The organism is Paenibacillus sp. JSM ZJ436, assembly GCF_044383795.1.
GTDB lineage: Bacteria > Bacillota > Bacilli > Paenibacillales > Paenibacillaceae > Paenibacillus_AQ > Paenibacillus_AQ algicola.
In genome coordinates, this window is record NZ_JBISEO010000015.1 from 1 (window position 1) to 57,671 (window position 57,671).

The window sequence follows — 57,671 nt, forward strand, 5'->3', positions numbered from 1 at the left end:
TCAAGTCCGCTCGACTTGCATGTATTAGGCACGCCGCCAGCGTTCGTCCTGAGCCAGGATCAAACTCTCCATGAAAGTTGAGTTCCATTGCTCATTTCAAAACTGACGAGATTATAAAATCTCATTGCTGATCTCACCGTAAGGCAAGATCGGTTTAACTCACTCGTTGTTCAGTTTTCAAAGATCAATTCTGTTTCTGTCGCTCCGACAACCTCTCGTCTCAGCAACTTTTATAGTATATCACGTTGGTTCCAACTTAGCAAGCACTTTTTTTGAAAGTTTATTTCAAGCATTTCGCTTGCCGTGTCTCTTCACCGTGACATCCAACCACCGTTTCGCGGCCGGAAATATAATATAACACACGGGTCAGTTATTATGCAAGCATTTTATTAATATTTAATTGCGGGGTGAACACTCATGAAAAATCTCTTCTATAATATAGACCGAAAAAGCACACCTAAACAAAGCAGTATTACATCCATGAAATAAAGTAAAAACCCGCCTCTTCTATAGAGACGGGTCTAAAGATATCTTATCTATTCGATGCCGAGCATTGCATAGCGCAAAACAATAATGATAAACAATATCCACATCAGCCAGTGTACCTTGACGTCGCGACCGGACATTTTTGCAAATACGGAGAGCACTACGTACGAAATAATACCTGCAGAGATTCCGTTAGCGATACCGCCAGTGAACGGCATCAATACAATTGTCAGGAAAGCCGGGAATGCGATAAAGAAATCATCCCATTCAATTTCCCGCACCTGGCTCATCATTAATACTCCCACGATAATGAGCGCGGGTGCTGTAGCAGCTGCCGGTACGATCAGTGCCAGTGGAGCGAGGAACAGGGAGAGAATGAACAGAACTCCTGTAGTTACCGCCGTCAGACCTGTACGTCCGCCTTCAGCTACGCCTGCAGCACTTTCCACGAATGCTGTTACTGTACTAGTTCCCAGGAAAGCCCCTGCACTGACACCGCCAGCATCCACGAGCATTGCTTTACCCAGCTTCTTCTCGCCTTGCTCCTTGTTCTTCAGCAGACCAGCACGGCCTGCAGTACCTACGAGCGTACCGAAGGTATCGAACAACTCAACAAACGTGAAAATAAAAATAACTTCTAGCAAGCCAATGCCAATGGCGCCCTTAATATCCATCTGCCCTACAGCCAGGTTATCAAAGGATGGGAACCAGCTTGCACCGCTCAGTCCCGCTGTGTTCGTTACACCCATCGGAATCCCGATCAATGTCGTTGCCACGATCCCGATCAGAAGCGCACCCTTGACCTTCAACACCATCAGAATCGCAATCAGGAAGAGACCAATTAGCGCCAGCAACACGTCCTTGTGCTCCATGAAGTTACCCAGCGCCAGGTTGAACGCCCCGCCAGCAACAGGCTGGCTGATGTCTGTTCCCGGATTAATATTAACCGAGACCAGATTACCCAGCTTGAAGCCGATAATGGTGATGAACAAGCCAATACCGACTGTAATGGCAACCTTCAGGTTGTTCGGCACGGCCGTCAGCAGCATTTGACGAACCTTCGTTACGGTCAGGATCAGAAAAATAATACCGGATAAAAATACAGCACCTAAAGCAGCCTGCCACGTAATGGCTCCGTTCGAGCTCAGCACGACGGTCATAAAGTAAGCGTTCAGGCCCATACCCGGAGCAAGTGCAATCGGAATGTTAACAAACAATCCCATCACAATTGTAACGAGACCGGCACCTACCGCGGTGGCGAAAAACACACCCTCCTGCGGAATGCCAGCACCATCAGGACCCAGAAACAGATTGTTGACGAACAGGATGTAAGCCATCGTCATGAAAGTCGTCAAGCCTGCAATCATCTCGGTTCTGACATTTGTTCCGTGTTCCTTTAACTTAAAGAAACGCTCCATTGTTGAGATATCCCCCTTAAAATTAGTGACCAACGACGAAAAGCCCTGAAGAAATATCTCCAGGGCACCCGCTTAAAAAGATATGCATCCCAGCAGTACTGAGCCGGTTGATCCAATTCCATCAACTCTTCCTTCTCCTGCTCCGGGAGTAACACCAGCTGCTTGGATCCAGTCACTACCGGCGGGTGAGAATAAAAAGATGATGGGTGGAGCAGCACAGTCAGCCGCTAAAGCTTGCATTTCTTTTCGTAGCCAGATCATTACGGTGACCTTGTAGAGACTCCCGGGCCGATTCCCAGGATTATACGAAAAAAGCTTATATATCGTTGTTGTCATATTATCTATGAACATTCTAGGTCGAAGGCGTGTTTTTGTCAACAAAAAAAGCGAATAATCGACATTTCATTTCCTAGTATTGTTCGGAAATAACGTCTCACAGCGAAATCTCTATCTCGAACCTCAATAAGTCGAAGATACTAAAATACAATAATGGGAAAATTTATATATATATTTATTATATTTTACCTCCCACTCCCTTAAATTTATCCACAAAGGCAGAGATTTTCTGAAAAACGCTCTGCTTTTTTGTTAAATACTGAGGATTAAGCGGACTCATTTTAGGAAGAATTGCATTTAGCTCTGTTCCATTTTCACTGGCATATTCTCTTTTTAATGAAGTTAGAATATATCTTTTTGCAGCTTCTTCATTAAGATTTTCACTCATAATCAATTCTTCTGCTTCACGTTTTTGCTCCGTTTGAGCAAATGAGAAGAAGGCCTCAATGATACTTGCTTTATCCTGAATTCGATCTAAATCAGCTCGATTGATAAAGTCAACTACCAAACTTTCTTTTGCACGGTTTCCTATGCTGGAACGAATGATGCGACGAACTTCTTCAACCAAAGATGCTTTATCTTTCACCTTTTTGTTATGTTCGAAAATAAGTTCAAGAATGTAATCTAAGTTAATCTCTTGTGATTTCAGAAGATCTACTTCAAAGACAACATCATCCCAATTAATGGTTGAATTACCTTTTTCTCTTCCAGCCTTTTCACGTCGAAACCAATCACGAATATCATTATAGGATGAACGATAATCTTGAACAGCTCTTTCTTCTAACACTTGTGTCTCTTGCATAACAGCTATATCCTCATCTGTTACATAATGTGTAGACTTAAAATCTTCAACTGCATCCGAGTCCGTCAGATCTACGGTTTGTAAAGCTTTTAAAGCTGAATATTCATCATAGTTCTGCAGGATATTTTCAATACGCAGATATTCACCAAATAGTTTAGTAAATTCTTTCTTATCCTTTTCAGTAACAATCTCATCGACATTAGGAAAACGTTCCTTTAATTCTCTTACTACATCAGCATAGCCACGACGGGCTTCACCCGTTGCCACATCAGCGAATCCTTCCATATACTCTTTATAACTTTTTTCCAAGACCACATTTTTAGTGTTTTTATCTCCGAATAGCGTAATGGCGTCTACGGTCGCTTGTTCTAAATCTCTAAAAGTAACAATATTCCCAAACGTTTTGGTGGAATCATAAATACGATTTGTTCTCGAAAAAGCTTGCATCAAGCCATGATACCTAAGGTTTTTATCCACAAACAAAGTATTTAATGTAGGGGCATCAAAACCTGTTAAAAACATTCCAACTACAATTAACAAATCAATCTCTTTGTCTTTTACTCGTTTGGCAAGGTCACGATAATAATTTTGAAACTCCTTGCTTTCTACGCCATAATTGGTTCTAAACATTGTATTATAATCTTTAATGGCTGAGCTTAAAAACTCTTTGGCGCTACTATTCATCGCTGTGGGTTCAAACGTTTCATCAAGAATTTCACCTATTGCACTTTGTTCCTCATTAGCAGCAAAGGAGAAGATTGTCGCAATCTTAAGGGGTTTGTCACTTCCCTCTTGTAAGTTGTTCAATGATTCATAGTAGAGCTTGGCTGCGTCAACACTACTCACAGCAAACATGGCATTGAATCCATTTCCATTCGCGTTTAGACGATGAGTTTTTACTCTAAAATTATTAAGGATATAGTGAGATATTTCTTTAATTCGTTCAGGATGCAGTAATGCTTCTTTATTCTCTGCAGCCGATAGTTTTTTCTCGTCCTGTTCTTGCTCAATACTTTTGAACTTAGGGCGGACATCGTTATAATCTACCTTGAACTTTAAAACCTTCTCATCTCTAATGGCATCCGTAATGACATAAGAGTGTAATTCTCGACCAAAGACAGAAGCCGTCGTTTCAGAACCTAATGCATTTTGAGGAAAAATAGGTGTACCTGTAAATCCAATTTGATAAAACTTCTTAAACTTCTTATTGATATTTTTTTGAGCTTCACCAAATTGTGAACGGTGGGCTTCATCAAAAATAAATACCACTTGTTTATGATATATTGGTAACCCAGCTTCACTTTTCATGAGGTTGTTCAGTTTTTGAATCGTCGTTACAATAATTTTATTGTCGTCCTTTTCAATATTTCGCTTCAACCCTGCGGTACTCTCTGAACCATTCACACTGTCAGGAGAAAATCGCTGATACTCTTTCATCGTTTGAAAATCAAGGTCTTTCCGATCTACAACAAAAAAGACTTTATCAATGAAATCTAGTTCAGTAGCCAAGCGAGCTGCTTTAAAACTCGTAAGCGTTTTTCCCGAACCTGTTGTATGCCAAATATATCCGCCGCTTTCAATGGCGCTCCATTTTTTTGCTTGGTATGCACTTTTAATTTTCCATAAAATTCTCTCCGCGGCAGCAATCTGATATGGGCGCATAATCAGCAGGTTGTCACTGGCATCAAATACAGAATATTTCAATAATACATTTAGTAAAGTATCTTTTTGAAAAAATGTAGCTGTGAAATCTTTTATATCTTTAATTAAGACATTATCCGCTTTGGCCCAATTCATCGTAAAGTCAAAACTGTTCTTATCCCGTTTCGTCGTATTTGCAAAGTATCGGCTATCTGTACCATTAGAAATCACGAAAATCTGGACAAATTTAAATAGAGAGTTTTCATAATTAAAGCTCTCTTTACTATATCGATGAACCTGATTAAAGGCTTCACGAATGGCAACCCCACGCTTTTTAAGTTCCACTTGTACTAGGGGCAAGCCATTGACTAAGATGGTAACGTCATATCGATTAGCTTGAGTTCCTTTTTGTTCAAATTGCGAAATGACCTGGACTTTATTACCGGCAATATTGTTCTTATCTACTAGGTAGATATTCTGAATATGTCCATCATCAAACACAAAATCATATATATAATCGTTATGTATTTTACGGGTTTTATCGATATGGTTGTCACTCGGTTTATCTAAATATTGCTCACAAAACCTAAGCCATTCGGCATCTGAAAATTGCATTTTATTCAAGTCTTGGATCTGCACACGAGCATTAGCCAGCATCTGTTCAGGAGTAGTTAAATTAGAAACATATTCATAACCTTGATTCACTAAATCTTGAACCAGTTCTCGTTCTAAACTAGCTTCCGTTTGATAGCCTACCCCTTGCTCTGCTATCTTGCTATATTTATCTAGTACGATGTAGTGATTCGATTCTGCAATGGTTTTGTACTCACTCATCTTTATGCCTCCTTCCTAAAGCTATAGTTATTTATCAAATGATAGCCTAACTGTTTGTTTTTCTTGAGGAGACGGCTCTGCTGCACTTGAATCCGCCAGTGTAGAATGACTGGTAAATTGGATAATTCGATTATAATAAGTTTGTTTGTTATCAGGTAATAAGTCAGACCATTCTCGAAATCCAAGAAAACTAGCTGTTTTTTCATATAGATTTCTTAAAAGAGTAAAATGATATTTTTGTACTTGATTGTTCTCAATAGCTTCCTCTATCGTCTTCTTCAAATGCAAGTGATATGAAAAACTCTTATTTGAGTCTCCTGGTTTTTCTTTTAAATCGAAAGTGCCGTCTTCTTGACGGTCTAGCATGTAGCAGGTCTTTTTATTAAGTCCATTATAAAGCACATTATAAAATATAGGATTGTGAGTTGTAATAACAAATTTCAGTTCGGATTCACTTCTTTTGATTAATTGAGCCAAGTCAACTGCCAACTGAATCAGATGGTTGTCATCTAACGAAGTGACAGGATCATCAATAAACACGTATTCCAACTGATTAAGTTTATCTGTCTCTCGTTCATTTGGCTCAGCTACATTTAATACATCAATCGCTTGGTTAAGTAAACTATAAAACACACTCCAAACAAAGCAACTTTCCTCACCCTTTGAAATCTTTATGTTAGGAGAAGGCTCTTCATTTCCCCGTTCATAAGAAAATGTAACTTCCGAATAATCCGAATTGAATTTAGGTGTTAATTTAGAATCGGTATAATTTTGAAAATGACATGACATTCTGATCTTGTCCTTGTTCATTTAGCACCCATTCAGTAAAAGAGTTAGAATGAATTCTAAGTTTTAAATGAGTATCATTTGCTAGATCATTGTCCCAATAGAACAAATCTTCCGTAAAAGCGTTGTAGTAAATGATTTTTTTGCTGGCTAGCCCTGTTACATCAATCTCTGCATCGTTTTTAGGTGCAACCAACAATCTAAATTCTTTTGAAAGTCTGGTTTTTCCATTTCCATTAAAGCCATAAATTAGTTGAACTTTTTAATCACTATCTTTTAATTGTTGTGCAATTTCAATTAATGAAATGCCCATATTATGCCTTTACCTGCTCGTTTGGAAAGGTAAGAAGCATATTACGATAATATTCATATTGCTTTTGACGCAACTCTATTTCACGAGGCAAACCCTCTCTAATTGATGATGTTAAGGCATCGAATTTGTCTAAAATAGATACGATACGGTCTTGTTCTTCAATGGGTGGGATGGGGATTATTGTTTTACTCAAGCCGTTCGCATTAATCGCCGAGATTTTCCCCGAAGATATATGTTTTTTAATTTGATTATGAAATTGCTTGGTTCGTGTAAAGTATGAAACATATTTAGGATTCAAAAAACTTCTATATGAAAAACAAGCATCATGAATAGCTACCCCTGTATTACCAAGCCATGCAGTTCCTTTTCCAATGTCTTCAATCGTTTCGCCAGCGGCAACAATTACAACATCGCCATGATCCGCAATTCTTAGTTTTGAAGCTAAATCATCACTAACGAACGATTTTGTCTTTTCCGCCCAGATATTGTAATGCGTATACATTTCACCATAATGAATACATGGGAAACCCTCTGAAAGCATGTCGGTTTTTACGAATCTCTTGCCTCGTGTAAATTCACCCACATCCCCCAATGACTTCCAATCAACTTCATTCTCGTTAAAAGTCAACAATTTATTAAGGTAAAATGTATATTGCTTTTTACGAGCTGTAAGCTCTGCTGTAAGCTCTGCTGTAAGATCTATAAAATTGTCCAATATATGGACTATTTTTTCTTGAATATTATACGGCGGGATGGGTATCTTCGCTTTACTTAAGCCTTTCGCGCTAATTGAGGATATTTTCCCCGAAGATATATGTTTCTTAATTTGGTTATGAAAATTATTAGTTCGTAAAAAGTAAGAAACATACTTAGGATTTAAAGAACTTCTATATGAAAAACAAGCGTCATGAATAACAACACCCGTATTTCCAAGCCAAGCAGTACCTCTTCCGATATCTTCAATTGTTTCACCAGCGGCTACAATTACTACATCACCATGATTTGCAACTCTTAGATTTGAAGCTAAATCGTGACTAACGAAAGATTTTGTCGTTTCTGCCCAGATATTATAATGTGTATACATTTCACCATAATGAATACACGGAAACCCCTCTGAATGCATGTCGGTTTTTACAAATCTCTTGCCTCGTGTAAATTCACCAATTTCCCCCAAGGCCTTCCACTCAACTTCAAACCCATCAAGCCATTTATCCATAAGACTCGGATTAATCACTTTTCAATCACCTCAATAATGTCATCAATTTCAGCACGAAGTTGGTCTATCTTTGCTACAGTCGTTTTTATCTCTTCATTCAACTTATTGATATCAATGACTTCCCTTGTGTCTTTTGCTTCTACATAGGAGCTAACAGAAAGGTTGTACTCATTTTGTACGATCACATCGTAATCAACAGATTTTGCAACATGGTCTACATCTTCTTTAGCGTCAAACATTTCAATAATTCGCTCAATGTGTTCATCTGTAAGTATGTTGTTATTTGTTGCTTTTTTATAAAAATCCGCGCCACTTGCATCAATAAATTGCGTTTGATTATCGGTTTTATGTTTAGAAAGAACCAAGATATTAACCGCAATTGATGTCCCATAGAACAGGTTAGGTGCTAATGAAATAACCGTTTCAACAAAGTTATTATCAATCAGATATTTTCTAATTTTCTGTTCTGCACCACCACGGTAAAAGATACCAGGGAAGCAAACGATGGCTGCACGACCTTTGCTTGAAAGATAACTGAGAGCATGAAGTACAAAAGCAAAATCAGCTTTAGACTTTGGCGCTAGTACGCCTGCAGGAGCAAATCTTTCATCATTAATAAGCGTGGGGTCATCATTACCGATCCAATTTACGGAATAAGGTGGGTTCGATACAATGGCATCAAAAGGCTTTTCATCTCCATAGTGAGGGTCTAATAGCGTATTTCCTAAAGCAATATGAAACTTATCATAATTTATATTGTGTAGAAACATATTCATACGAGCAAGGTTATACGTTGTATGGTTAATCTCTTGTCCGTAAAACCCATCTTCGATAATATGAGCATCAAACTGTTTTTTTGCTTGTAATAAGAGTGATCCCGAACCAGATGCTGGGTCATAAATTTTGTTAATTGTTGCTTGCTTGTGTAAGGCTAATTGAGCTATAAGCTTTGATACATGCTGAGGTGTGAAGAATTCCCCTCCAGATTTACCTGCGTTAGCAGCATAATTAGAGATCAGAAACTCGTAGGCATCACCAAACAGATCAATTTGATTATCTTCAAATTTACCAAAATTAAGCCCTGCAACACCTTTAATAACAGCAGCTAAACGACTGTTTTTATCTTTCACCGTATTCCCCAGTCGGTTGCTTGTGGTGTCAAAATCAGCAAATAATCCTTTAATATCTAATTCCGATGGATAACCATTTGCTGAACCTTCAATAGCAGCAAATATCGCAGCTAAATCTGTATTCAAGCTTTCATTTGCGTTGGCGGTTTTCGCGATATTAGTAAACAACTGACTCGGATAGATGAAATAACCTTTTGTTTTAATGGCATCCTCTTTGATTTCTTTCGTTATAATCTCATCAGGTAATTCTGCATACTTGATACTTTCGTCTCCAGCTTCAATATAGCTAGAGAAATTCTCGCTAATGAAACGGTAAAACAGCGTTCCTAATACATATTGTTTAAAATCCCATCCATCTACTGAGCCACGGACATCATTGGCTATTTTCCAGATTTGGGATTGTAATTCGGCACGTTGTGCTGTACTTGTCATTGTATATACCTCCAAATTATCCTGCTAACAACAAAACTTATTCCATACTCTACTCAAAATTTCTTTTATTCGACAGTCACATACCACATTATACACCATGCCATTATGATGAAGTCGATTGATCGTAATTCCGTTATGTGCGTTCCACGCATGCAAACGGCTAATATCTAAATAAAAACTCCCACCGACAATCATTCGGCGAGAGTTTTTGACGACAATCTTGGAGACAATTCAAAAGAATTTTGATCTCAGAAAGTCATATAAGTTTTACCTAAACGGCGCAAAATAAACGTTTTTCATTGTTTAAAGTGTCGCTTAATTATTCCCACTCAATCGTTGCCGGCGGCTTGCTCGTCACATCGTATACGATGCGGTTGACGTTGTCGACCTCGTTGACGATGCGTACGGAGATTTTCTCCAGCACATCCCACGGAATACGCGCCCAGTCTGCGGTCATGCCGTCGATGGACGTAACAGCACGAATGCCGACGGTGTAGGAGTACGTACGGGCATCTCCCATAACTCCAACGGATTTCATGTTCGGCAGCGCGGTGAAATACTGCCAGATTTCGCGGTCAAGACCGGCCTTGGCAATCTCTTCACGCAAAATGTAATCCGAGTCGCGGACGATGGTCAGCTTATCTTCGGTAACCTCACCCAGCACGCGAATTGCAAGGCCCGGTCCCGGGAACGGCTGGCGCCATACAATTTCCTCCGGCAGACCAAGCTCTTCGCCAACCTTGCGAACCTCGTCCTTGAACAAGGTCTTCAGCGGCTCAATCAGCTTGAACTTCATGTCCTCCGGCAGACCGCCGACATTGTGGTGGGATTTGATCGTTTGAGCCGTATCCGTCCCGCTCTCCACAATATCTGTATACAGCGTGCCTTGAGCCAGGAAGGCAAAATCATCGAATTTTGCGGACTCCTCATCAAACACGTAAATGAACTCATTGCCGATCAGCTTACGCTTTTGCTCCGGATCATCGACACCCGCAAGCTTAGACATAAAACGATCACGCGCATCAATCTTGACCACCTTCATGTCGAACTTGCCGACAAAGGTCTCCATGACGCTTTCCGCTTCGCCTTTGCGCAGCAGGCCATGGTCAATAAACATACAGGTCAGCTGGTTGCCAATCGCCTTGTGAATGAGCATAGCTACGACGGAAGAATCAACGCCGCCGCTCAGTGCGCAGAGAACCTTCTGCTGTCCGACCGTCTCGCGGATTTCGCGGATCTGATCCTCAATGAACGTCTCCATGCTCCAATTGCCTTCACAGCCGCAGACCTCGTACAGGAAGTTCTTGATCATCTCATTGCCCTGCAGGGAATGACGAACCTCCGGATGGAACTGCACCGCGTACAGCTGCTTGTCCACATTGCTCATCGCTGCGATCGGGGCAGATTCCGTGCCCGCGTCCAGCTTGAAGCCGGTTGGCAGGGACACAACATGATCCCCGTGGCTCATCCAGACCGTCTGGTTATTCTCCAGACCTTTGACCAGCACCGAGTTCTCATTGAACATCAGCTCAGCCTTGCCATACTCCCGCTTGGAGGCACGTTCTACCTTACCGTCCAGCTGATGGGCCATCAGCTGCATGCCATAGCAAATTCCAAAAATCGGAACCTTCAAATCATAGATAGCCGGATCCACATGCGGCGCATTTTCTGCATACACACTAGAGGGTCCTCCGGAAAAAACGATGCCGCGCGGCGACAACGCTTGAATCTTCTCGACTGGAGTATTGTAAGGCAGCAGCTCGCTGTATACTCCCAAATCACGAATCCGTCGTGCAATAAGCTGGTTATACTGTCCACCGAAGTCCAAGACAACGATGATTTCATTAGGCTTGTTCATTAACGGGCCTCCCTCAATTATTGAGATTAATTATACGCAACCCCAATTCATACCGTCAAGGAAAGGGAGGGGATGTTTTTATGACAGCTTTTTGGCGAGAGAACGGCATTGCCGTAAAAAGCTTACCTTCTCGCTTCGACTCAGCCTCTCCGCGCCGTACGCAGTACGTTCCCACAGAGCAGCAAAGGAGGCCAGCTCGGCACAAAGCTGTGCTTCGCGGAGGGGCAGAGCCTGCATGTACTTTTTGACGGTAACCGCATTCCCCAATGCCCCATAACGTTTCGCAAGGCGTCTCCATACCTGATCTGCCGCACACAATAGCTGCTCTCTCTCCAGCACAGCCGCATCCTGCGCCGCTCCTTTACGAAGCCTGTTCCCGGGAAGACGCACCCGCCACACCCGGACCGCAGCCACGGTAAGAATAGGCAACAAAAGCAGGGCACACAGTGTGATCAGCAAGAACTGCGATGAAGCAGCTCCGTTCTTCAGACTTCTCCACGACTCACCCAGCATTTGCATAAAATCGCCGAGCTGCTGCGTCAAGCCCTGCTTAGAGGGAATTGCCCGGGAGCTCATAGCGGGCCCATCTGCATGATAGCCCGGTGTAGGATCAAAGGCCGTCCAGCCCTGCTCCGGCACATATACCTCCACCCAGGCATGAGCCTCCTGCTGTGTTACTCGGTACGTATCGGACAGCTGGTCATCCCGCTCCCCGGGCGCGAAGCCGGTCACATATCTTGCCGGGATGCCTTGGGTCCGCAGCAGCACGGTCATCGCGGTAGCAAAATGAGTGCAGTACCCCTGCTTCTGCTGAAACAGAAAATCATCGACGAAATCCTCACCCCCTGCGGGAATGGTGGTGTTCAAGGTGTAAGGAAAGTTATTTTTCAGATAGGTCTGTACATTCAGCGCTTGGCTGTAGACATCATCTGTCTCCTTTGTTAGCTGGAAGCCCAGCTTTCCAATGCGTCCGGGAAGATCGGAAGGCAGCTGGAGGTAAGGAGATAACGCACTTTGGAGCCCCTCCTCTTGTAATACCTGCAGGGAAGCTTGGGACAGGAGTCCTTCTGGAGAAGTCTTCTTCTCCGTGAAGGCCTGCTTGCCGTCAGGCGGCTCCAGAGAGACCGGCTCCGATGTTACGGTGTAAGATTTCAGGCCATCTATGCCCCCCTCCAGATACATAGCACCGGAGATCAGACCGGATGCAAGCGTTGGAGACAGCGCTTCTCCGTGATGGTCTGCAAAGTTTTCGACTCCGCTCACGACACCGCCAGAGAAGATCGGCATCCCATCATACGCGGAGCTGTGCAGGGTAAAGGTCTGCCTATGAGCCGCTCCGGAGGCCGGCTGCCGGGTGGCGGCGCCACTCCCGGTTTCTAAAGAAACCGGCACGCGGTCTTCGGCAATCCAGCGCCTGCCGGAATAATAGGCCATCGCTTCTCCCCGCCAGTACGAAGGGCGCCCTGACTGCACGGTAAACACCAGCTCGGTGTCGATCTCAAGCGGTCCGCCAAGATCTCCGCTCAGCGCATCATAGCCGGTGCGGCTGCTCCCTCGGCTTTTCACAGAGCTGCCGGCTGTGCCTGCAGACCAGTCCGACACCCGTTGGACCATGGATTCCAGCGTCCAGCCGTTCCCGGAAGCTGGCTCCACCGCCTGGCCTGCGGCATACAGCATTCCCGGCACCCCTGCTGCAGCGAGGGTAATCCATAGCAGCCGGCTCTGCAGGCTTCGCAGGAATGCCTTGTTTTTCAACACAGGCACTCCCTCTTCTCCGGAACCCGCTTCTTCCAGCTGTAATGAAATAAAGAAGGAGATCCCTTGCGCCAGCAGCATCCAAAATGCACAGCGGATAAACCCGCCATAGACAGGCAGCTCCAGCGCGCCCTCCAGCACAGCAAGATACAGGACTGTAGCTCCGCCAAACAGCCATAAGCTGCCGCGATGCAGAAACAGCAGCTGCACCGCCGATACCAGCGTTGCCCAGCCCAGCAGAAGAATCAAGGCGCGGCTTTCTGTGCTGAGCCGGCTGAAATGCTGCGGCTGCGACAGCAGGGCGGCATCACTCGGGAGAATATTCTGAAGATACTCTCCCACCCCATACAGCAGAGACGGCGCATCCAGCAGATAGCCCCAGCACCCCAGCAGCAGCACCGCATTCAGCGGAAGCCACAGCCATTCCTTTAAGCCGCTCAGTCCCTGAAGCAGTAATATACCGGTCAGGCAGAATAAAAGACCCAGCATTTCTCCTCCGTTACTCCCGCCCAGCCCTTGAAGCGGCAGCAGCCACTCGATCAGCAGCCCGGCGGCAGGAAGAGTCATCATGCATCTCAAGACAAACGGAGAAGCGTTAGATCTGCGAAGCTGCTGACGCGCGGCTTGTTCAGGCTTCTGCATCGGAGCGGATATTAGGCTCATGGTACTCCTCCTGATCAGGCAGGCTGTCCGTCAGCCCTGCCGGGTAAAAAAATCCGTCACGGAGGTCAAACAGCCGACCGCCGGACTCCATCCATTGCCGTTCCACCCCGGTCAGCTCTCTGCCACCAGTCTGCTGCTTAGCGAGAATGAGATGCACGGTAACCTGCTTTCCAGCCCGCCGCAGCCTGAATATTGCTTCTGCCAGCCCGGGATGCAGGACACCGGTGACGACGTGCACGTCCAGCGAACGGAATGCGCTGAATTCATCCAGCTGCAGGTCGGCTTCTGCCGGGGAAGCCTGCAGCTGTACATCTGCGAGCGGCAGAAGCCAGCCGCCTTCCCCGCCCTGCTCTTCTCGGCGCAGATGTACGATGGAAGCCGTGTGGCCCGGCAGCTGTAAATATGCTTCGCCTTGAGTCAGCGCCGCCCGGTACAGCAAGCCGGCCGCTGCGGAAACAGCGAGCTCAAAGAGCTCTTCGCCAGGACAGCTGCCGGAGACGGGATAACCGGAAGCCTCCGTATCCAGCAGGATCAGCCGCTCTGTCAGCGGTCCTTGCTCCGGAACACGGCTATGCAGCCTTCCCGCTCTGGCACTATTCTTCCAGTGAACCCACTTCAGCGGATCACCCGGTACATACTCCCGGAGGTCCAGCCCCGGCCAGCCCTGGCTATGGAAAGGAGAAGGAACGTCCTGCTGATCCATTGCCAGGATTCGCTCATCATAGCCCTTCAGATTCATCGGCTTGGGCAGCACAATCACCTGAATCTCCCTCATTCCCTTCACCTCCCTGCGATAACGGAACCAGCCGAACATATCGCCCCACTTCACCGTACAGGTCCCCCCTTCCCAGCCCCCCCGCTCCTTCAGCGGAATCCGGCAGCTGAACTCAGCAGCCCGCCGGAAGCCGGGGAACCAGAGCTTGCGGACGACCGCTCCCCCGATCTGCACCTGAAGCATCATCCAAGGTACTGGCATCAGCGTGACGAATTTCAGCGAAACCGTGAGCTCTGTCTCTTCACCTGCATAAATGCAGGCAGGAGAAAGCTTGCGGTCTATCTTGATCGCTCTTGGTCCGGTTAGGCCAAGCAGAGCGCCGCTCAGCAGTATGGCCGTGCACAGCAGCCACAGAAATCGCAGCGACGCCCCGCCGAGCCAGGTGTAAAGGACCCCTGCGATGCCCCAGAGACATATAGCTCTTAGCCAGGCCCAGACCATACTGCTCCCCGTGGCTAAGGACGCCTTGTCTTCTGTTGCAGGGCGGGAAGCCGGCGGATGCGCGCGCTTCATCCACGTCCGCCTTTTGCCGCTCGCTGCCGTGGCAGCTCAAATCGGCTCAGCAGCTGCTTGACGGTATCTGCTGCGCTCCATCCGGACGCCAGGACTCCGGAAGCCGGCTGCAGGCGATGAGCCAGTACGGGCACAGCGACCCGGAGACAATCGTCCGGAATGACGTACATCCGGCCATCCATAAAGGCAGAGCCCTGGGATGCCCTCATCCAGGCCAGGACTGCCCGCGGACTGATGCCAAGCCGGATGCCCTTATCTGTGCGGGAGGACGCTGCGATCTGCACCAGGTATTTTTGAATGCTGTCGTCGACATACACCCGGGAAGCCGCCCGCTGCATATTCAACAGCTCTGAAGGGGCCAGGAGAGGTCCCGGCAGCCGCTGCGCGCCTTCGCCGTGTGCCCGCTGAAGCAGCAGCAGCTCATCCTCCATATGGGGATAACCGAGCCCCAATTTCATCATAAAGCGATCCAGCTGAGCCTCCGGCAGCCGGTTAGTGCCCTCGAACTGCATCGGATTTTGCGTGGCCAGCAGGAAAAAGGGGGATTGCAGCGGGTAGGTTTCGCCGTCCACACTGACAGACCCCTCCTCCATCAGCTCCAGCAGCGCAGACTGGGCCCGGGAAGAGGCCCGGTTAATCTCGTCCGCCAGGATCAAATGGGCTGAAAGCACGGGGCCCCGCTTGAATTGGAATTCTCCGCGCTGCGGATGATACATCATCGTCCCCGTAATGTCGCCGGGCATGAGATCACTCGTAAATTGAATTCTGCCAAAATCACACCCCAGCACGGACGCCAGGGTCCGAACCAGCTTGGTCTTACCTACGCCTGGCACATCCTCCAGCAGCACATGCCCGCCGGCCAGCATAGCAATCAGGATTAGAGAAATTTCTTCGTCATGACCCAGGATGACAGAGCTTGTCTTTTTGACGACCCTGGCAAGCAGCTCCGGTCCCCAGTACGGGTGTGCCTGCTCTTGGGACTGCCACGATGAATGGAACAATGGCCTCCACCTCTTCTTCTCGTTCATTTCTCCCTTTGAACAGAACATGTGCGGGAGTCTATGAATAGGTTTTCCAAGATTGCAAAAAGATAGACCACGTTTGGCGGGAGATTTTGGCGCACAACCTAAAGAGCCCCCGAAATCAAAGGATTTCGAGGGCTCGGGTTCTTTACGTATAGGGTACCTAGTAGGCCAGTGTGAACAGACCTTTGATGTGGGACAGGTAACGCATGTTACTTGCTTCCTTCATCAGCGTTGCCGGCAGACCTTTAAGCTGGGTCTTGTTGGCGCCGATCGTACCGATCGCGTCCTTGCGGCCCAGGCTGCCCAGTGTACCGGAGAATACCGGCAAGAAGGCTTCCATAGCTCCGCCATTGGCATAAGCAAACAGATTATAGCCTACAAGCTCGCCCATCTGCCAAGCCAGCTGTGCTGTTGGTGGATACGGACGGCCTTCCGGCCCCATTACAACAGCGCTGTCGCCGGCCAGGAATACATCCGGGTGGGAGGTAGACTGCATGAACTCATTGACTGTAGCACGGCCGCGGTTCACTTCGATGCCGCAGTTCGCCACCACGGAGTTGCCTTGTACGCCGCCTGTCCATACCAGTGTACTTGTTTGAAGCGTGCTTCCATCCTTCAGCTCTACTTCGGTGCCGTCCATCTTCGTGATTGGCAGGCCGGTAAGGAAGTTTACACCGCGCTTTTGCAGACTTGTCGTCGCACGGTCCACCAGCTCTGGCGGGAAGCCTGGCAGGATGGAAGGTGCTGCTTCTACGCAGTACAGCTTGATTTCGTCCGGAGAAATGCCGTATTTACGGGCAAGCTCTGGACGCATGTCAGCATACTCGCCAACAAGCTCAACGCCGGTCAAGCCGCCGCCGCCCACGACAATTGTCGCGTCTGCCGGATTCTTCGTTCTGCTGTATTCTGCAATGCGGTCCTCTACATGCTTATGCAGACGGTTTGCATCGTTCACGGACTTCAGTACAAAGCTGTTCTCCTGCAGTCCAGGAATGCCGAAAAATGCGGTTTCGCTGCCCAGTGCAACAACCAGCAGGTCATACGTCAAAGACGCGCCGTTTTCCAGAGCTACCGAGCGGCTGTCCGGCTTGATTTCCTTAACGGTACCGATCTTCAGGTCTACGTTCGCATCGCGAAGCAGCCTGTCCAAAGGCAGGGCAACCGCCTTTTCAGCAATATTGCCAGCCGCCAAACGATGCAGCTCGGTAATAATCTGGTGCGTTGTAAAACGGTTAACTACCGTGATTCTTGCGTTCATTCCGAAATGCTCACGGGCCGAAAGAGCGCTCAGCAGGCCGCCGTAGCCTCCGCCCAGGATCAGAATATGTTTAGACATGACCATCCTCCGTTCTTATCCAGTTTCTTAATTAACGTTTCGTTTGTCCTTCGCGCTCGTTGAGCACATCCAAGTAAGCCTGTGCAAAGCGCAGGCCCTTCTGTACCTGAGGGTCCTTCAGCATTTTCATCAAGCCAAATACGCTGATGCTGTTGCTGTCGCCTTGAAGGCGCACGCGGTCTCCGGCCTCAATGGCCGCAGAAGCGGTGTTCTTCATCGCATCGGTTACCGGCTTGGTGAAGCCGCTGAGTGAAGCCATGGTGTCCTCGGCGAGAACCGGGTCGGTAGCTACCGATTTTCCGAAGTCATATGCCTTGGTCATGAACGTCAGCATTTCAGCCAGCTTGGGAAGCTGCTCTACCAGTACCGTCAGGGATTCCTGAATTTCAGGCTTCAGCAATTGATCAAACACATCCGGAAGTCCCGCTTGCGGTGCTCCCAGATTTTCGGCAACCTTCTCCGAGCCTTCGGACGATTGCGGACGGGATGTTTCTGTCATGTTAATTGCCTCCTTTGCTTTAAATGAGGTCCCAAGAAGAAATGGCGGCGATTGAACCGGTTCGTCATTGTGTTACTTTCGGGATAACCGGCCGCTATTATGCATCACTGCTTAAAAGTGAGGGTTTGTGGAAATCTATATCGCCAAAACAAAGCAGGGGGATCGCCTCCCCCTCCCTTTTAAACCGTTTCGTTGGGATTGTGATTATTATCTCAACCTCTAGTCTATAACTTGTGCCTCATAATTACAAACAAAAAATGCACGTTTTTTCTACAAAGTTTGAATTTTGTAAGCATACTCTTTCGTCACCACATGATTCAGCGGATGACCCGAGAAGTGCAGAATATCGCGGAGCGGAATCCACACGGCATTTCCCCAAATCATCACCTCCGAAGGCTGCTTCATCGAGGTATCCGGGGACCAGAGCATGCCAAGGCCCGGATCGACACTCCATGACGCTCCGCTAAGCCATACCCTGGCGGTTCTCGATGGCGCGTCCCAGCTCACCCGTCCGCCAAGGCGCTCCACCGCAGAGCGCAGCGGCACCATGAGCCGGCCGTTCTCAATCCGGTATTCACCCGGCTGAAACTCAGCCGCCAGACCGGCCATGTCGAGCGTCAGCACCTTGCCCTGATCAAACAGCTGTCCGTTAGGAACGATATGCTCGGCAATCCACCGGGAGCCTGGCTGCGACTCTTTAGGCTTGACTTTGCTCTGTACCTTGAACTGTACCGGTGCGGTCTCAGGCGTCAGCACGGCAAAGCGGTACCCTGCCTCCTTGTAATACTCGATAATGCGGGGCAGCGCCTTAACGGTTTCTTCGTGTCCTGCGCCATCGTGCAACAGCAGATTGATCTCATCTCCTGCCGTCTGCATCGTGGATTGGCGGACAATCTCGTCGGCAGGCACACCGATCTGCTTGGAATCACCGCTGTCTGCATTCCAGTCGAACACAAGGTAGCCCGCCTGCTTCAGCAGTTTGAAATAGGTTTCGTCAAATTTTCCTGCTGTGCCTCCTGGCGCCCGGAGCAGCTGGGGCCGTTCCCCTGTGATGCTGCGAATAATTTCCTCAGTCTGCTTGATTTGATCCCAAAACAGCGTGAATTTCCGGTACAGCTGGCTGTAATCATGATCATAGGTATGATTGCCGATGGCGTGACCTTCCTCCGCAATGCGGCTGACCAGCTCCGGACGCTGCTCGGCCTGCTTGCCGAGGATGAAAAAGGTCGCCGGAACGTTGTTCTCTTTCAGGATGTCCAGGACCTCTCCAGTCAATCCGGAAGGTCCGTCATCAAAGGTCAGATACACGGTTTTGGCTGGAGTCTCGGGGACTTGAGGGACCGCAGGAGCTTGAGGCGCGCTGCTTGAAGACAGCAGGCTATGGAGGAGCTTCACCGCCTTGGCCTGCATGGAGACGGCCGTATTGGCCGCTTCACAGTCTGCAGCCTTTTTCATTGTGAAGGGCATTACTGGCTTGGCATCTTCTATAGAATGAAACGTAGGATGATCCGGTTTGGCAGGGTTAACGGGTGGAGACAGATATGGCTCATCCGGCTTCAGCATTAGAAGCCACATGATTCCGCACACCGCGCATACCAAGAACAGCATTGCTTTTTTCATATGAATCTACCTCCATCATAATCTATGAGATTGACCGTTCACTTCGGATTTTCTGATAGATTATATGGGGGCCGCTGTTGAAAAAGACTACGCGGGTGCAATTAAAATTAAAGACTTCGTGATGTAGCATGTTCTATGAAAAAAACCGTTGCCCCAAGGCAACGGCTGATGCTTTATGATCTGACGGCGCTTAGCACTTCCTCTACATGGCCCGCTACTTTCACCTTACTCCAGGCCTTGGCGAGACGGCCCTCCCCATCCACAAGAAACGTGGAGCGGACAATACCTTCATACTCACGCCCGTACATTTTCTTAAGCTGCCAGACTCCGAACAACTCACTCACACGGTGCTCCTCATCCGAGAGCAGCAGAAACGGCAAGCCGTATTTCTCGATAAATTTGCTGTGAGACTTCAACGGATCAGGGCTGATGCCAAGCACGACTGCTCCCTCTGCCTGAAGCTCCTCATGTGCATCCCGGAAGCCGCAGGCTTCGTCTGTGCAGCCGGGCGTCATATTTTTGGGATAAAAATAAATCACGACCTTCTTCCCCTTGTAATCACGCAGGGACACCTGCTCACCGTTTGAGGCCGGCAGGGTAAAATCAGGAACCGTCTGTCCAATCTCCAGGCCCATCTCACTCATGATGTGTCACTCCTCCTATACTTGTCCATGCTTCAGCTACTTCTTATCTTATGAAATGGATGAAGGCAGTGCAACTTTTCAGTACAGCTTCTGCAAAGCTAAAATTGCTTGTCTTTTCGAAAATATCTATAATAGAATGAATACTTGTACAGAGCCAGCAACCATTATATTTATAAATGCACTTGTGCAGTCCCCGAAAGGAAGAGCCTGATGAGCATGAGCCGAAGAACCCGAAAAGCAGCAAAAAGAAAAAAATTCAAGAAAACAATGATCTGGACGGTGAGCCTGCTATTGGCGGGTATTTTAGGATACGGCACTTATTATGGAACATCGTTTTACCAAGGATTGGACAGCCTGCAGAAGAACGGCGAGGCTTCTCCCTTCCGCAATGTGGAGCAGGTGGACGCCAAGGCGCCGGAGCCTCCGAAATGGGAAGGCACGGAGCCTGTTAATATTTTGCTGATGGGCGTCGATGCCCGGGGCTTTGCGGAGGACGAAATTCCACGCTCGGACACCATGCTGGTCGCCTCGATTGACCCTGTGGATGAGACGATTCATTTATTCTCTGTCATGCGGGATACGTACACTGACATTCCGGGACACGGAAAGAGCCGGATCAATACCGCGGTCACACATGGCCCTAATACCGCTATGAAGGCGGTTGGCGATCTGCTCGGCATCCCGGTCCAGTATTATGTGTACACGGATTTTCAGGGCTTTATCAAGCTGGTGGATGCCGTGGGCGGCGTTGATTTCTATGTAGAGAAGGATATGAAGTACGGCAGCAAAGCAGACAATCATGAATATGATATCGACCTGAAGGAAGGCATGCAGCATCTTGACGGTGACAAGGCATTGCAATACGCGCGTTTCCGTTATGATCAGATGGGAGATTACACCCGGACCGAACGGCAGCGTGAGCTGCTGAAGGCTGTAGCGAAGAAGCTCCAGACTACAACCTCGATTATGAAGCTTCCGGACATTTTGGAATCCATCAGCCCTTATATCGACACGAACCTCGACGTCAGTGATATGTGGAAGCTGGCCAATGTCGGTTATCAGAGCGAGATGAAGGGCAGTGAGCAGATTCCACCGATGAAGCTGGTCGTGGAGACCACTGTGGGCGGAGCCTCGGTGCTCACGGTCGGGAATCCAGAAAGCCTGAAGGATTATGTACAGGACGTTCTGAATCCCCCTGCCCCGGAAGTAGAAGAAGGCACCGGCACTAACAGCAGTACCTCTAAACCCAACAACTAAAGCCCATCATACGGACAGGCCGCCATCAGTGCAGCCTGTCCTCATTATTGAGGAGGAAGCATCCAATGACACAATCTATGAACAGAACACGCTCGGCCGAGCTGTATGAGGAAGCGCTGAAGCATATTGTAGGCGGGGTCAACAGCCCGTCCCGCTCCTTCAAAGCCGTCGGCGGCGGCGCTCCGGTATTTATGAAGCAGGCCCGCGGCGCGCATTTCTGGGACGCAGACGGGAACCGGTACATTGATTATCTGGCCGCCTTCGGACCGATTATTACCGGACATGCCCATCCTCATATTACAAAGGCTATCACCTCAGCCGCTGAAAATGGTGTGCTGTACGGAACGCCGACCGAGCTCGAAATCCAGCTTGCCAAAATGCTGAAGGATGCCATTCCATCCATGGATAAGGTCCGATTCGTCAATTCCGGCACCGAAGCGGTCATGACGACCATTCGTGTCGCGCGGGCTTATACGGAGCGCAGCAAGATCATCAAGTTCGCCGGCTGCTACCACGGCCACTCTGATCTTGTGCTCGTAGCCGCAGGCTCCGGTCCCTCCACGCTTGGCATTCCGGACAGCGCGGGCATTCCGCCCAGCATTGCCCATGAGGTTATTACCGTCCCCTTCAACGATCTTGAGGCGCTGCAAGAAGCTCTGGAGCACTGGGGAAATGACGTAGCCGCAGTTATGGTGGAGCCTATCGTCGGCAATTTCGGCATGGTTATGCCAAAGCCCGGCTTCCTGGAAGGGCTGTGCAAGCTAGCTCGCGCTAACGGCTCTCTCGTCATTTATGATGAAGTCATTACCGCATTCCGTTTCCATTATGGCTCTGCCCAAACGTATCCCGGCCTTCTCAATCATGAGGCAATCCAGCCCGATCTGACAGCACTGGGCAAAATTATCGGGGGCGGGCTGCCCATCGGCGCCTACGGCGGCCGTAAAGAGATTATGGAGCAGGTTGCTCCGCTCGGTCCTGCTTACCAGGCGGGAACGATGGCCGGCAATCCTGCCTCCATCGCCTCCGGCATCGCGTGTCTGGAGGTACTCCAGACAGAAGGCGTATATGAGGAAATGGAGCGCCTGGCTATCAAGCTGGCAGACGGTCTCCAGGCCTCGGCCCAGCGGCATGACATTCCGCTGACGATCAACCGGATTTCCGGCGCCTTCTCGACCCACTTCTGCAGCCACCCGGTCACCAACTATGAAGAGGCTCAGGATACGGACGGCGAAGCCTTTGCCGCCTTTTTCCGCCACATGCTGGATCAAGGCATCTTACTCGCGGCCTCCAAATATGAGGCCTGGTTCCTGACCACCGCGCATCAGGCTGCAGATATTGATCAGACTTTGACTGCCGCAGAGGAAGCCTTCCGCCGGATGGCAGCCCAGGCGTAGACGTTGAATTCTAACAGACAAAAAATAGACATGGCCGTGTCAGGATGCCTTGACGCTGCCATGTCTTATTTAGTGAGCTGATATACAATGAATGACGTTAATGACTTAATGACGGGATAAATTGATATAAATCACTATGAGTTATGAGTTCATTATGGATTAATAAAAACCGTCTTCAGCTTTTGGTGGTACTGAACATCCAGGCCCAGTCCCTGTACCAGTGCAGAGAGCGGGACATAGGTTTTATGTTCCTTGCCGACCTTGTGCAGAAAGGCTGGCGTAGTAAGGGGCACAGGGCTGCCATTTACCTTGATGTGATTGGATCCGATTGTAATGACCACGGTCTGCCCCTTGTAAGTGACCGTAGCACTTGAGGTTGTGTTGCTCCATACCGTGGTTGCACCGATGGCATTGACGATATCCTGAATGGCTACATAGTTCTGATTCTTGACCAGAACCGGCTTGTACGGCGTATTCAGGACCTTGCCGTTCACGATAATATTCATCGGCTGCCCGGGCTCTGCGGCCGCAGGCTTGGTGTAGCTGCCCCATATGGTGTTGGCAAACACCTTCGCCATCGTTTCGTATCCGTACTGATTAGGGTGGATGTCTTCCAGTCTCAAAATATGCGTCATGGTCATTTCTCTGCCTACAAATTCCTTGGCGACCGGAGCCACCTTCACAGAAATCCCCTGCTGACTAAACTGCTTCGCCAAACCCTCGATATGCCCAGTAAACAGTGCTGCAGCCTGATTCAGCTTGGCATAGAGCGCTTTGCCGGCAAGCTCAGGAATGGGATTATACTGGTCTGCAAGCACGATAACAGCATCAGGATTCATACTATGAAGACGATGGACAACCTCCGTCACATTCAGTGTATAAAGCTCAAACAGCTCCCCGGTCAGCTTCGCCAGCTCATCGGCATTTGCCGCTCCGGCCATGGACGTCAGATTGTACATATCATTGCCGCCAATGGTCACGGTGATCAGGTCGGCATTCTCAATGAACGCGCGGGCGGCCGGAGCTTCTCTACCGATCTGCTCTGTGCGGGGATCCGGGATCAATGGCTGAATGTCATCCGCGGTCACGGAGCGTCCATCTGCGATAGCCTGTACGTAATGCTTCAATCCCTCAACCTTCAGCCCGGCAATGCCCAGATTCACGGTCTCGGTTCTGCCGTGCAGCAAGCCCTGCTCCAGCAGGCGCTCGACAAAGCCATACGGCTTGGAATTGAGATCCATCCCCGGCTCATAGCCTACGGTAAGCGAATCTCCCAGACTGACAATCCGGAAGGGCTCCGGCGGGCTTGAAGCGGCAGCATGGATGGCGGAAGGCTTCCCTCCCAGCGAGGCTGACAGCATGAACACCGCCAGCGTGAGGCTGCCGGCAGCCTGGAACAGCCTGTTTCTCCACAATATTGACATGATAACACTCCTTCTCATTTCATTCTTTTTCCAGTTTAACACCTCGGCATGGATCGGCGATACCGCTATGCGGGAATTCATCCAGGACACGCAGTACCCTCCTTCAAGGCTGCACAAAAAGCGGCGATACCAGGGATTGCCCCGGCATCGCCGCTGTAAAGCCTTTGGAACAACCGTTGCCTGCCGGAGAGGTCCCGGCCTGCGGATTACTTCTCCCGGTTCTGGCTTTCCACCTGCTCCAGATACTTATCATACCGGTCGTCCAGCTCCTTGCCCAGCCGCCGATATGCCCGGATCTCCTCGGCAATAGGATCATGCTTCGTCTGAATGACAATCTCATAGGGATGGGAGATTCGGCGCCGGCCTTCTTCCTGTACCTCTCCGGCCTCAAGCTCCCCTTCCGTTAGCAACTCGCTCAGCCTCCGCTGCAGCTCCTGATCCCGCTCCTGCTTCTCGTTCATGAGATGATCTCTCCTTACACTTGAAGATTAAAAGGCCGCGTCCGCCAACACCTGCAGCAGCTCTTCATGAATAGCGCCGTTCGTGGCCGCAATGTTGCGCACCTTCAGACTATAGGGAGACCCGTTGGTATCCGTTACCCGGCCGCCGGATTCTTCAATCAGCAGCACCCCGGCTGCCACATCCCAGGCGTTCAGGCCGATCTCCCAATAGGCGCTCAGGCGCCCGGCAGCAACGTAAGCCAAGTGCAGCGCAGCCGAGCCTCCCGCGCGGACGTTCCGCACCTTGGGAACGATGGCCTGCAAAGCCTCCATATTTTGCGGAAGATTGGAAGCCGCATCGATCGGAAAGCCTGTGGCCACCAGGCTGTCCGACAAGACGGCCTCCCCGGACACTCGTGTCGGGTTGCCGTGGACGTAGGCCCCCTTGCCCTTCTCGGCAATGAACAGCTCATCCCGGGAAGGATCATAGATTACTCCCAGAATGATCTCCCCCTGATAAGCCAGCGCAATGGATACTGAGTAGAAGGGGAACCCGTGCACGTAGTTGGTCGTCCCGTCAACCGGATCAATAATCCATACGTAATCCTCTTCCAGCGCCGTCTCCAATGCCTTGGCTGAAGCCTCTGGCCCGGGCTCGACACCCTCCTCACCGAGAATGGCATGGTCCGGAAAGTGCGTCAGAATCAGTCTGCGGATCATCTGCTCCGCCCCCTTGTCCACTTCAGTCACAAGATCCTGGGCAGAGGTCTTGGTATTCAGCTGCTGTACCGTTCCCTGCTTGCTCTTGATCCATTCTCCGGCCTTTGCAGCACAGTTGATAGCAACAGCGGCATAGCTTTTGCTGCTCACGACATAAGGCGTCTTCTCTTTATCATTCAAAGCACTCACTCTACTTTCATATGAATCTTATAAACCTATTGTATTCCCCTTTTGCATCAGAAGGAAGGGCTGCTATATTAACAACGAGCTGTATATTCATATTCAACAAGCACTTGACGGCTATGGTGTAACCTCAATTGCGGCCTGGTTAAGGAGCTTTACTCCATCTCCCTCTGCCGCGGCAAAATCACGCATCAGGCCAAACAGCGCCTCATCCTTCTTCTTGGCCTCAATCATGACGTCAAGCTGCGGGGTGATCGCTGCAATCTCTCGTAAAAAATGAAGCAGCGGCGGCATCTCGACACCGTCCGCATGACTGCGAATATCGGTGGGCGATTTCGGGCTGGACACGTGAATCTTGGGCGGAAGAGGGTTGTCACCCTCCGAGCCGGCCTGCGCCAGCGGCGAATTCCAGGTCTCCAGCACATCTCGCCACAGCTCGCCTGGCCGCTCTCCTTCATGGTTGACCCATTGATGGTGCAGATCGAGCACCATGGGCAGCCCAAGCTTCTGACATACTGTTAACGTTTCTACGGCGTTAAAGGTTTTGTCGTCGTTCTCGAGCGTCAGCCGCTCCTTAATATCCTGGTCCAGCCCCTCAAAATGCTCTATAAAACGGGCCGCCGCCGAGGGCTTGTCCCCATAGGCGCCGCCAATATGAATATTGTTCTTCATTCGGCCGCTGAACCCGAGCGCATGAAGCATGTCGGTATGATGCCGCAGATCCTTGATCGAGTTCATCAGCACCTCCGGCCTCGGCGTGCTCAGTACCGTGAAATGATCCGGATGAAAGGACACGCGCATCTCGTGCTTGCGCACAAAATCCCCGACCTCTGCGAACGAATCCCGAAGGGCAGGGAATGGATCCCAATCGTCCAGATCGCCATGGGTGGCAAGCGGAATCAGCTTCGAGGTCATTCGGTACACCTTAATATCGTGTGCGAGATTATGCTTCAGCAGCCGGAGCGTATTGTGCAGGTTCTCCCCTGCAATCCGCTCCAGCCGGCGAAGACCGGCTTCCCGGTCGTCCAGCTTCTTGAAGCTGGCCATCGTCATTGTTCTGGATGGGGAAGAATTCTGCACGACGGTGGACATAGCCACATAGCCGAAGCGGACAATCATGCCTGATCTCCGAAGAACATTTCGTGCGCCAGAGCCGTCTGCAGCCTGGACTCCTCCTCGGTCAGCTTCCGTACGAGCTGCAGCTCGACAGAGGTCACTTCCTGTCCCTGAAAGTTGATTTCAGAAACACACGCGGTAATTTTCACGATGGCGGAGGCGACGTTCTCCGGAGTATAAGCGATCACCTTTTGTCCCGTAGGAAACACGCGGAAGCCCTGCTTCAGCATCTTGCCCCGGCCGTACTCCAGCAGCTCATACAGCTCCTGCTCGTTCTTGAACTTGCACACGGAATTAAACTCGGTTTGAAATCCCATAGCCAGCCATCCTTTCACCTGATAATGTGAGATTATAGTCAAGGGGAGCCGTGTTCAACGCGGACTCCCCTTTTGTTATATATTCAGTATACTGCATTATACCTCATTCTCATAAATGAGAGATTGCTTGTTCTCATAGCGTGCCAGCCCGAGGCTGATCATCTGATCCAGCAGCTCGCGGTAGGACATTCCGGTTTCGCGCCACAGCAGCGGGTACATGCTGAACGGTGTGAAGCCCGGCATCGTGTTCACTTCATTAATGAGAATACCTCCGTCATTGCGGCGGATAAAGAAATCAGCACGGGTAATTCCGCTGCCCTCAATCGCTTTGAACGCCCGGATCGCAAGCTCTCGCAGCGTATCCGCGGTCTCTGCATCCACTGGCGCAGGAATAAGCATCTCTGACTGTCCGTCCGTATATTTGGCGGCATAATCATAGTATTCACTGGAGGAGACAATTTCACCCGGGATAGAAGCAATCGGCTCCTCGTTCCCCAGCACGCTAACCTCTACTTCGCGGGCATCTACGAATTCCTCGACGATGATCTTGTGGTCATACTTCAATGCCGTCTCGATCGCCATAGCAAGCTGGGCCGCGTCCTTCGCCTTCGAAATGCCCACGCTTGAACCCAGGTTCGCCGGCTTCACGAAGCAAGGGTAGCCCAGCTTATCCTCAATGCCCTGCACCAGCTTGTGGCTGGCCCGCTTCCACTCAGCCTGCGTAAAGCAGCAGTATTCACACTGCGGCAGCCCGGCCTGTGCAAACAGCTTCTTCATGACCCCTTTGTCCATACCGGCAGCGGATGTCAGCACGCCAGTGCCTACATAAGGAATGTCTGCCATTTCGAACAGACCCTGGATGGTGCCGTCCTCGCCGAAGGTTCCATGCAGGAGCGGAAACATAATGTCAATGTCCGGCTGCTGACTGCCGTACAGACGGCTGAATACCGCATTCAGCGCAGCCTGTGTTCCGCTGCCGCCAGAAAGCTTCAGCTCCTTCTTATCCTTGAACGGAGCATCAAGCTTGCCGCCGATTCTCCAGGTTCCCTGCTTCGTGATGTAGAAGGGAATCATTTCATACTTGTCAAAATCAAACTCATTCATGACGGCAAACGCCGTAGCCAGCGAAACCTCATGCTCTCCTGATTTCCCGCCGTAGACCAGTCCTACCGTTAATTTATCCTGTCCCATGCCATACCTCTCTTTTTGCAATTTCAGCAGTGTTCACTGCATTCATTCCATTCCTTATAACTCATCAGGAATATGGTAAAAACGGTACACCGTATTCTCGCTCCAGGCATAGGAATCGCGATAGTCCCAGTAGCGGTGCCTGCTGGAGACGGTATGTGCATTGACCAGCGGCATCCCTCCGGCGTCGAAGGCCGTGACGATTGTGCTGTGCTGAAATGCTCCGTCACCGTCCCAATCATAGACGATAACATCTCCAAGCCTCAGCTGCTCCGCACGCTCGACCTGCTCTCCCCGAAGACCCGAGCCGCTGTATTCCAGGTATCGGGCGAAGCTGTTGGACACTGCCCAGCTGTAGCTCCACCATTCCCGTCCGCCGACGTAACCCTTGTACCACCAGCCTGTTTCTCTTTTACCAGTATAGTGGATTGGTGCTTTGCCTGCAAAGAGGCACTGCGAGATATAATTGGTGCAGTCCACAGCGAACTGGGCAAACTCCGGATTGCCGGAATCCCACCACTGATCTGCATAGGCAGCCGCCGCTTCACGGTCATACAGCCCGGCCCGGCTTCTCGTTCCTGCCGCGTACACGCCGCGATGATTAATGAGCGGCACCGACTTCGCCGTCTCCCAGCCATGAACCTCTTCAGACAATGATGAAGAAGGCGGACCCTGCTCCGGCTGGCGCTCATCCTCCAGCGACTCCACATCGACAATCAGCCACGCATCTCCATCACGAAGCAGCGTCAGCCGCTCACGCTGAATGACGTCTTCCCGGTGGAGCATGCCTCTTTTTTCATAATAGAACAGACTGTGCAGCCGAAGATCCGCAATGACCTGGTCCTCCGTTTCCTTCAGCACCCGGGTCAGCCGGGCTTTCGTTTCACACCGGCGCGGAGTCACTCCGCGCTCAGCGAACCAGTGGCGCAGCCGAATCTGACGTTCTCCCCGCTGCAGCAAATAGTTGAGGTCTGTCACCACCTGCTCCTTGAGTCCTGTCCCGTAATCGACGCGGTTCTGATTATATTGATCCACATAGGCGTACAATACATTTTTCCAAGGTCTGCGCACCTCTCTGGCTATAGACATCGCTCATCGCCCCTTTTTTGACATCACATTCCCGCTCTTGATCATTGCCGCTGGCCGGAACGTCCAATCCCTGCCTGCCTTCTATTACCGATTATATGAAGAACGTCCGCCTGCTATGAGCCGCAGTTTATAGAATATGATGTTATGCATAAATAGCATAAGGCTGATTTCAAGCAGGGATGAGTGTCCTCATTATTTGTCAAAACCCGGTGAATTCCGCCTTTTTCAGCCTCAAATCTTCTTAAAAAATGCTTTACGCTGGTCCGTGTAAACGTTATAATTATAAGTAGCTATTATTTTGAAATCATGTTTCATCTAGTGAAACAACACTGTTGTTTTCTGAAGCTGTGCAGATGTTTACAAGGGTGCGTCAGCCGCACCGCTATGGATTGACTTAATTCAAGGAGGGTCATGTAATGTCAGTGAAGGATCAATTCTCCGTCTCCCGTTCGCTGGAGGTGGCAGGCAAGAACTATCGCTATTTCAGCCTTCAGGCTCTGGAGGAGCAAGGCCTGGGCCAAGTATCAAAGCTCCCTTTCTCCATCCGCGTTCTGCTTGAAGCCGCAGTGCGCCAATTCGATGGCCGGGCGATTACCGAAGAGCATGTAAAGCAGCTTACCCAATGGGCTGAAACCCGGGATGCCAATAAGGAAATCCCATTTATTCCTGCGCGGATCGTATTGCAGGATTTCACCGGCGTACCGGTCGTAGTTGACCTGGCCGCGATGCGCGACACCGTGAAGAAGGCCGGCGGGGATCCGAAGCAGATCAATCCGCTGGTTCCGGTTGATCTCGTCATTGACCACTCCGTTATGGTTGACGCCTTCGGCACCGAGCAGGCGCTGGAATATAACATGGATGTTGAATTTGAGCGCAACGAGGAACGCTACCGCTTCCTGCGCTGGGCACAAACCGCATTTGATAACTTCCGTGCTGTTCCTCCGGGAACCGGTATCGTCCATCAGGTAAACCTGGAGTACCTGGCTTCTGTAGCTGCTACGAAGACAGTAGATGGCGAAACCCTCGTCTTCCCTGATTCCCTGGTAGGTACAGACTCCCACACCACCATGATCAACGGCCTTGGCGTTGTTGGCTGGGGTGTAGGCGGTATCGAAGCAGAAGCCGGCATGCTGGGACAGCCTCTTTACTTCGTAACTCCAGATGTCATCGGCTTTAAACTGACAGGCAGCCTGTCCGAAGGCGCAACCGCTACGGACCTTGCGTTGACTGTAACGCAAATGCTGCGGAAGAAAGGCGTTGTCGGCAAATTCGTTGAATTCTACGGCCCTGGTCTGGCTAACATCAGCCTGGCTGACCGTGCGACCGTTGCGAACATGGCTCCGGAATACGGCGCAACCATCGGCTTCTTCCCTGTCGATGACGAAACCCTGACTTACCTGCGCGGCACTGGACGTTCCGACGAGCAGGTAGAGCTGGTTGAATCCTACTATAAAGCTCAGAACATGTTCCGTACTGCAGATACACCGGACCCTGAATTCTCCGATGTCATCGAGCTGGATCTAGCTTCTGTTGTACCGAGCCTTGCCGGACCGAAGCGTCCACAGGACCGTATCGAGCTGACACATATGAAGGACAGCTTCAATGACATCATCCGCACTCCGATCGATAAAGGCGGATATGGCCTGAGTGACGAGAAGATTAACCAGAAGGTCACTGTGGAGCATAAAGATGGTACGACAAGTGAAATGGATACAGGCGCTGTCGTGATTGCAGCCATTACGAGCTGTACCAATACCTCCAATCCAAGCGTTATGCTAGGTGCCGGTATTCTGGCGAAAAAAGCCGTCGAGCGCGGCCTCAAGAAGCCAGGCTTCGTGAAGAGCAGCTTGACTCCAGGCTCCCTCGTCGTCACCGACTACCTGGAGAAGGCCGGCCTGATGCACTACCTGGAATCGCTCGGCTTCTACGTTGCCGGCTACGGCTGTGCAACCTGTATCGGTAACTCCGGTCCGCTTCCGGACGAAGTCAGCGAAGCGATTGCCGAGAACGATATGACGGTAGCGGCTGTATTGTCCGGTAACCGTAACTTTGAAGGACGCGTTCACGCACAGGTTAAAGCCAACTATCTGGCTTCGCCGCCTCTCGTCGTTGCTTATGCACTGGCCGGCACAGTGAACATCGACCTGCAGAACGATCCGATTGGCTACGATCCGAACAATGAGCCGGTATACCTCAAGGACATCTGGCCAACCAGCACAGAAATCCGTGAAGCGATGGGCGTATCCGTCAGCGCTGAAGCTTTCCGTGCGAAATATGAGCATGTCTTCACCGCCAACGAGCGCTGGAACCAGATTCCGGTTCCTCAAGGCGAGCTGTATGAGTGGGACAGCAATTCCACTTACATTCAGAACCCGCCGTTCTTTGAAGGCCTTGGCAACGGCTTGAATGACATTCAAGATATTCGCCAGGCTCGTGTTCTGGCGCTGCTGGGTGATTCCGTAACGACGGACCATATCTCCCCGGCAGGCAACATTGCTGTCAACAGCCCGGCAGGCCAATACCTGAAGGACCATGGTGTTGAGCGCAAGGACTTCAACTCCTACGGCTCCCGCCGTGGTAACCATGAGGTCATGATGCGCGGTACCTTCGCCAACATCCGGATCCGTAACCAGGTTGCACCGGGCACTGAAGGCGGCGTAACCACGTATCTGCCAACCGATGAAGTGATGTCCATCTATGATGCTTCCATGAACTATCAGGCAGGCGGACAGAACCTGGTTGTTATTGCCGGTAAAGAATACGGTACCGGAAGCTCTCGTGACTGGGCTGCGAAAGGCACTTTCCTTCTCGGCGTCAAGGCTGTTATTGCCGAGAGCTTCGAGCGGATTCACCGCTCCAACCTGGTCGGCATGGGCGTACTGCCGCTGCAGTTCCAGGAAGGCCAGGGCTGGCAGAGCCTCGGTCTCGAAGGCCATGAGACCTTTGATATTCTCGGCCTGAGCAACGACATCAAGCCAGGACAAGAGCTGCACGTTACCGCAACTCGTGAAGACGGAACCCGCTTCGAGTTCCCTGTCATTGCTCGTCTGGACAGCATGGTGGATGTCGATTACTACTACAATGGCGGTATTCTCCAAACCGTACTGCGTCAAATGATCGCTGACAGCAAGTAAGCTGAAAGCACACTTATAAAGGCTGCGCCCGGGACCTCTGGATCCCGGGCGCAGCCTTTTTGTTGACCCATTGACTTATCATACCTGCGACACACCATGTAAGGAGGATGGGACCAGATGGGCTTTTTGCTAACAGGACCTTGATTCCTCTTTTCTGGTCCTTTTCTCCTCTTTTGCAGCTAACACCGTTTCAAGCGCTTCGGTTAAGGTTAACAGGTTACAAATCATTTCTTACATAATCATCTTCTATAGCCCGATGTACCCGTAATCGCTATCTATGAAGAAAATGTGTGACAGGAGGTTTGAAGCCATGCTGAACATTCAATCGGCGCTGCCCTTTCATCATCAGTACCCGCGTCCTCAGACGCTGAGCCCTAACCGCAAGGAACAGGAGACAGACAAGCCTGCTTCCTTCCACGATATTTTGACCCGTACGATGAACGAAAAGACAAAAGGGTTGTCCCGCAAGATCTAACCGATCTCGCGGAGACAACCCTTTTGTCTCTTCAGGATATCATCAAGCCCATCTCTCTTGCCGCTTCCTTCAGCAAGGGCGCAAATTGCAGCAGCGTATCCGGGGACAGCCGGTTCACCGGACCCGACAAGGACAAAGCGGCGGCAATCCTGCCCTGATGATCAAAGATGGGTACCGATACCGCAACCGCACCGGGCTCCCGCTCTTCAATACTGATGGCGTAGCCCCGCTTCCGGATATCTCCCAGCTGCCGGCGATAAGCCTTCTTGTCGACGGTCTCGGGCCAGTCAGGGTCCAGTAGCAATTCCTCCTGTACAGCAGGGGATGCAAAGGCCACCAGCACCTTACTGGATGCTCCAACATACAGCGGCAGACGAGCTCCCACCTGAGCCACTCTGCGGATCGCCTGATTGCTCTGTACTGCCTGTATCCGGATACGCTCTGCACCATCCCTCAGATACAGGCTGATCGTTTCCCCCAGCTGGTCCCTCAGGCTCTCCATCAAAGGAAGCAGCCGTACCGCCGGATCGTCACTATGCGACAGATGGGTGGACAGCTCCCAAATCTTCATACCTAGCCTGTATTTATCGGTGCGGCTGTCCCGGATCACAAATCCCCGCTCCTCCAGTGTCGCCATCAGCCGGTGTACCGTGCTCTTATGCAGTCCGATCTGGGAAGATATCTCTGTAAGCGCCAGCTCCTGGGCTTTAGTGAAGCACATTAATATATCAAGCGCCCGTTCAACGGCGCGAACGGTCAGTTTGCGATCTTCCATACCGCCCTTCCCCTCTCAATGTTTCATCACGTGAAACCTGGTTACAAGAATTATATGAAAAATGATTAGGGAAGTAAATGGATTTCCAGTTTTATTTCTGTCAGAAATCCCTGATATTCATTGACTTTGCCTGTAGCCCGGCATACGATAGATTATATTTTCATTTTTTTATGGATGTGAAAGAAACCTTGGTAAGGAGGGGCCATACATGAGCATGGCTACTGGCAGAAACGCCCCAATCTCCCGCACCGCTGAAGCCGATTCAACAAGCTCTGTGCTGTCGACAGGAATGATTCGCCTCAAGCATATTTTGCTCGCTCTCATTCTATCCGTCGTCTTCTTTCTTATATTTTGCTTTATCGCGCTGCATGCCTATATCGCATGGGTGCTCTCTAACCCTACCGTAGCACCGCTGTATTCCAACCCCAAGCTCGCCAAGGGCATGGACTATGAAAGTGTGAACTTCCCGTCCCTGAACGGCGAGAAGACAATCAGCGGCTGGTACATTCCGTCGGAAGGCTCGAACCGCACCATTATACTCAGCCATGGATACGGGGCGAACCGGGAAGAGACCTGGGTGCCGATGTATGATCTGGCCCATTACGCTCATAACCTGGATTTCAATGTGTTGATGTTTGATTACGCTTTCGCTTCGCAAACGAGCAAAGACGTTGCTACCGGAGGCAAGGAGGAGAAGCTGCAGCTGCTGGGAGCGATCGAGCTCGTGAAGCAGCGGGGCGCGAAGCAAATTGTCGTCTGGGGCTTCTCTATGGGAGGCGGAACGGCCTTGCAGGCAGGACTTGAGACGAAGGATATTGATGCTATGATTCTCGACAGTGCGTTCCTGCTGGAGCCGGATACACTATATCATAACATCAAGAATCAGATTGACCTTCCGCGTCACCCTTCTCTCGAAATTCTGGAGCTGCTGTTTCCGGTGCTGAACGGCACCAGTCTGGATCAGATTCCGTATCAGGAAGTGAAGAAGCATGATTATCCATTCCCTACCCTGATCCTCCACGGGACGAAGGATGACAAGGCACCCTACCCGATTGCCGAAAAAATAGCAGCCAACCAGACTCACCCTGATTCAAGCTCGTGGATCGTAGAGAATGCGCGGCATGAGCTAATCTTCCGGGAGCATCCCCGGGAGTATCTGCGCCGGGTGTCCACCTTCCTCGGCAAGCTGGAGCCGCCAGAGGCTTCGCCATAATGATTGTCACTATAAGCCTGTCTTGTTTGCAGCTTCTGCTGCCCGCAAGACAGGCTTATTCTTGCTCCAGCAACAGCAGAAGCAGGGTCTTCCAGAATATTTTTCAGGCGGGCATGATACAGGCTCCCTTCAGAATATATCAGTAGAGTCTGACATGAAATGGATGGACAGGGGGAATTAAAGGCATGTTGTATATTTACGGTCCTCAGCTTCCAGCCCGAATTCTGGAAGAGATTATATTTTGGAAGCAGCAGCAAGCGGAGCATACCGAGGTAATCAAGGCCATCATCCCCGGGCTGGAGCAGGTCTACATCAAGCTGCTGAATGATTGGGCGATCGTATTTGCAGAGACGGAGAAAGCTGCAGAACAGCTCCTGCCGTCTACCAGCAGCCATGGGGCTTTATCGCCAGGGATAATCGCTCCCATTGAGCAGCTGGTGAGCATGTCCATGCACCAATCCAAGGTGTTCATCCAGCAGCTTCGGCTTATGATGGAGCGCAGTGCTGCCGTTCAGCAGCTTCCCCTGGCTCCGGTCGTACTGGAGCATATCATCCGGGAGTCACAATATTTCCTGGATGTGTTAGCGCAGCTGAACAAGCCTGGGTCGCTGGAGATCTTGATGCAGCAGGCCAAGCAAAGCAGCAGCCTCTCTCATGTACCCGGTGTACCCGGCTCCATCACGCTGTTCAAGCAGGACTCTCCAGAGGCCGTCCTCTCCTTCTCAGGCCGCTCGGCCGAGAAGCTACAGCCTGTGCCTATAGGCGGTCACCGGCTGCCTCCGCTTCCTTATGCTTATGATGCACTGGAGCCCTACATTGATGAGAAGACGATGCGGCTTCACCATGACAAGCACCACCAGAGCTATATAGACGGCTTAAATCAAGCCGAGAAGAAGCTTGCAGAGTCGCGCCAGCAAGGGCGCTTCGACCTTATAAAGCATTGGGAACGAGAGCTTGCTTTTCATGGAGCGGGCCACTATCTGCACACCCTGTTCTGGAGCATTATGAGTCCTGACGGGGGCGGCAAGCCGGTGGGTACGCTGGGAGACGAGATGGTTAGAAGCTTCGGCAGCTTTGATGCCTTCCAGCAGCAATTCAGTCAGGCGGCAGAGAATGTAGAGGGCAGCGGTTGGGCAATATTGGTGTGGAGTCCCCGCAGTCAGCGACTGGAAATCCTTCAGGCTGAGAAGCATCAGAACCTGTCACAGTGGGATGTCGTACCGCTGCTGGCCCTTGACGTATGGGAGCACGCGTACTACCTGAAGCACCAGAATAATCGCAAGTCATACATTCAGGATTGGTGGAAGGTCGTGTATTGGCAAGAGGTTCAGGCCCGGTATGACAAGGCCAGCCGGCTCAAGTGGGAGCCTTTTTAGAGGGGCTTGAGAAGCCAGCCATTAAAAAAAGGGTGTTACCTCTCGCAGCAGCGAAAGGAACACCCTTCATACAATCTTAATTCCTGATTAAAGACATAAACTCTGCACGCTGTGCAGCATCCTTCTGGAACGTGCCCCGCACGCCGGAGGTGATGGTCTTGCTGCCCGGCTTCTTCACGCCGCGGGAGCACATGCACAGATGCTCACCTTCCACAACAACCATGACCCCTTGCGGCTTCAGCACCTCAACCATAATATCGGCGATCTGGCTAGTAATCCGCTCCTGAACCTGCAGGCGGCGCGTGACAGCCTCCACCAGACGAGCCAGCTTGCTCAGGCCGGCAATCTTGCCGCTCGGTACATAACCGATGTGGACCTTGCCGAAGAACGGCGCCATGTGATGCTCACACTGGCTGTAGTACACAATATCCTTGACGATGACAAGCTCCTCGTGCTGCTCATCAAACGTAACGCCCAGCACATCACGGGGATCGACCTCATAGCCTGCAAATATCTCCTCGTACATCCGGGTGACACGGGCGGGCGTATCCAGCAATCCTTCCCGTTCGGTATCCTCACCGATCAGCTTCAGGATCTGCTGGACATGATATTCAATCTTCTCCCGATGCTCTGCTACATGATGATTCGTATAATCCTTCACGCCAGCCATGGTATACCCCTCTTTCCTGATGCCTGTTCAGCATGGATTGTTATTTCTATTTAAAGACCGTTTATTTGCGTTTGCGGGACTGGCCCGGAGCCTTGCCTGGGAGCTGCTGGTTCTTCATCATTTGCTGAGCGCGCTGCATCTGCTTGCCGTTCAAGTTATAGCCCATTTGCTTCGCCATCTTCTGCAGCATCTCGGGGTTGCTCTGCATCTTCTCCAGTTGCTTGCGGAGATAGTAAGCACCGATGAAAAAGCCTCCTACCAGACCCACGATCAAAGTAATGATCGGAATGACAATATTCATGACTTGACCACCTTTTGTTCACAATATTCACCATATTCATGGCATATTACGAAACCTATCATAGCATGTCCCATCAGGGACAGCAAATGAAAAAAACGTGTCATTTCTCCTCCAAGCGGCCCCAGGATCAGGCCTCTGAGCCCCGCCTTGCAGGCAGTGCATCCTCCAGCTGGAGCAGAGCACGCTTGATCTCCACGCCGCCGCCGTAGCCAACCAGTGCTCCATCTGTACCGATGACGCGGTGGCAGGGAACAATGATCGGCACAGGATTCTTATTATTAGCGCCGCCGACCGCTCGAACAGCCTTCGGTCTTCCGATCGCTTCGGCGACCTCTCCGTAGGACTGGACCGTGCCATGGGCGATATCGTTTAACGCGGTCCACACCTGCACCTGAAACGGCGTGCCGCGCAGATCCAGCGGAAGGGTAAACTCCTTCAGCTCCCCGCGGAAATATTGCTCCAGCTGGGATACTGCGGAGCTAAGCTTCTCTTCGCTGCGCTCATAGCCCGCTCCGCCGGCCCAGGTCCGCGACCATTGCTGAAGCACTGCTTCCTTCACCGTAAAGGGACCAAACTCCACCAGGCAAATCCCCGCAGGCGATGCAACAAGCGTTAATGTGCCAATCGGCGTCTGGACCTCATCGTAGTAAAGCACCTCTGCCGGAATAACCGGCGTTCCCATCGGCTCGCCGACTGCTGCGGGCTGACCGGCTGTGCGCTCTCCACCGTCCACCTCCGCTGGCGCAGAGGAGCCTGCAGCGGCTTCTTCCGGAGTCAGCTGCTGCAGCGCCTGCTGCAGCATGCTCCGAACCTGTTCATCCTGCTCGGATTTCATGCCTTTATTCAAGTTGTTCAACGCTTCCTCGCCTCCAATGCGGCCCAGAGCCCAAGCAGCAGTTCCCCGCAGCTCCGGCCTCGGATCCTTCAGCAGCACTTCGCTCAGCTTCGGCACTGCAGATGCATCTTTGAAATTACCTAAGGCGATCACGGCGTTACGCTGGATCGGCTTGCGCCCTCTCCAGGCCGCCGAGGTGTCGCCAAAGGCCTCCTTAAATTCCCGGTTGCTCATATCGAGCAGCGGGAGCAGCAGCGGCTTCGCCTTGTCGGGATCCGGCTGCAGCTCCGCATGATGCGTCCAGTTCAGTCCCTTGTTCTTGGGACATACAATCTGACATGTATCGCACCCGTAAAGGCGATTGCCGATCTTGCGCATATATTCATCGCTCAGAAATCCTTTGGTCTGCGTCAGAAAAGAAACGCACCGCTGAGCATTAAGCACTCCCGGACCGACCAAGGCATCTGTCGGACAAGCATCAATGCACCTTGTGCATTCCCCGCAGTCCTCGGTGACCGGCTGATCCGGGGGAAACGGCAAATTCGTGACCATTTCACCCAGATAAATCCAGGAGCCGAACTTTGGAGAAATAATAGCGCAATTCTTGGCGCTAAAGCCGATGCCGGCTCGTTCAGCCACGGCGCGGTCTGATAAAGCTCCGGTATCCACCATGCTCTCCAGCACGGCCTCCGGCACTTTTTCCCGAATGAACGCCTCCAGCCGCTGCATGGCATCCCGCAGAACCTGATGATAATCCCTGCCCCAGGCCGAGCGGGCCATGATGCCCCGGTACTGCCCCGGCTGGGATTTCGGGGGATTGCTCATCTTGGCGGGATAGGCTACCGCAATCGCAATGAGCGATGCTGGCTGGGTGCCCGGCAAGGCAGGCGTAACGCGCTTGTCCAGGTCCGGTTCCTCAAAGCCGGATTCATAGCCCAGCTCCCGATGACGCTGCAGAATTCCCCGCAGGGACACAAATGGATCCGCTGATGCGAATCCGATGTCATCAATGCCCATATCTGGCGCAGCCAGCTTGATCTCTTGCTTTAGCGCCTCCCAGACGGAAGGCGCCGGGGCATAAGCCCCATGTGCGGAATGCATCTCCACGCCTCCTTATGGCAGGCTGTTTGACTCCTGCTGGAGCTACAGCCCTTTAATCTCCGACAGCGGCCAGAAAATAAATTCGGCCTTGCCTACAATTTCCGACCGTTCCACCGTGCCGAATTTGCGGCTGTCTTTGGATTTTTGAAAATGACGGTTGTCTCCCATCACGAAATAATGTCCTTCTTCCACGGTAACCGGTCCGTAATCCGGGTCCTCGATCGGAACATCTGTATACTCTTCCTTCTGGGCTTTGCCATTCACGTACAGAATGTGGCCCTTGACCTCCACTGTATCGCCAGGCACTCCGACGATCCGCTTCACGAGAAACTCCTTCTTGTCCGGACCGTCACTGGGATCCTTCAACACAATGACATCCCCGTGGCGGGGGTCGCCGAAGCGGTATCCAATTTTATTAATAAACAGGCGCTCCGAGGCCGTCAGCGTCGGCTCCATCGATTCGCCCTTCACCATCGACAGGTTAAAAACAAACATATTCAGCAGCAGCATGATGGCAAAGGCAATGGCAATGGTCTTGATCCAGTCCCACAGCTCGGCTGCAAAGCTGGCTTCCTTCTTGCCTTTAGGCGCATCATTATTTCCGGAGGAACCCGGGGGTACCGTCTGTTCCATTGTACACCTTCTTTACTCGAGAATAGCCTGGCCGCGATACCTGGCCTCATCCGGCATACTAATAGAAAAGCATATCTCAGGTCCATTTGCAACGACCCGGGATATGCTCCATATCAAAATACGATCTTGACCTTCACGGCTGGGCTACGATGCTCAGCTTCTGAAATGCAGTCAAAATTTTATTCGCTCCGTATCCCATCGCTTCGTAAAGAGGCATGGCGGCGGCGTTATGCTCATCTCCAGCCACAAGGATGCGGCTGACCTTGCGTGATTGAAAACGCTGCTCCATTGAAGATACAAGCGCTTTGCCGATTCCCTTTCGGCGGTAATCCGGATGAATTGCGATCCGGTAGTAGCACCCGTGATTGCGCTCAATCGTACCGATCAACGCACCGACGAGCATTCCATCTTCTTCCGCGACCATGATGAGGTCGGAATCCCAGGCGAGCTGTCTTGAAAATGGCTCCATTGTGTTTTCGTAGCATTCTTCAGACAATGCAACCTGCAGCAGCTCAATAACCCGGTTACAGTCACTTAATTGAAAGGAACGAATATGCATTTCAAAATCTCCCTTTTCGTTAGCATGGTACGGTTTACGCGGTTTACAATATTGCATTTTACAATATTATAGTATTCCGTTGATGCAAACCTAACAATAATGATGACTACAAAAATGGCGAAAAACCCGCTTTCTTGTCCATTAAACCACATAATTCTTTCAAATTCACGGGTTTTCTTCTGTAAGCGCTTCATATAAAGCGATTACATATCAAGATCTTTATTCCATTTTCCTTTAATCCAGCAAGTCGATCAGAATTTGGTTAAAATAAACGCCAGCTTGTCTTTACATTGTCCAAACATACTTGTTTTCGAAAAAAAGCAGTGACGAGAGCAGCAGGGCAAGATGGCGCAGCGTTTTCGGACTCAAAAGTTGATTTAATCCATCAGAAAGGTTTAAAATATGGAGGAATGGACAATTACATATATGGATTCACCGTGTGATAAATGGTTCTCCCGTTACGGGAGCAGCCCTTTACTCATAAAAAAACATATTACAGGAGGTTTTTTTCACTATGGCATTTCAATTACCATCTCTGCCTTATGCAAACAACGCGCTGGAGCCTCACATCGATGCACAAACGATGGAGATCCACCACGACCGTCACCATAACACCTATGTAACGAACCTGAATGCAGCGCTGGAGAACGCTCCTGAGCTTCAAGAGAAGTCCCTGGAGGATCTCATTGCAAACCTGGATGCCGTTCCAGAAAATATCCGTACAGCCGTTCGCAACAATGGCGGCGGCCATGCAAACCACTCCCTGTTCTGGGAAGTCATCGGACCTAACGGCGGCGGCGCTCCTACCGGTGCACTGGCTGACGCGATCGAGAGCGAGCTGGGCGGCTTCGATAAATTCAAAGAAGATTTCGCTAAAGCAGCAACCACGCGCTTCGGCAGCGGCTGGGCTTGGCTCGTGCTGAACAACGGCAAGCTGGCTGTAACCAGCACGCCGAACCAGGACAGCCCGATCATGGAAGGCCAAACGCCTCTTCTCGGCCTGGACGTATGGGAGCACGCGTACTACCTGAAATACCAAAACAAACGCCCAGATTACATCTCCGCCTTCTGGAACGTTGTTAACTGGGAAGAAGTCGGCAAACGCTACGACAGCGCGAAGTAATATCGCCTGCCCAGCACTTCAAGCCGTCCCGCTGCATCTGCAGCGGGACGGCTTTTTTGCTTGTCATATTTACTTAAAAGTCGAGTTAGCCATAGCGGCTACAATATGCTTCTGCATAGCTGTGAATACAATGACAATCGGCAGAATCGCCATTACGCTGGACGCCATAATCACGTTGAAGTACATGGCCTCATTACCCGCAATAGAATCACGAAGCATGGCAATGCCGACCGTCAGCACGCGCATATCGTCACTGTTCGTCATAATGAGCGGCCAGAAATAGGAGTTCCATGAAGAAATAAAGATCAGAATCCCCAAGGTCACAACCGTAGGCATCGCCATCGGCAGCAGCATCCGGTACAGGATTGCAAAGCGTCCGGCTCCGTCCACCCGTGCCGCCTCAAGCACATCATTATTCAATGATTTGAACGCTTGGCGCAGCAGGAAGATACCGAAAGCCGAAGCGCCGTGCGGTACAATCAGCGCCCAGAACGTGTCCAGCCAGCCCAGCTCAGACATCATCACATATGTCGGTACAAATGTAATCTGCTCCGGCACAATAAGCGCGGCCAGCACGAGAAAGAACATGAATTCCTTCCCCCAGAACCGTCCCTTCGCAAACGCAAAGGCTGCCATGAGCGCTACATTCAACTGAAGGACAATCGATCCGACAGCCATAACCAGAGTATTGGCAAAGAAGCGGGCGTAAGGAATCACCTCGAACGCCTTCCGGTAGTTGTCCCACGCCAAGGTTTCCGGCCAGAAGGTAGGTACAGCAAGCCGCATTTCTCCTTCTGTCTTCAAAGAGCTTATAAAGAGCCAGTACATCGGAAACGCGATCAGCAGCATGACAACCGCAGCAGCCAAAATTCTGAGGAGATGCAGGCTGCGGTAATGCCGCTGCCCCGCCATTTTGCTATCCCTCATAATGCACCCTCTTCCTGCCGACAAACCACTGAAGCAGGGTTAACAGCATAATGATGATGAATAAAATCATAACCAGCGCCGAGGCTCTTCCCGTTTTGAATTCGGCAAAGGCCATCGTATAAATCCAGTACACAATTGCATTCGTGCTTTGCAGCGGCCCGCCATTGGTCATTACGTCAATGGACTGGAACACCTGCATGGACGAAATAAAGGTTGTGATGATCAGAAATAATGTCATTGGAGACAGCAGCGGCAGTGTAATATGCCGGAACGTATGAAGCCGGCTTGCACCGTCAATCGCCGCTGCCTCGTAATATTCATTCGGAATGCTGCGCATCCCTGCGATGAATAAAATCATAGCAAATCCGGCGCCTTTCCAGACGGATACGGCCACCAGCGCGGGAAGAACCGTTCCGGTATTGATCAGCCACTCCACCGGCTCCATGCCGAACCAGCCTGTGATCCGGTTTAGCAGCCCATATTGACCGTTATAAATCCAGGTGAACACCATCGCGGCGATGACCATGGAAATATAGTATGGCATAAAGATAACACCCCGGATGAAGCCGAACAGCCTGGAGGCGGTAACATTGAGCAGCAGAGCCAGCAGCAGCCCAATGGCAAGCGTCAACACGACATCCATCACAGTGTACAGGAAAGTGATTTTCAGAGACTGATAGAACTCTTCATTGGACAGCAGCCGGGTGTAATTGTCTGTGCCTACAAACTTCTTCACCGGACGTGTCATATTCCAGTTCGTAAAGCTGATATACACGGAATAGATCATCGGATAGAACAAAAACACGCCCAAAAAAGCAAGCGCAGGCAGCGCAAAGGCAAAATCCTTCCATTTCTCTCTCGCACTGTAAGAGACCAGCCTAGCAGCAGAAGCGGAAGCCCTGCCGGGCGCCGCTTCTACGTTGTTGCTGGATTTTAGAGTTAAATTACTCATAGTCAGCCAGAATGTCGTTGATTTTTTGCTCTGCGTCCTTCATCAGCGGAATCGGATCCTCGTTGTTCAGAATCATTTCTCCCACCACATCCTTATACACGGTGCTGAATTCAGGATAGGCCGGATGCTGCAGGCGTGGCGTGACTTCATCAAAATGCTCGTACACGGCCTTGTACTGCGGCCATCTCTCGAAATACTGATCCCCCTCCTGTGACTCAATCGCGGATTTGCGCGTCGGCAGATAGCCTACGGATTCCGCCCACTCGATATTCTGATCGGCAGACGTCATAAATTCAATAAACTTCCACGCGGCTTCCTCTTCGACGCCTTCAACGCCTTCCATCATCACGATGCCTGCGCCTCCGATGTTCGAGGTGCGCAGCTCATCGCCGGGCAGGAAAGAAACACCCACTTCAAAATCGGCATTTTCCTGATACATTTTCAGAAGGGCCGAGGTATGCTCGACCATCGCAATCTGACCGCCCAGGAACATTTGACGCATATTGTCCGACGCTCCCTTGCCAAAGCCCATATGCATGTAGCCCTCGTCCATCCAGCGGTTGAAGTTCTCGATATACCGCAGCGACTTCTCATCCTGCACGGCCGATGCCGTCATATCGTCCTTCAGGATATCGCCGCCGCCGTTAATGATCCACGGATCATAATACCAGGTGTCCCAGCCTGGCACGGAGAACGCATAACGCTCGGTCTTGCCGCCGTTCTTGACCGCTACCTTCTCATTAAACGCATCAATCTCATCCCATGCTTGCGGAGGCTTCACACCGAGCTCGTCCAGCATAGTCTTGTTATACACGAACACACTTGTACTGACGATCAGCGGGAATCCGTACTGCTTGCCTTCATAGCTGTAGGCATCCAGCATGCCTTTTGAGAAATCAGCGGTATCCACCTGATCGCGCTCAATCCATGGTGTCAGGTCCGCAAATACGCCGCTGTCAGCAAAGTTCGGCAGGGAAGCCACCTCAACATTCGTTACTGCAGGCACATCGCCGGCCGCTACAGCAGCCTGCAGCTTCTTATGCAGATCTCCGTAAGCTCCCTGAAATACCGGCTCCACGGTGATATGAGGATATTTCTTCTCGAATTCTCCCACCATCCGGTTCAGGCCCTCCAGTTGGGCTTCCGCATGGGCGTGCCAGTATTGAATCGTAACCGGCGTTGTGTCCTCCTTCATGGAAGGATCGGCCATCGCTACCGCAGCCTCTTCATCCGCGCCGCCTCCGCAAGCCGACAAGCCGACAGCGAGCGTAAGCGCCAGTGTTGTGTTTAACCATTTCTTCATCTTCATAAGTGTGAAGACCCCTTTCTACGCCTCTAAAATGTGTGCTTATAATAACTGCCTTCTCTTCAGGGTTTTCTCAGGGTCTCCACCCAGAACAGCAGCATCTTCATTTACCATTTACCAATATTCAACGGAGCCGATCGACAGATGATTAGCTCCACTCGCAAGCGCCTGCTTGATTTCCTCTTCGGTTCGGATCAGTCCGCCGACAATGAGAGGCTGCTCAATCTTCTGCTTCATTTCCTGGATGACTCTCGGCATCAGGCCCGGCATCAGCTCTACCTCATCGGGACGCGCCTGACGGATCATCTTGACCGCCGTCTCCAGCGCCGCTGAATCAATGGCAAATACACGCTGTATGGACAAAATACCAGCCTGACGCGCCGCGTTCACGGCGTTCGTCTTCGTCGTTACAATGCCGTCAACGCCAAACCGTTCCGCAATGTACTGCACGGCTGAATGATCTCTGCCGAGTCCGCCCACCATTTCCAGATGCACGAACACCTTTTTGCCGCTGTCGTGCAGGCTCTTGACAATGGAGGATAAATTCATAATATCGCCGGCCATCAGAATAACACGCTCTACACTGCTGTTCACCGCCGCCTCGATTTGATCAATGGATGTAATTGAGGCGATAATCGGTAATTTTACACGTTCAGAATGTTCTATGTTGATCTCCCCCTTTAGACTCTATCCAGCTTAATACGGGAGCTTCAGGAGAAGATAAACAGAGTGTAAATTGTATGTAAGCCCTTTTGAACGTCTCGGTTTGTGTAAACTCTTTTTTATTCCGGCATCCTTTCGGGCACGGCTTCAATCTTCTTGCCATCCAGAATGAACAGCATATTCCCGTTCAAGCCGGTCGTCCATACATGATCTGCTTTCTTCTCATAACGCTTTAATACATCCAGGCTCTGGAGCATGTTCGCACTGATGATGACCTGCTCTGGACCCACGGCATCGATAAACTTCCCGGAAGAAGAGGTTTTGTCGCCATGGTGCGGTGCATGCATCAGATCTGCTTTCAGCTGGTCTTTGTAGCGCTCCATCAGCTCGTACTCTGCTGTTTTGTAAATGTCTCCGGTAAACAGCACCCGGGTATCCTTGTACGTCATCAGCAGTACCAGGGAATGGTTGTTGAGCTCTTCTGTGGACCGTTGCTTCTCTAACGGCCCGATGCTGACAGGGTCCGGGTTTAACACCTCAATATTGAGCCCTTCCGACAGCTCAAGGCGGTCACCCTCCTGCAAAATGTGCTCCTCCACGCCCTCATCCTTGAGCGCGGCTTGAACCTTGGCGTAGGTATCGGTCGTGTGCGGGACTCCGTTTGAGTAGTAGGCCGAAACCGGCATCGTCCGCAGCAGCGTCGTCAGCCCCCCGATATGGTCGATATGCGGGTGGGTGCTGATCACAACATCCAGCTTCTCTATGCCTAAGTCTCGCAGCAGCTCATCCAGCTTCGGTCCGCTGCCCGGTACGCCGGCATCCAGCAAGAGCTGCTGTCCATCCGGCGTTGTCACGAGCACCGCATCCCCCGACTTCTCTTCCGACTCCAGATTGAAGTATCGAATCGACATTTCACCTGGCTCCGGCATCCTCGCTGTGAAATCCAATGCCTCCTTGGAGGGTAACGAGCAGCCAGAAAGAATACATGCCAGAAGACCGGCCCATACCAGTGCTTTCCTCCAACCCAGCAGCTTCTTCATCGTGTTAATCATGCTATCCCCTTTCTTTATGCAGTGGCTTCAGCACAGCAAAAAAACCCGGACACAAGTCCTCCTCCTCGAGGAAGCATGTGCTCGGGTTTTCTCATCGTCTCTACCCCATTCCAACGCTTTACTACATTAAAGTTTAACAGGGTAATGTTATCTGAAATAACTTTATGGATTAAGCAGACGTTAAATATTTGCAAAATAAGCGTTCAATATGCGCAAAAAAACGTTGGGAAACGCATAGCGTTCCATATCGTCTGCGGTAATCCACTGATACAGGGGACCCGGTGAGGAGCCCGCTTCCGGGATGGAAGGAGAAGCGTCATACGCCGCCGCGCTCTCAGCGGCCATTGCCGGCACTGCCGGTGACCAGGAGCAGGTATATACCCGCATATTCCAGTGAATGTGGCTAAAGGTGTGCTCTGCAGCCATAACATGCTCTCCGGGGACGACGGGAAGCCGCTCTCTGCCAAGCTCCTCCGCGAGCTTTTTGGCCGCCGCCGCATCCGGGAGCATGACATGCCTAGCCGCATCACCATCAGGCGGAACCTCCGAAATATGAGGCAGCTCCCACATACCGGCAAGCAGACCCGTTGATGGGCGCTTGCGGATCAGCACCTTGCCGCTCTCGACTCCGCTGCCCTCAATAATGGCAGTCAGCCGGTATTCCTGGCGGGGAGGCTTGGCCTTGGCCTTGACGGGGAGCTTGTCCTCCATGCCTTCGATCCGCCCGCGGCAGTGCACCATCACGGGACAGGTCAAGCATTTGGGCGACTTCGGCGTACACACCAAGGCTCCAAGCTCCATAAGACCCTGGTTGAAGTCCGAGGCGCGTCCTTCCGGAATGAGCTGCAGCACCAGCTCCTCCATCAGCTTCCGTGTGCCGGTCTTCATAATATTCTCCTCGATCAGGAAGTAACGGGACAGCACACGCATGACATTGCCATCCACCGCAGGTGCAGGCACATTAAAAGCGATGCTGCGAATCGCCCCCGCCGTATAGGGACCGACCCCCTTCAGCGATGCTACCTCTTCCTTCCCGCTCGGCATGATGCCGCCGTACTGATCCCGAATCTGGCGTGCAGCATACTGCAGGTTCCGCGCTCTGGAGTAATATCCGAGGCCCTCCCAGCATTTCAGCACTTCATCCTCCGGCGCATCCGCCAAAGCCTCCACGGTAGGGAACTTCTCGATAAAACGGTTGAAATACGGAATGACCGTATCCACCCGTGTCTGCTGCAGCATAATTTCGGAGATCCAGATGAAATAAGGATTGCTGTGCCTTCTCCACGGCAAGTCCCGCTTGATGACGACATACCAGTCCAGGAGCTCCTGGCTGAAATAACGTTGCTGTTGTAATGGGTCCATGACCTGTTTCATTCCTTTCGCTCAATCACGGCAAAAGCAGAGGCAAGCTCGCTCTGATGAGTAATCGTAATGTGAGTGTTATAGCTCTCCGGCTCCGAAATGCCAAGCCTTGCCCAGCATTCCCGGCTAATGCCTGCCACCGGCCGCCCGGCGTCATCCGGCACAATTTCCATATCCAGAAATCCGATCGTATGGCCGATTCCACAGCCGAAAGCCTTGCTGATCGCTTCCTTCGCCGCAAAGCGCCCCGCGATGAACTCAGCCCGGCGTTTCCCCTTGTCTGCTGCAAGCCTTCGCTCTGCCGGTGTTAATACGCGCTCCACAAATCGTTCGCCGTGACGCCCTTCCAGCAGGAGACTCACGCGGCTGATTTCCAGCACGTCATGCCCGATTCCATATATTATGATCGCCAGCCCCTTTTAGCGCTTCCCTAAAGTCTACAACCCCATCTATTGTATCAAAAAAACCAGCGCGCACCTATGAAACCGGCGCGCACTGGCTGCTTTAGCCTAATCAGGCTCTTATTCCGCTCTCAGGCAGGTACATCTGAGACTTCATTCATTAGATCCCGGGAATCGCATTGCGCTTGTGCGCGGTTCGGCGATAGTAGCTTTCCAGCTTCTCCCGGACCTCAGGCGCCACTTCCTTGCCCTCCAGATAATCGCTGTTGTCATCATACTTGATGCCAAGCTCCTTCTCATCGGTCTGTCCTTCCCACAGTCCGGCAGTTGGGGCCTTGTCCAGCACGGCTTGCGGAACACCCAGGTACGAGCCGATCTGGCGGACCTGACGCTTGTTTAAGGTGCTGAGCGGAGTAATGTCCACGGCACCGTCTCCCCATTTCGTGTAGAAGCCGGTAATCGCCTCGGAAGCATGGTCGGTACCGACCACGAGCAGATTCTGCTCGAAGGCAATCGCATACTGAATGACCATCCGCATCCGGGCCTTGACGTTACCCTTGCCCGGAATGCTCATATGCTGGTGCACACCGATATTCTTCATCCCGTGCTCAACCTCCAGGGCCACCTCGTTCACAGCATCCTCTACGTTCGTCTCCATCGTGTATTTCAGCTGAAAGGCTTTGGCGGTCTCATAGCTGTGCTCAATATCCGGCTGCTGCCCATAGGGCTGGAAGACGCCGAGCGTCTTGAATTCCCGGCCCAGCTCCTCCGTCAGCTCATCCGTTGCCCGCTTGCACAGTCCGGTCGCTACCGCACTGTCCAGCCCCCCGCTAATCGCGATCAATAGTCCCGAGGTGCCCGAATCCTTCACATACGATTTCAAAAAATCTACACGCCGTCTGACTTCCTGCTCTGCATTGATCTCCGGCTTGACGCCCAGCTCAGCAATAATCTGTTCCTGCAGGCTCATGCTTGCTCGCTCCCTTCATAATTAACACCGCAGTGTCCGGTTCATGTCAAGAACCTTGTGATTAAAAAGACCCCGGGGCCTCGGTGGTTCCGAATGCTACGGGGTCTGAAATTACTGACATTAGAGCATTAACGGCAGTAACGGTCAAACGCATCCGCGAGATCTGCCGCAATTTCCTCGGCGGAACGATTCTCGACCTGATGGCGTTCGATAAAATGAACCAGCTCCCCGTCTTTCAGCAGGGCGATGGATGGAGATGATGGCGGATAAGGTGCAAAATATTCCCGGGCTTTCGCCGTTGCTTCCTTGTCCTGTCCCGCAAAGACGGTGAACAGGTGATCCGGCTTGACGCTGTTCTCCAGCGCACGGGCTACACCCGGACGAGCCTGGCCTGCGGCACAGCCGCACACCGAGTTTACGACGACAAGTGCCGTTCCCGCTGCTCCCGGAAGCTTCGCTTCTACTTCCTCTGCTGTTGTCAGCTCCTGGATGCCCAGGCTTGTAAGCTCATCGCGCATTGGCTGAACCATATCACGCATATATCGGTCAAAAGACATACCCATCGTGCTTCCACTCCTTATATAAACAAGTTTATTCTTCATGAATACGGAATAACCGCTAACTTATATTATACAAACCGATGAACTGAAAGCAAGATATGTACGCAGACCTGCAGAAAAAGCGGACCCCAGGTCTGTGGAATCCGCTTCCGCTCACCCCCGCCTAAGTAGAGGGCTTGTTAACGCCGTCCAGCTTCTTGTCCGGAGCCGGTGAGCCCTGGCGCTGCTTGTTCTCCTGCTTCTGGAGCTGCTGCTGCTTCGAATCATTTTTGCTCATATCCGTGATAGCCTCCTTTACCGTGAGATCTCGACCTTATTATGGCTAGGGCAGGAAAAGATTATCCATAGTCACCCCATTGTCCGATCCTTGGGAAAGAGTAAGTATTAAGAGTGCAAAAAATGCAGGCAGCCGCTTGGGTTACACAGACAAAGTGGTATAATAAACGGGTTAAGCTTCACATATTGCAAGCCTTACAAGTCAATCATTAACGAAGATGGATCAGGCCCATAGGCCTGCTTATAAAGGAGATACATGAACATGCTGCATTACGATGTCATTGTGGTCGGCGGAGGTCCCTCAGGCCTGATGGCCTGTGTCGCCGCCGGCGAACAGGGCGCCTCAGTTCTGCTGGTTGATAAAGGAGACAAGCTGGGACGCAAGCTGGGAATATCAGGCGGCGGCCGCTGCAATGTTACCAATGCCAAGGAGCCGGACGAGCTGATCGCTCACATTCCGGGAAACGGACGATTTCTGTACAGCTCGTTTCAGCATTGGAATAACCGGGATATTATGCGTTTTTTTGAGGGTCTGGGAATTCGGCTGAAGGAGGAGGATCACGGCCGGATGTTTCCTGTCACCGATAAAGCCTCCAGCGTGGTGAACGCCCTCGTCGGCAAGGTGAGAGAGCTCGGCACCGAGGTGCTGACCAACAGTCCCGTAGAGCGTATATTATATGAAGGAAATCAGGCGGCCGGCATCCAGCTGAAGAACGGAAAGACCTTCCGCAGCCAAGCCGTCATTCTTGCCACAGGCGGGCAATCTGTGCCGCAGACCGGCTCGACCGGAGACGGCTACCCTTGGGCAGCCGCAGCAGGGCACACCATTACAGAGCTGTACCCTACTGAGGTGCCTATTGTATCGACAGAGCCGTTTATTGCTTCCAAGGAGCTGCAAGGGCTGTCGCTTCGGGATGTGGAGCTGTCGGTCTGGAACCCCAAAGGCAAGAAGGTCATTGCGCATCGGGGCGATATGCTGTTTACGCACTTCGGGATCTCGGGACCTATTGCGCTGCGCTGCAGCCAGTTTATTCGCCAGGTGCAGAAGAAGTTTGATACGGTTAATGTCGAGATGGCTGTCGATCTGCTTCCTGACCTTTCGCTTGGCGGCGCCGAGGAGGAGATTCGTTCCCGTCTTTCCCAAGAGCCGAAGAAGGCTGTGAAAAATGTGCTGAAGGGATGGCTTCCGGAGCGGATCATTCCGCTGCTGCTGAGCCAGGCCGGGCTGGATGGCGATACGGCGGCAAATGTCGTCTCCCGGGCGGCTGTCACTGCCCTGGCTGCCGTGCTGAAGAAGTGCAGCTTCCGCGCCTGCGGCACCCGCTCGCTGAAGGAAGCCTTCGTGACCGGGGGCGGAATCAGCCTGAAGGAGGTGCAGCCGAAGACGATGGAATCCAAGCTCATGCCGGGCCTCTTCTTCTGCGGCGAGATTCTGGATGTCCACGGCTACACCGGCGGCTATAACATTACAGCCGCCTTCTCCACCGGCTACACGGCAGGCAAGCATGCTGCCGAGGGAGCGCGGGGGTAAGCGCGGTCGAAGGACGCATGGGGCTTGAGCTGCAGCGGGCGGCTGATGCGCGAACCTGCGCGGAGTCTGCCGAGGGGTCTTGGCTTGGCAGGCTTTAAGGCTGTCGGCCGCTACCCTCTTCGACCCAGTGAAGGCCTCATCATGAAGTGCGGGAGCAGCAGGGTTACAGCTGTCCCTGCCGTTGCTGCGATCAGCAGGCCGAGCCAGCCCGGCGCCAGCGACAGGCCCAGCACCAGCGAAAGCAGCAGGCATGGCAGCAGCAGCAGTGTTTGGACAGCGAGCGTGCCGGCCTGCATTTCCTGCTGCGTCGTAAATGGCAGCACTTTGGCGAGGCTGGACTCCGAGAAGCCCTTCCATTTTAGCACCAGCACATAGGTGATGATGAGCATGATGAGCACGTAAACGATCAGTTTAACAAGCAGAGGCGGAACCAGCACGGCAGGGACACCAACCGACGTCATCTGCAGATAGAGCAGCAGGCTCTCCTGCTGCCGCAGGAACGCCTTGACCCCGGCGGAAGCAAAGCGCTTGTCGGGCGCTGGACTGCGGTACAGCCGGCGCGAGCGGCGAAACAGCCACGTCTTGCTCCGCACCTTGGGCAGCCTGCCGAGCGCCTGCGTCACCAGCAGGTCGGTCAGCTTTACGCGGCTGCGGGCATCCATTTTGACATCATTTGTAAACGTGTGTGGATCCCGGGCTTTTGTACGCATGAGCCATAAGGAAAGCCCCAAAAATACAGCACCTGCCGTGAAGAGAGCCGGGATATGACTGCCCATCAAGGACAGCAGAGCTATATAGATCCCAAGTGACGACAGCCGCAGGCCTGCGGCAAGAGTATACTTGCGGAGCCCGGCATACTTCGCCTTAACGGTGTGGGTCAGCAGGCTGGCATTCCAGCCGATCCCCGAAGCCAGAAAGGCCCATCCCGCCAGCTGCCAGCCTTCCAGATGAAACACTCTGTACCAGAGCGGGAGCAGCAGCCATGTAATGCTGCCTGCCAGAACGTTTCCAGCCAGAACGCTGTACATCAGGCCGCGCCCTCTCAGCACTTCCATCCACCTGTTCTGCTGCCGCAGAAACAGCGCATCTGCCGCATCCACAAACAGCAATACACCTCTGGAGAACAGGACAAGCAGGATTATGGCTGCCGGCAGGGAAGGAATCTGCTCCACCTCAGGCGGCAGCGTTACCTTCCACAAGTCTCTGTACAGGCCGATGCCGAGCGGCAGACCAAGCAGCACTAGATACAGCAGAACGGTCTTATCCACGACAGAACTGATCGCTGACCACTGCTGACGAAAGTGTTGCTGTAGACGGCGGCGAAACAGCTGCCGGGGATGATGGATCCGGGGAGCAGCTTGCACAAGGCTTGGAATATTTTCGGGACGTGTCTTCATAGGCCTCTCCTCATGTCATGGCATCAAAGCAGTCAAACAGCGAGCCCTCCGGCAGACCAGCGGCCTGCCGAATGTCTTGAAGGGTTCCCCGCGATACGATCCGCCCGTTCGAGAGCATCATAAAGGAATCACAGATTCGCTCTGCCGTATCCAGCACGTGCGTACACATTAAGATGCCTGCTCCCCGCTCCCGTTCCTGATTCAGCAGCCCCAGGAAATCCTTTGTCGCTCTGGGATCCAGACCGATGAACGGCTCGTCAATGATATAAACCTCGGGCGAGGACAGAAAGCCAATCATAAGCATCATTTTCTGCTTCATGCCTTTGGAGAAGCCGCCCGGCAGATCATGCCTGACATGATCCATGCCGAACTGCTGCAGAAGCTCATTCCCCTTCCGTTCAAAGTGGGATTCAGGGAGGCCGAAGGCAGCAGCAGCCAGATCTAGATGCTCCCACAGGGTTAAATCCTCATAATAGATCGGCTGCTCCGGCACATAGGCGTATCGGGGCGGATCTCCCGCTATGTAAATGTCTGATTTGGCATGCTCCAGCAGGCCCAGCATGGTTTTAATGGTTGTGCTTTTGCCGGCGCCATTGGGACCGATCAGCCCCAGCAGCTCGCCAGGTGCGACGCTAAAGACAATATCCTGGATTTGCAGCTTGCCGGGCTCATAGCCGGCTTCCTGGATATTTACGCTCAGCACCGGGCGTGTGTTCGCTCTGCTTTGTGAGGGTTTTTCATTCTCATTTTCCATAGGCTTCATAATAGCTTGTATTTCCCACCTTTCGTGTTCAATCTAATTGGAAGCATTATGAATTAATCTTGGTCCCTTTTACATACGAAAAAACCACGACAGGGTTGCACCCTCCAGGCCGCTGCGAGGCACATCGGCACTTCGGCACTTCGGCATACAGCAAAGCAGCGCCCCCTATGAGAAGCGGGGGCGCTGAAAAAGTCCTGACTAAATCGAAGAAGGTACTACACCCGAAATAATTAAGGGAGCAGTACCTTTTTTTGTTGTAAAATAAGGTTAACGCAAAAGATGGTGTATCCGCCAACAAAGGCGTGGTCGCTGCAGGAAGAGGGGGCTTCCGATCGCTGTTGTCCCCAGATTTCTTGTTCATATCGCTTGGCGGATGAAATCCGGGGACAAAGGCGAGCGCTCCGCTTCTCCAGCCTCCCTCTTCCCTCCGCTCCTTCGTCATCTACTGCAAAAGCGTTAAGATAGAGAGGATGGAAGCCCTTTGTTCCAGAATCAACCTTCGTTTTCATTCAGCCCGTACACGTCCTTGTATGACCTGATCGTGCCTAAAGACAACCTGCTCCGCCAGTTGAACGAACAGGTGGATTTTTCGTTTGTGTACGAGGAACTGCGAGCGAACTACTGTCTGGATCATGGGCGTAACGCCATCGACCCTGTACGGATGTTTAAATACCTCCTGTTAAAAGCCATTTCCGACCTCTCCGACGTGGACATGGTGTAGCGCTCACGTTACGACATGTCCTTTAAGTATTTCCTGCAGATGGCACCGGAGGATCCAGTCATCGATTCGAGCTCGCTGACCAAGTTCCGGAAATGGAGGCTGAAAGACCTCAATCTGCTTGACTTGCTGATCGGGAAATCGGTTGAACTTGCGATTCAAAAGGGCGTTCTGAAGAGTACGTCCATCATCGTTGATAGAACAGCGAACTCAAGCACAGACACGGGTAGGATGTGGCCACATCCTCGGCTCTATCCGGCATGCATATGCAAGGAGCAATGGCTATATTCGTGGTGAATCTGAAACGAATCTTTACATTAGGAAGCTGAAAGAAACCGAAAAAAGGGGCGCCGAGCTCGCTTTTATTGCGAGCTCGGTGCCCCTTTTTTTATATTAAAGTCTTTTGAAACTTAATTATGGTAGTTCTTCAGTGGCCTCCTGAGAAGCGGGGGCGCTGCAATAGATAAGACAGGCTGACGCGAGCGGGCTTAACGCTTGCTTTGGGCAGCGGCTATAACTGAGTCTGCGGCGCGGGTACTGCGGTCAGCCTCCCGCCATCCAAATGAAGGGAAAGCGTGGCTTCAGCAGCCAGCAGCTCGGGGTCATGCGTAATCAGGAGCACGGCTGCACCGCGGTGGCAGGCACTCCGGCACAGCTTCACAATTCGGCTGATATCCAGGTAGTCCATCCCGGCCGTCGGCTCGTCCAGAATGTACAGCGCCTTGGGAAGAATCAGCTGGCATATGACAGCCAGCAGGCGGCGTTCACCCCGGCTGAGGAGATATGGCGAGGCTTCCAGCCGGGCGGTCAATCCCGCCTCGGCCAGCAGCTCCTCCGCCAGCTCGCGCTGCTGCGGCGTCAGCTCCGGCCGCTGTGCCGGCGGCAGGCCGCCATGCAGGCCGTAGATCAGCTCCTCCCATACACTGTGGGAGGTGAACATATGCTCCGGCTGCTGGAACACGTATCCGAACAGGGCAGCTGTTTCATGGACAGGCCGTCCGGCCAGGTCCCTGCCCTCATATGAGATCGTGCCCCGCGGCGCGGGCGCAAGGCCCATGAGCAGGCGGCTCAGGGTCGTCTTGCCTGAGCCGTTCTTTCCCGTGAGCAGGGCCCATTCGCCCCTGCGCAGGGTAAAGGCTGCGCCTGCCAGAGCCCGCCGGCCGCCGGGATAGGTGAAGGTTAGACCCTTCACCTCCAGCAGGGCGGGCCCCAGCGGCGCAGCCGCCGCTGCCTCACGCGGCAGGCGAGGCAGCAGACCCAGCTCCGCCAGCTGCCCATGGCAGCGGCGCAGCAGCTCTGCCGGCGGCCCGTCGAGCACGACGCCGCCGCCGCTCAAGACGATGACGCGCGACGCGGAGCGCGCGGCATCGTCAAAGCGGCCGGCCGCGGTGATCACCGTCCGGCCCTCTTCCTGCAGCGCGGTGCACAGCTGCAGGAAGCTTCCCTGCGCCGCGGCGTCGAGACTCGCGCAGGCGTCGTCGAAGACGAGCAGCTGCGGCTGCAGAGACAGCACCGCAGCAATAGCCGTACGCTGCCGCTGTCCTCCGGACAAGCGGCGCACGGCATCGTGCCGGCGGTCACTCAGCTGGACCGCCGCCAGAGCCAGATCTATCCGCCGGTTCACTTCCTCCGGCGGATGGCAGAGGTTCTCCGGGCCGAACGCGACCTCGTCCTCCACGATCCCTCTCACCAGCTGTGCCTCATGCTCCTGAAAAAGCACACCCGCAGCCGGAATGATCTCCGCCAGCTCCGCTGCGGCAGGGTCCAGCCCCATGACTTCCAGCTTCCCCTCCCGCAGCCCGCCGCCGCTTCGCGGCAGCGTGCCGTTCAGCAGCTGACAGAGGGTTGATTTACCGCTGCCGCTTGCGCCAATGATCGCCGTCCAGCTGCCACAGAAAATCTCAAGATTGACCTCCTTCAGCGCATAGGAGGATTCACCGTCATACCGGTAAGAAAGCTGCTCACTGTGAACAGCTTTCACGACCGCTGCTGTCCTCATCCGGACACTAGCCCTTCATGCCCAGTGCAAACCGGCGGAGCAGTCCGGTCTTCTCCACGGCATCGCCGATGACCTTCGCCAGCAGGCCGCACAGCACGACACCGCTCACAATGCGCACGGCCAGTGCCGCCGCCAAGACGCCAGCAGGCCAGGCAGTATATCCGAACATCTGCGCCGCGAATACGAACCACAGCGGCACGAGCGCACCGCCGGCCAGCATCATTACGCCAGTGCTCCATTTCTTGTAACGGAATGCGGCGAAGAGACCCTCAGCAACGACCGCATAACAGGCTGCCGCGGTAAAACAGGCCGGAATGCCGTAAGTCGGTCCCGTCAATGCCTGAATGGTACCGCCGATCATGAAGGTAATGGCCGCTGTTCCCGGCTTACGGATAATGTAATAGGCGAGCAGGCCATACACGATATACAGCCCTGTAGTGACAGAAGTGGCAATCGGTCCTCCCAGGCTTGTCAGCAGCTTGTTCACCGGGCTCAGGTACATCGTCAGCACGCCATTGACCGCGGCCAGCATGGCCATCAGGACAATATCCTGAGTCGTAAATTTTCTGGATGCTTGCATAAATTCAGTTCCCCCATTTCAATTCAGTTGGCTTGATAATTCCCATTGTGCCGCCTTCCCCCTGCATTCGTCAACCTATTTTTATTGCACAACGGTTAACGATCTACATGTAGATGCCCGTCCATACCGTCAAACCCGCCATGAGCAGGAATAATGGCAGGCTCCACCATGGGATCACGCTCTTGTTCCGAAAGGTCCTATGGGAATAAGCGGTAAAGCCTTTAGACTCCATCGCTCCCGCCGTCTGCTGCACTCTGCGCAGGCTGTTCAACAGCACGGCAGCAATGAATCTTGCCCCCCAGGCCAGTCTTCCCTTCAATCCCTTCGGCGGCCGCCCTCCCCGCACTTGCTGGGCTGCCCGGATCATCTCCCCCTCCTCCTCCAGCATAGGAAGAAAGGTTAACGCCGTGGAAATGCCAAACGCAAAGCGATAAGGAATACGCAGCCGCTGCACCATCTCCGCCACCAGCTCCTGTGGATTTGTTGTAGCGATATAAGCCAGAGAGGACAGAAACAGGCTGATCATTCGCAGGCTCATTTCCCCGGCCTGGTCTACTGCCTCCACGGTCAGCCGCAGCGGCCCCCACGTCAGCCACACCGTTTCCCCAGGTACGGTCAAAGCCGTGAGCAGAAAATAAGGCAGCGCCACCGCCGCAATCAACCGCACCCCGCGGTACATGCGCCGCCACGACATCCCGGCGCCCCACCTGGCTGCCACAATGCACAGCCCGAGCAGCAGCAGCTGGCTGGCAGTTCCCTTCCACAGCATAGCCATAACCGCGATACACAGGAGTCCCGCCAGCTTTCCG

At 52.0% G+C, this 57,671-nt stretch carries 48 protein-coding genes, 1 rRNA gene, 1 pseudogene and 1 riboswitch (1 of these 51 running past the window's edge); of the genes and pseudogenes, 9 read left to right on the forward strand and 41 right to left on the reverse strand.

Translation table 11 applies throughout. The annotated features are described in order from the left end of the window. From ACH6EH_RS16170 to bcp, 14 genes are all read right to left on the reverse strand, one after another. Positions 1-75, reverse strand: a 16S ribosomal RNA gene (locus ACH6EH_RS16170); the annotation flags it as partial. 461 nt (positions 76-536) lie between these two features. Continuing rightward, positions 537-1,904 carry an NCS2 family permease gene (locus ACH6EH_RS16175; protein WP_208204172.1) on the reverse strand — a complete coding sequence of 456 codons (1,368 nt, stop codon included), beginning with the start codon at positions 1,902-1,904 and terminating at the stop codon, positions 537-539. Positions 1,905-2,133: 229 nt separating this feature from the next. Next, positions 2,134-2,233, reverse strand: a riboswitch (purine riboswitch). Between the two features lie 185 nt (positions 2,234-2,418). After that, positions 2,419-5,517: an HsdR family type I site-specific deoxyribonuclease gene (locus tag ACH6EH_RS16180; protein WP_397333090.1), complete on the reverse strand. Its 3,099-nt coding sequence runs from the start codon at positions 5,515-5,517 to the stop codon at positions 2,419-2,421. Positions 5,518-5,544: 27 nt separating this feature from the next. Continuing rightward, complete coding sequence (locus ACH6EH_RS16185) at positions 5,545-6,327, reverse strand: AAA family ATPase (protein ID WP_397333091.1); 783 nt, start codon at positions 6,325-6,327, stop codon at positions 5,545-5,547. A gap of 290 nt (positions 6,328-6,617) precedes the next feature. Beyond that, positions 6,618-7,832, reverse strand: coding sequence for a restriction endonuclease subunit S (locus ACH6EH_RS16190; RefSeq protein WP_397333092.1), 1,215 nt, complete (start codon positions 7,830-7,832; stop codon positions 6,618-6,620). Positions 7,833-7,846: 14 nt separating this feature from the next. Beyond that, positions 7,847-9,394 (reverse strand): type I restriction-modification system subunit M, encoded by a 1,548-nt coding sequence (locus ACH6EH_RS16195; RefSeq protein ID WP_397333093.1) that lies wholly within the window; start codon positions 9,392-9,394, stop codon positions 7,847-7,849. Between the two features lie 319 nt (positions 9,395-9,713). Then, the gene (guaA, locus tag ACH6EH_RS16200) at positions 9,714-11,252 is read right to left on the reverse strand and encodes a glutamine-hydrolyzing GMP synthase (RefSeq protein ID WP_397333094.1); all 1,539 of its coding nucleotides are present in this window, start codon (positions 11,250-11,252) and stop codon (positions 9,714-9,716) included. A gap of 78 nt (positions 11,253-11,330) precedes the next feature. After that, the gene (locus ACH6EH_RS16205; protein ID WP_397333095.1) at positions 11,331-13,670 is read right to left on the reverse strand and encodes a transglutaminase-like domain-containing protein; all 2,340 of its coding nucleotides are present in this window, start codon (positions 13,668-13,670) and stop codon (positions 11,331-11,333) included. Further along, a complete protein-coding gene (locus tag ACH6EH_RS16210) occupies positions 13,636-14,958 on the reverse strand; it encodes a DUF58 domain-containing protein (RefSeq protein WP_397333096.1) in 1,323 nt (440 codons plus the stop codon). The genes ACH6EH_RS16205 and ACH6EH_RS16210 overlap by 35 nt, the downstream gene beginning before the upstream one ends. Beyond that, positions 14,955-15,959: an AAA family ATPase gene (locus ACH6EH_RS16215; protein WP_397333097.1), complete on the reverse strand. Its 1,005-nt coding sequence runs from the start codon at positions 15,957-15,959 to the stop codon at positions 14,955-14,957. Before ACH6EH_RS16215 ends, ACH6EH_RS16210 begins: the two co-directional genes overlap by 4 nt. Positions 15,960-16,143: 184 nt before the next feature. Continuing rightward, complete coding sequence (locus ACH6EH_RS16220; protein WP_397333098.1) at positions 16,144-17,319, reverse strand: NAD(P)/FAD-dependent oxidoreductase; 1,176 nt, start codon at positions 17,317-17,319, stop codon at positions 16,144-16,146. Between the two features lie 31 nt (positions 17,320-17,350). Continuing rightward, the gene (locus ACH6EH_RS16225) at positions 17,351-17,818 is read right to left on the reverse strand and encodes a DUF1641 domain-containing protein (protein ID WP_397333099.1); all 468 of its coding nucleotides are present in this window, start codon (positions 17,816-17,818) and stop codon (positions 17,351-17,353) included. 270 nt (positions 17,819-18,088) lie between these two features. After that, complete coding sequence (locus ACH6EH_RS16230) at positions 18,089-19,438, reverse strand: polysaccharide deacetylase family protein (RefSeq protein WP_397333100.1); 1,350 nt, start codon at positions 19,436-19,438, stop codon at positions 18,089-18,091. A gap of 173 nt (positions 19,439-19,611) precedes the next feature. Beyond that, positions 19,612-20,073, reverse strand: a complete 462-nt coding sequence (gene bcp, locus ACH6EH_RS16235; RefSeq protein WP_397333138.1) for a thioredoxin-dependent thiol peroxidase — start codon at positions 20,071-20,073, stop codon at positions 19,612-19,614. Positions 20,074-20,298: 225 nt separating this feature from the next. Here bcp and ACH6EH_RS16240 point away from each other — a divergent pair, with 225 nt between their 5' ends. Both ACH6EH_RS16240 and ACH6EH_RS16245 read left to right on the forward strand, forming a co-directional pair. Then, positions 20,299-21,339 carry an LCP family protein gene (locus ACH6EH_RS16240; protein WP_397333101.1) on the forward strand — a complete coding sequence of 347 codons (1,041 nt, stop codon included), beginning with the start codon at positions 20,299-20,301 and terminating at the stop codon, positions 21,337-21,339. A 77-nt stretch (positions 21,340-21,416) separates the two neighbouring features. Beyond that, on the forward strand, positions 21,417-22,733 hold the full coding sequence (locus tag ACH6EH_RS16245; protein ID WP_397333139.1) for a glutamate-1-semialdehyde 2,1-aminomutase: 1,317 nt from the start codon (positions 21,417-21,419) through the stop codon (positions 22,731-22,733). A gap of 152 nt (positions 22,734-22,885) precedes the next feature. On the opposite strand, the gene ACH6EH_RS16250 is transcribed toward ACH6EH_RS16245, so the two are convergent. From ACH6EH_RS16250 to ACH6EH_RS16280, 7 genes are all read right to left on the reverse strand, one after another. Continuing rightward, the gene (locus ACH6EH_RS16250; protein WP_397333102.1) at positions 22,886-24,157 is read right to left on the reverse strand and encodes an SGNH/GDSL hydrolase family protein; all 1,272 of its coding nucleotides are present in this window, start codon (positions 24,155-24,157) and stop codon (positions 22,886-22,888) included. 206 nt (positions 24,158-24,363) lie between these two features. Continuing rightward, a complete protein-coding gene (locus tag ACH6EH_RS16255; RefSeq protein WP_397333103.1) occupies positions 24,364-24,618 on the reverse strand; it encodes a hypothetical protein in 255 nt (84 codons plus the stop codon). Positions 24,619-24,645: 27 nt separating this feature from the next. Beyond that, positions 24,646-25,497 (reverse strand): inositol monophosphatase family protein, encoded by an 852-nt coding sequence (locus ACH6EH_RS16260; RefSeq protein WP_397333140.1) that lies wholly within the window; start codon positions 25,495-25,497, stop codon positions 24,646-24,648. 120 nt (positions 25,498-25,617) lie between these two features. After that, on the reverse strand, positions 25,618-26,619 hold the full coding sequence (gene uvsE, locus ACH6EH_RS16265; protein ID WP_397333104.1) for a UV DNA damage repair endonuclease UvsE: 1,002 nt from the start codon (positions 26,617-26,619) through the stop codon (positions 25,618-25,620). Beyond that, positions 26,616-26,933: a hypothetical protein gene (locus ACH6EH_RS16270; RefSeq protein ID WP_138224498.1), complete on the reverse strand. Its 318-nt coding sequence runs from the start codon at positions 26,931-26,933 to the stop codon at positions 26,616-26,618. Before ACH6EH_RS16270 ends, uvsE begins: the two co-directional genes overlap by 4 nt. Before the next feature lie 96 nt (positions 26,934-27,029). Beyond that, positions 27,030-28,124, reverse strand: a complete 1,095-nt coding sequence (locus tag ACH6EH_RS16275) for a D-alanine--D-alanine ligase (RefSeq protein ID WP_397333105.1) — start codon at positions 28,122-28,124, stop codon at positions 27,030-27,032. Positions 28,125-28,178: 54 nt separating this feature from the next. Further along, positions 28,179-29,210 carry an amidase domain-containing protein gene (locus tag ACH6EH_RS16280; RefSeq protein ID WP_397333106.1) on the reverse strand — a complete coding sequence of 344 codons (1,032 nt, stop codon included), beginning with the start codon at positions 29,208-29,210 and terminating at the stop codon, positions 28,179-28,181. A gap of 416 nt (positions 29,211-29,626) precedes the next feature. Between ACH6EH_RS16280 and acnA the strand changes: the two genes are divergently transcribed. Further along, positions 29,627-32,344 carry an aconitate hydratase AcnA gene (gene acnA / locus ACH6EH_RS16285; protein ID WP_397333107.1) on the forward strand — a complete coding sequence of 906 codons (2,718 nt, stop codon included), beginning with the start codon at positions 29,627-29,629 and terminating at the stop codon, positions 32,342-32,344. Between the two features lie 310 nt (positions 32,345-32,654). After that, entirely contained in the window at positions 32,655-32,819 is a 165-nt protein-coding gene (locus tag ACH6EH_RS16290; protein WP_175415164.1) for a hypothetical protein, read from the forward strand. Between the two features lie 31 nt (positions 32,820-32,850). On the opposite strand, the gene ACH6EH_RS16295 is transcribed toward ACH6EH_RS16290, so the two are convergent. Then, positions 32,851-33,594, reverse strand: a complete 744-nt coding sequence (locus ACH6EH_RS16295; protein ID WP_397333108.1) for an IclR family transcriptional regulator — start codon at positions 33,592-33,594, stop codon at positions 32,851-32,853. A 208-nt stretch (positions 33,595-33,802) separates the two neighbouring features. On the opposite strand from ACH6EH_RS16295, the gene ACH6EH_RS16300 reads away from it, so the two are divergent. Next, positions 33,803-34,807: an alpha/beta hydrolase gene (locus ACH6EH_RS16300; RefSeq protein WP_397333109.1), complete on the forward strand. Its 1,005-nt coding sequence runs from the start codon at positions 33,803-33,805 to the stop codon at positions 34,805-34,807. A gap of 185 nt (positions 34,808-34,992) precedes the next feature. After that, a complete protein-coding gene (locus ACH6EH_RS16305; RefSeq protein WP_397333110.1) occupies positions 34,993-36,183 on the forward strand; it encodes a Fe-Mn family superoxide dismutase in 1,191 nt (396 codons plus the stop codon). A 76-nt stretch (positions 36,184-36,259) separates the two neighbouring features. On the opposite strand, the gene folE is transcribed toward ACH6EH_RS16305, so the two are convergent. From folE to ACH6EH_RS16330, 5 genes are all read right to left on the reverse strand, one after another. Beyond that, positions 36,260-36,853 carry a GTP cyclohydrolase I FolE gene (gene folE, locus ACH6EH_RS16310; RefSeq protein ID WP_397333111.1) on the reverse strand — a complete coding sequence of 198 codons (594 nt, stop codon included), beginning with the start codon at positions 36,851-36,853 and terminating at the stop codon, positions 36,260-36,262. Positions 36,854-36,914: 61 nt separating this feature from the next. Beyond that, positions 36,915-37,154 carry a YneF family protein gene (locus ACH6EH_RS16315; protein WP_138224482.1) on the reverse strand — a complete coding sequence of 80 codons (240 nt, stop codon included), beginning with the start codon at positions 37,152-37,154 and terminating at the stop codon, positions 36,915-36,917. Positions 37,155-37,281: 127 nt separating this feature from the next. Further along, on the reverse strand, positions 37,282-39,090 hold the full coding sequence (queG, locus tag ACH6EH_RS16320) for a tRNA epoxyqueuosine(34) reductase QueG (protein ID WP_397333112.1): 1,809 nt from the start codon (positions 39,088-39,090) through the stop codon (positions 37,282-37,284). Between the two features lie 42 nt (positions 39,091-39,132). Beyond that, on the reverse strand, positions 39,133-39,723 hold the full coding sequence (gene lepB, locus ACH6EH_RS16325) for a signal peptidase I (RefSeq protein WP_138224478.1): 591 nt from the start codon (positions 39,721-39,723) through the stop codon (positions 39,133-39,135). Positions 39,724-39,856: 133 nt separating this feature from the next. Then, positions 39,857-40,282: a GNAT family N-acetyltransferase gene (locus ACH6EH_RS16330; protein WP_208204186.1), complete on the reverse strand. Its 426-nt coding sequence runs from the start codon at positions 40,280-40,282 to the stop codon at positions 39,857-39,859. Positions 40,283-40,796: 514 nt separating this feature from the next. Here ACH6EH_RS16330 and ACH6EH_RS16335 point away from each other — a divergent pair. Next, positions 40,797-41,405, forward strand: a complete 609-nt coding sequence (locus tag ACH6EH_RS16335) for a superoxide dismutase (protein ID WP_138224475.1) — start codon at positions 40,797-40,799, stop codon at positions 41,403-41,405. Between the two features lie 69 nt (positions 41,406-41,474). On the opposite strand, the gene ACH6EH_RS16340 is transcribed toward ACH6EH_RS16335, so the two are convergent. The 9 genes from ACH6EH_RS16340 to ACH6EH_RS16380 all read right to left on the reverse strand — a co-directional run bounded on the left by ACH6EH_RS16340 (position 41,475) and on the right by ACH6EH_RS16380 (position 49,601). Then, positions 41,475-42,332: a carbohydrate ABC transporter permease gene (locus ACH6EH_RS16340; protein ID WP_397333113.1), complete on the reverse strand. Its 858-nt coding sequence runs from the start codon at positions 42,330-42,332 to the stop codon at positions 41,475-41,477. Next, positions 42,322-43,284: a carbohydrate ABC transporter permease gene (locus tag ACH6EH_RS16345; RefSeq protein WP_397333114.1), complete on the reverse strand. Its 963-nt coding sequence runs from the start codon at positions 43,282-43,284 to the stop codon at positions 42,322-42,324. Before ACH6EH_RS16345 ends, ACH6EH_RS16340 begins: the two co-directional genes overlap by 11 nt. Beyond that, positions 43,277-44,593 carry an ABC transporter substrate-binding protein gene (locus ACH6EH_RS16350; protein WP_397333115.1) on the reverse strand — a complete coding sequence of 439 codons (1,317 nt, stop codon included), beginning with the start codon at positions 44,591-44,593 and terminating at the stop codon, positions 43,277-43,279. Before ACH6EH_RS16350 ends, ACH6EH_RS16345 begins: the two co-directional genes overlap by 8 nt. 111 nt (positions 44,594-44,704) lie before the next feature. Next, the gene (locus tag ACH6EH_RS16355) at positions 44,705-45,262 is read right to left on the reverse strand and encodes a glycerol-3-phosphate responsive antiterminator (RefSeq protein ID WP_397333141.1); all 558 of its coding nucleotides are present in this window, start codon (positions 45,260-45,262) and stop codon (positions 44,705-44,707) included. A 110-nt stretch (positions 45,263-45,372) separates the two neighbouring features. Continuing rightward, positions 45,373-46,305, reverse strand: coding sequence for a ComEC/Rec2 family competence protein (locus ACH6EH_RS16360; protein ID WP_397333116.1), 933 nt, complete (start codon positions 46,303-46,305; stop codon positions 45,373-45,375). A gap of 180 nt (positions 46,306-46,485) precedes the next feature. Continuing rightward, positions 46,486-47,667 carry an A/G-specific adenine glycosylase gene (mutY, locus tag ACH6EH_RS16365; RefSeq protein ID WP_397333117.1) on the reverse strand — a complete coding sequence of 394 codons (1,182 nt, stop codon included), beginning with the start codon at positions 47,665-47,667 and terminating at the stop codon, positions 46,486-46,488. A gap of 8 nt (positions 47,668-47,675) precedes the next feature. Beyond that, on the reverse strand, positions 47,676-48,071 hold the full coding sequence (gene acpS / locus ACH6EH_RS16370) for a holo-ACP synthase (RefSeq protein ID WP_397333142.1): 396 nt from the start codon (positions 48,069-48,071) through the stop codon (positions 47,676-47,678). Between the two features lie 157 nt (positions 48,072-48,228). Then, complete coding sequence (nadE, locus tag ACH6EH_RS16375; RefSeq protein ID WP_138224466.1) at positions 48,229-49,038, reverse strand: ammonia-dependent NAD(+) synthetase; 810 nt, start codon at positions 49,036-49,038, stop codon at positions 48,229-48,231. 128 nt (positions 49,039-49,166) lie between these two features. Further along, on the reverse strand, positions 49,167-49,601 hold the full coding sequence (locus ACH6EH_RS16380) for a BrxA/BrxB family bacilliredoxin (RefSeq protein WP_138224464.1): 435 nt from the start codon (positions 49,599-49,601) through the stop codon (positions 49,167-49,169). Between the two features lie 535 nt (positions 49,602-50,136). Here ACH6EH_RS16380 and ACH6EH_RS16385 point away from each other — a divergent pair. Next, positions 50,137-51,405, forward strand: a complete 1,269-nt coding sequence (locus ACH6EH_RS16385; protein ID WP_208204187.1) for a BaiN/RdsA family NAD(P)/FAD-dependent oxidoreductase — start codon at positions 50,137-50,139, stop codon at positions 51,403-51,405. A 110-nt stretch (positions 51,406-51,515) separates the two neighbouring features. Here the strand turns inward: ACH6EH_RS16385 and ACH6EH_RS16390 are convergent, their stop codons facing one another. Together ACH6EH_RS16390 and ACH6EH_RS16395 are read right to left on the reverse strand one after the other, a co-directional pair. Continuing rightward, the gene (locus ACH6EH_RS16390) at positions 51,516-52,802 is read right to left on the reverse strand and encodes an ABC transporter permease (RefSeq protein ID WP_397333118.1); all 1,287 of its coding nucleotides are present in this window, start codon (positions 52,800-52,802) and stop codon (positions 51,516-51,518) included. A 10-nt stretch (positions 52,803-52,812) separates the two neighbouring features. Next, a complete protein-coding gene (locus ACH6EH_RS16395; protein WP_138224459.1) occupies positions 52,813-53,556 on the reverse strand; it encodes an ABC transporter ATP-binding protein in 744 nt (247 codons plus the stop codon). Between the two features lie 490 nt (positions 53,557-54,046). On the opposite strand from ACH6EH_RS16395, the pseudogene ACH6EH_RS16400 reads away from it, so the two are divergent. Next, a pseudogene (locus ACH6EH_RS16400) lies at positions 54,047-54,487 on the forward strand (transposase); the annotation flags it as partial. A 307-nt stretch (positions 54,488-54,794) separates the two neighbouring features. Here ACH6EH_RS16400 and ACH6EH_RS16405 read toward each other — a convergent pair. The 3 genes from ACH6EH_RS16405 to ACH6EH_RS16415 form a co-directional block, all read right to left on the reverse strand. After that, on the reverse strand, positions 54,795-56,282 hold the full coding sequence (locus ACH6EH_RS16405) for an ABC transporter ATP-binding protein (RefSeq protein ID WP_397333119.1): 1,488 nt from the start codon (positions 56,280-56,282) through the stop codon (positions 54,795-54,797). Between the two features lie 7 nt (positions 56,283-56,289). Next, a complete protein-coding gene (locus ACH6EH_RS16410) occupies positions 56,290-56,862 on the reverse strand; it encodes an ECF transporter S component (protein WP_208204190.1) in 573 nt (190 codons plus the stop codon). A gap of 103 nt (positions 56,863-56,965) precedes the next feature. After that, a protein-coding gene (locus ACH6EH_RS16415; RefSeq protein ID WP_397333120.1) for an energy-coupling factor transporter transmembrane component T family protein crosses the window boundary here: on the reverse strand, positions 56,966-57,671 show its 3' portion. 53 nt of this gene lie beyond the right edge of the window; 706 of the gene's 759 nt are visible here — the last part of the coding sequence; the start codon falls outside the window, past its right edge — the gene reads right to left on this strand; it ends in the stop codon at positions 56,966-56,968.

Coding starts and splice junctions, on each gene's coding strand:
- ACH6EH_RS16330 (WP_208204186.1), bottom strand. CDS start 40,282: ATGCATATTCGTTCCTTTCAATTAAGTGACTGTAACCGGGTTATTGAG.
- ACH6EH_RS16175 (WP_208204172.1), bottom strand. CDS start 1,904: ATGGAGCGTTTCTTTAAGTTAAAGGAACACGGAACAAATGTCAGAACC.
- ACH6EH_RS16315 (WP_138224482.1), bottom strand. CDS start 37,154: ATGAATATTGTCATTCCGATCATTACTTTGATCGTGGGTCTGGTAGGA.
- ACH6EH_RS16240 (WP_397333101.1), top strand. CDS start 20,299: ATGAGCCGAAGAACCCGAAAAGCAGCAAAAAGAAAAAAATTCAAGAAA.
- ACH6EH_RS16380 (WP_138224464.1), bottom strand. CDS start 49,601: ATGGGTATGTCTTTTGACCGATATATGCGTGATATGGTTCAGCCAATG.
- ACH6EH_RS16255 (WP_397333103.1), bottom strand. CDS start 24,618: ATGAACGAGAAGCAGGAGCGGGATCAGGAGCTGCAGCGGAGGCTGAGC.
- nadE (WP_138224466.1), bottom strand. CDS start 49,038: ATGAGCCTGCAGGAACAGATTATTGCTGAGCTGGGCGTCAAGCCGGAG.
- ACH6EH_RS16350 (WP_397333115.1), bottom strand. CDS start 44,593: ATGAAGATGAAGAAATGGTTAAACACAACACTGGCGCTTACGCTCGCT.
- ACH6EH_RS16250 (WP_397333102.1), bottom strand. CDS start 24,157: ATGTCAATATTGTGGAGAAACAGGCTGTTCCAGGCTGCCGGCAGCCTC.
- ACH6EH_RS16395 (WP_138224459.1), bottom strand. CDS start 53,556: ATGGAAAATGAGAATGAAAAACCCTCACAAAGCAGAGCGAACACACGC.
- ACH6EH_RS16360 (WP_397333116.1), bottom strand. CDS start 46,305: ATGATTAACACGATGAAGAAGCTGCTGGGTTGGAGGAAAGCACTGGTA.
- ACH6EH_RS16340 (WP_397333113.1), bottom strand. CDS start 42,332: ATGAGGGATAGCAAAATGGCGGGGCAGCGGCATTACCGCAGCCTGCAT.
- ACH6EH_RS16335 (WP_138224475.1), top strand. CDS start 40,797: ATGGCATTTCAATTACCATCTCTGCCTTATGCAAACAACGCGCTGGAG.
- ACH6EH_RS16180 (WP_397333090.1), bottom strand. CDS start 5,517: ATGAGTGAGTACAAAACCATTGCAGAATCGAATCACTACATCGTACTA.
- ACH6EH_RS16410 (WP_208204190.1), bottom strand. CDS start 56,862: ATGCAAGCATCCAGAAAATTTACGACTCAGGATATTGTCCTGATGGCC.
- queG (WP_397333112.1), bottom strand. CDS start 39,090: ATGCATTCCGCACATGGGGCTTATGCCCCGGCGCCTTCCGTCTGGGAG.
- ACH6EH_RS16185 (WP_397333091.1), bottom strand. CDS start 6,327: ATGAACAAGGACAAGATCAGAATGTCATGTCATTTTCAAAATTATACC.
- ACH6EH_RS16210 (WP_397333096.1), bottom strand. CDS start 14,958: ATGAAGCGCGCGCATCCGCCGGCTTCCCGCCCTGCAACAGAAGACAAG.
- ACH6EH_RS16295 (WP_397333108.1), bottom strand. CDS start 33,594: ATGGAAGATCGCAAACTGACCGTTCGCGCCGTTGAACGGGCGCTTGAT.
- ACH6EH_RS16385 (WP_208204187.1), top strand. CDS start 50,137: ATGCTGCATTACGATGTCATTGTGGTCGGCGGAGGTCCCTCAGGCCTG.
- uvsE (WP_397333104.1), bottom strand. CDS start 26,619: ATGATTGTCCGCTTCGGCTATGTGGCTATGTCCACCGTCGTGCAGAAT.
- ACH6EH_RS16205 (WP_397333095.1), bottom strand. CDS start 13,670: ATGAGCCTAATATCCGCTCCGATGCAGAAGCCTGAACAAGCCGCGCGT.
- acnA (WP_397333107.1), top strand. CDS start 29,627: ATGTCAGTGAAGGATCAATTCTCCGTCTCCCGTTCGCTGGAGGTGGCA.
- ACH6EH_RS16245 (WP_397333139.1), top strand. CDS start 21,417: ATGAACAGAACACGCTCGGCCGAGCTGTATGAGGAAGCGCTGAAGCAT.
- ACH6EH_RS16275 (WP_397333105.1), bottom strand. CDS start 28,124: ATGGGACAGGATAAATTAACGGTAGGACTGGTCTACGGCGGGAAATCA.
- ACH6EH_RS16270 (WP_138224498.1), bottom strand. CDS start 26,933: ATGGGATTTCAAACCGAGTTTAATTCCGTGTGCAAGTTCAAGAACGAG.
- ACH6EH_RS16345 (WP_397333114.1), bottom strand. CDS start 43,284: ATGAGTAATTTAACTCTAAAATCCAGCAACAACGTAGAAGCGGCGCCC.
- ACH6EH_RS16225 (WP_397333099.1), bottom strand. CDS start 17,818: ATGACAGAAACATCCCGTCCGCAATCGTCCGAAGGCTCGGAGAAGGTT.
- ACH6EH_RS16300 (WP_397333109.1), top strand. CDS start 33,803: ATGAGCATGGCTACTGGCAGAAACGCCCCAATCTCCCGCACCGCTGAA.
- ACH6EH_RS16305 (WP_397333110.1), top strand. CDS start 34,993: ATGTTGTATATTTACGGTCCTCAGCTTCCAGCCCGAATTCTGGAAGAG.
- ACH6EH_RS16280 (WP_397333106.1), bottom strand. CDS start 29,210: ATGTCTATAGCCAGAGAGGTGCGCAGACCTTGGAAAAATGTATTGTAC.
- guaA (WP_397333094.1), bottom strand. CDS start 11,252: ATGAACAAGCCTAATGAAATCATCGTTGTCTTGGACTTCGGTGGACAG.
- ACH6EH_RS16220 (WP_397333098.1), bottom strand. CDS start 17,319: ATGTCTAAACATATTCTGATCCTGGGCGGAGGCTACGGCGGCCTGCTG.
- ACH6EH_RS16230 (WP_397333100.1), bottom strand. CDS start 19,438: ATGAAAAAAGCAATGCTGTTCTTGGTATGCGCGGTGTGCGGAATCATG.
- ACH6EH_RS16290 (WP_175415164.1), top strand. CDS start 32,655: ATGCTGAACATTCAATCGGCGCTGCCCTTTCATCATCAGTACCCGCGT.
- folE (WP_397333111.1), bottom strand. CDS start 36,853: ATGGCTGGCGTGAAGGATTATACGAATCATCATGTAGCAGAGCATCGG.
- ACH6EH_RS16195 (WP_397333093.1), bottom strand. CDS start 9,394: ATGACAAGTACAGCACAACGTGCCGAATTACAATCCCAAATCTGGAAA.
- ACH6EH_RS16405 (WP_397333119.1), bottom strand. CDS start 56,282: ATGAGGACAGCAGCGGTCGTGAAAGCTGTTCACAGTGAGCAGCTTTCT.
- ACH6EH_RS16390 (WP_397333118.1), bottom strand. CDS start 52,802: ATGAAGACACGTCCCGAAAATATTCCAAGCCTTGTGCAAGCTGCTCCC.
- mutY (WP_397333117.1), bottom strand. CDS start 47,667: ATGGACCCATTACAACAGCAACGTTATTTCAGCCAGGAGCTCCTGGAC.
- ACH6EH_RS16190 (WP_397333092.1), bottom strand. CDS start 7,832: ATGGATAAATGGCTTGATGGGTTTGAAGTTGAGTGGAAGGCCTTGGGG.
- lepB (WP_138224478.1), bottom strand. CDS start 39,723: ATGGAACAGACGGTACCCCCGGGTTCCTCCGGAAATAATGATGCGCCT.
- bcp (WP_397333138.1), bottom strand. CDS start 20,073: ATGGGCCTGGAGATTGGACAGACGGTTCCTGATTTTACCCTGCCGGCC.